This window comes from Janthinobacterium pasteuri (assembly GCF_051380775.1).
Taxonomy (GTDB): Bacteria; Pseudomonadota; Gammaproteobacteria; order Burkholderiales; family Burkholderiaceae_D; genus Janthinobacterium.
In genome coordinates this window covers 110768-166302 of sequence record NZ_JBNYXS010000005.1, presented here as the reverse complement: position 1 = coordinate 166302, position 55535 = coordinate 110768, and the positions used below count along the sequence as shown (strand labels likewise).

Sequence of the window (55535 nt, the reverse complement as noted above, 5' to 3'; positions counted from 1 at the left end):
CACGTTGGTGCTTTGCTTGTAACACGTGTTTTTCTCGTCCGACGGCTTGACGTCATAATCGACATAGCTGACGTGGCGCGGAATGGCGCAGGTGGCGTCGGCCGCATGGACGGCGCTGGCGGAAAGGCTGAGGAAAACGGCGGCCAGCGCCGGCAAGACAGTTCTCAATTGCATCAGGTTTCCCTTTCAGAATATAAAACGCCGGCAACTGGGCGCCGGCGAGGTATCAATCAATCAAGCAAGTGCATCAGCAAACTTGATGCATCCAGCCATGCGTATCCGGTGCCGTGCCATGTTGCAAGCCCAGCAGCGCTTCGCGCAGGGCCAGGGTGACGGCGCCGTTTTCATTATTGTTAATGGTCATTTCAAAGCCATTGGCCTTGGCCACGCCGACTGGCGTGATGACGGCGGCAGTGCCGCAGGCGAACACTTCAGTCATGCGGCCCGAGGCGATATCGTCGCGCCATTGCTGGACGGACAATTTACGCTCTTCCGTCGCATAGCCGAGGTCTTTCGCCATTTCCAGCAGGCTGCGGCGGGTGATGCCGGGCAACAAGGTACCCGTCAGTTCCGGCGTCACGACGGTGATTTTCTCGCCATCCTTGTAGACGAAGAACAAGTTCATGCCGCCCATTTCTTCGATGAATTCACGGTGCACGGCGTCCAGCCAGACGACCTGGTCGCAGCCCTTCTCTTGTGCTTGCGACTGGGCCATCAGGCTGGCCGCGTAATTGCCCGCGCACTTGGCTTCACCGGTGCCGCCCGGCGCGGCGCGCACGAAGTCTTCACTGATCCACACGGTGACGGGTTTCACACCTTTCGGGAAATAGGCACCGGCCGGCGAGGCGAACAGCACGAACAGGTACTCTTCCGATGGACGCACGCCCAGGTAAGGATCGGTGGCGATCATCAGCGGACGCATGTACAGGCTCTCGCCCGTGTTCTTCGGCACCCAGTTGCGGTCTTGCGAAATGAGCGCGTCGCCCGCTTCCAGGAACAGTTCGACCGGGATGGCCGGCATGGCCAGGCGCGCGGCGCTGCGGTTGAAACGCTGGGCATTTTGTTCTGGACGGAAAGTCTTGATGCTGCCGTCAGGCTGGGCAAACGCCTTGTAACCTTCGAAGATGGCCTGGCCGTAGTGCAGCGACGATGCGGACGGGTCCAGCATCAAAGGACCGTACGCCTTCAGTTCGCCCTGCTGCCACTTGCCATCGCGGTAAGGAATCACCACCATGTGGTCCGTGAAGATGCGGCCGAAGGCGGGATTGACCATGCGCGCGGCGCGCTCGGCGTCGGACAAAGGGTGGGCGGACGGGGTGACGACGAGATTCGGTGTGGAAGTGGTCATGGCAGCAATGGTGACTAGTGAACAGTATCCCTATTGTAGCGCCTATAGCGACCAATCAGGCAAACGAGGATGGCCCCCGCCCCGTGAAACCAGCGCACCATCATTTGCGAATGATTCTCGTTTGCGTTATTATGTCAGCCTTCCTTCTTCCCTGCCATGCCTGACGCCCGGCCTGGCCGCGCCATCGAAAGCCGTCATGACGACCTCTTCCCTTCCACAACCCCAATTGCGCGCCAGCGCCGATGATGCGCCGGAAACCAGCCAACAAGCCCGCCAACAACGCCAGCTTGCCGCCGCCCAGCAACAAAGGCGCTGGCAGTGGAGCTGGAAGCAGGTGTGGTTTCAATTGCATTGGTTCATCGGCATCACGGCCGGCACGGTGCTGGTGATCATCGGCCTGAGCGGCGCCACCCTGGCCTTCAAGGAGGAATTGCTCGATGTCATGAATCCCGGCGTACGCCATGTCCCCGTGGAAACCCGCGCCCCGCTGACGCCGGCCCAGCTGGCCAGCATCGCTGCAACGGAATACGGCCAGCGCGTGGCCTCGATCACCATGTATGCGCAGGCGGGCGCATCGCCACGCCTGTTCTTCGCGCCAAAGAACGGCCAGCGGCGCGGTGTATCCATTTATGTGCACCCGTACACGGGCGCCACCCAGCCGGCGCTGGCGGGGGCGGAATTTTTCGAGTGGACGGAGTCATTGCACCGCTGGCTGCTGCTGCCCCGCGATCCGGGCCGCCAAGTGGCGGGTGCGCTGGCCCTGTGCCTGCTGGGCCTGGCACTCTCCGGCCTGTACCTGCGCTGGCCCCGCCGCCCGCTGGACTGGCGCACCTGGCTGACTTTCGACCCCGCCCTGAAAGGCCGCTCCTTCCTGTGGAACTTGCATGCCGTGGCCGGCACCTGGTGCCTGGTGGTCTACGTGGCGCTGACCCTGACGGGCATTTACTGGAGCTATGACGTGGTGCGCGACAACATCGACGCCTGGGCCGGCAAGCCGCCAAGGGTGGCGCAAGCACCAGGCAAGAAAGGCGCGCCCAAGGCGCAATCGCCCGCTGTCGACATCGGCCTGGCCTGGAGCAGCTTCCAGCAGCACGCCCCCGGCTGGACCCTGGCCAGCGTGCGCCTGCCAACGCGCATCGGCGAAGCCGTGCAATTCACCTGGCTGGCCAGCGATGCGCCGCACGAGCGGGCGCGCAGCCGCATGAACATTTTGGCGGCCGACGGCGTGGTCACGGAAAACGCGCCGTACAGCCAGCAAGGCCTGGGTTCGCGCCTCGTCAACATCATTTATCCGCTACACATGGGCACGTATTTCGGCTTGCCGGGCCGCATCATCGTTACCCTGGCCAGCCTGGGCCTGCCCCTGTTCGCCATCACGGGCTGGATGCTGTACCTGGGCCGCCGTAAGGCAAAACGGGCTGTGCAGGCGCAGCGCGCCATGCTGGCCGGCACTCCCGACAATATGGTTACTGGCCTGCCCACGCTGGTGGCCTACGCCAGCCAGTCGGGCCAGGCCGAGCGCCTGGCCCTGGAAAGCGCGCGCGCCCTGCAGCAGGCGGGCGTGGCCGTCGATGTGCAGTCGCTGGACCGGTTTGATCCCGCGCAATTGCGCCAGTATGTACGGGCGCTGATCGTTGCCAGCACCTTTGGCGAAGGCGAAGCGCCGGACGGCACGCGCCGCTTCGCGCGCCTGTTGCAGCAAACGGCGGGCACGCCGCTGGCAGGCCTGGAATTCGGCGTGCTGGCCCTGGGCGACCGCCACTACAGCGACTTCTGCGGCTTCGGTCATGCGCTGGAGCGCCAATTGCGCGCGCTGGGCGCCACGCCCCTGTTCCCCCTGATCGAAGTGGACAAGCACGACCCCGCCGCGCTGGCCGACTGGTCGCAGGCATTGGCGCGCTGCAGCGGCAGCGCCATCGACGCCATCGGCGTGCAGGAAGAAGCGTCCTATGCCGAGTGGCGTCTGGTGCGCCGCGTGCTGCTCAACCCGGGCAGCCTAGGCGGCGAACTGCATGAAATCACGTTGACGGGCCCGGCCGGCGTCACCTGGGAAGCGGGCGCGCTGGCGGAAATCATCGGGTGCAACGCGGACGGCAGCGATGGCGACGCGCAGGGTACACAACATGCACCGCGCAGCTACTCGCTCGCGTCGCTGCCGTCCGATGGCGAACTGCAGTTGCTGGTGCGCCAGGAACGCCATGCGGGCGGCGACAACCTGGGCTATGGCATCTGTTCCGGCTGGCTCACGCGCTTCGCCCCGCTGGATGGCAGCATCCGCCTGCGCCTGCAAGCCAATCCCGCCTTCGCGCCAACCCTGGTCGACGTGCCCTGCATTTATATCGGCAACGGTTCCGGCCTGGCCGGCTTGCGCGCGCACCTGCGTGCGCGCCGGCGGGCAGGGCTGGCACGCAACTGGCTGCTGTTTGGCGAGCGCCAGCAAGCGTTTGACAGCGTCTGCGGCGAAGAGTTGCAAGGCTGGCTGGACGCTGGTCACCTGGCGCGCCTGGACCGTGTCTTTTCGCGCGACGGTGAAACACGACAATACGTGCAAGACCGCCTGCGCGCCAACGCCCAGGAACTGCGCGACTGGCTGGCCCAAGGCGCCATCGTCTACGTATGCGGCAGCCTGCAAGGCATGGCGGCAGGAATAGATGCTGTACTGCAAGAAGTGCTGGGGCAGGATGGCCTCGACGCCCTGCTGGCGGCCGGACGCTACCGCCGCGACGTATATTGATCTGCATCAGTCCGGCCCCGGCGCCGCCCGGCTATGCGGGCAAGCGCACAGTCAGGACCAGCCATCGGACTAAAATGGGGACATCGCGGCACAAGCGCCGCCCCACTCACTGTCTGCGAGGCACCCCATGAAAAACCCCTGGATGAGCATGTACCTGAGCGCGGCTAACCGCATCGCCAGCACGGCACGCGGCCATGCCACGGCCGCCGTCAAGCGCGAAGCGGCGAAAAATACGCAGCAGTTGACGCAGGTGTGGTTCGACTCTTTCCTGCCCGCCGCAGGCAAGCCACGGCGCAGCCGCAAGGCAAAATAGGCCCCTGGCAACGGGCGAACTGGTGCAGTGCATCACAGCAATAAGTTGAATTTTCAACCAGATGACCTAAACTACAAGCATGGTAGTACATAAGGAAGTGACCGGCAGGCGCCGCATCCCCGCGCCGCCGCCGGGACACCAGGAGACGACCATGTTGACGCTCAAAGTGCTGGCCTGCCTTGCCCTGTCGGCCTTGCTGCTCGCCCCCCTCGTGCTGAGGGATACGATGCAGTTATCAGCAGGACAGCAGCTGCAAGTACCGAATGTCGATGCGCATGCCATGTGGAGCCATTGGCCCAAGCAATAAGACGCGCGGCTGAGAAAACACCGCTGACTGCGTTGCCGTGCCTCGTCGTACATTCGTACTGCCTTCGGAACGGCGCCTTGCCAGCGGCGTTTTTCAGCGGCGCTCGCTAGTGGCATTCATCGTCAAAAACCCCTTTATTGCGGAGTGGAAATTTATTCCCTCATCCCCTTTGTTTTTCCGTATTTCCTTCATCCGCTCTTCACCAAATTTTTGATCCAGATCATGGATTTCCACCTTCGCTGCGCCCACACTGGAACGGTACGCTTCGCATTGCGACGGACTTAACCGGGAGCATCGGCATGGGTAAATCGGACTGGAAAGATGAGATGGCGCTGGGCGTTCCCGCCATCGACGAAGCGCATGAGGCACTGTTTCAGGAGCTGGCGCGGCTGGGACAGTTGAGCGACCAGGATTTCAGCACGGCGTTTCGCGAGCTGATTGCGGCCGTCGAACGCGATTTCCGCGAGGAAGAGGATTTGATGGAACAAATCGACTTTCCCTCGCTGTCCAAGCACCGCGAACAGCATGCGCGCGTGCTCAGCGGCTTGCACCATGCCTGGGCCGCCGTCGATGAAGGCGACCTGGAGCAGGGACGCCATGCGCTCTCGCTCTTGCCGCAATGGCTGATCTTTCACCAGGCCACCATGGACCTGGCCCTGGCGGCGGCCCTGGAACTGGTGCAGCGCCAGCCGAACTAGCTTCTAGAGCAGCAGCACCGTCGCTTGCTCCGGCAAGACCACGCGGTAGTGTCCCGGGTATCTGTCTTCGCCGTCGAAAATCTTGCAAAACACGGGCTGGCTGATGTCGTTGACGGCCGGCTCGTTCATGGGCAAGGTGGCGATCAGTTGCTCGCCATCCATCAACTGCAAGGCGCTGCCCCGCTCGGCCGCGCAAAAGGCCAGCGATTGCACATCGTTGGCGAACGGTCGCTTGTACCATGGCGTGATGGCCCGCACGGCGCGCCGCGCATCGTGCAAGACTTGCCCCACGCGCGTGACATTCCACGCATCGCGCGCAACGGATGGCTGGAGCACGATATTTGCCGTCAGCTCGCCCCTGCCCTTGTTCACCAGGAACGTGCCATCCTGCGCGGCGATGTCATCGTTGAGCGGCACGACAAACACGCCGCCGTCCGACACCTTGATCGGCACGGGGGCGCCATTGCCTTGCAAGGCCACGCGCACATCGTCGATGGTGGCGCTCAGCTTGGCCGGAATCAGGCGCAGGGCCATGACCACGCTGCCGCTCGACACTTGCCACACCTTCCTGGCCGTCAGATAACTCTCGCGGTAAGCCGTGAAACGTATGCGCGGCGCCTTGGCGTCGCTGTTGGCCGTGATCGTCACCGTTTGCGATGGCAAGGCGTCCTCCGCTGGCGCAGCAGGTGTGGCAGGCGCAACGTTCTGCGGCACAAGGGGTGGCGACACGACGGCGGCGGCAGGCGGCACGCCGGCGCTTTGCAGCAGCGTGGGAACAGCCGGCGCCGGCGCGTGTTCCTGGGCCTGGCCCAGCGACACGACACACAACCATCCGGCACAAGCGATCCATGTACGCATGCATTTCTTTCAATGAGGAAAATATTTTGTCAGCGCCTGCATTATCGCAGAAGGCCAGCCTGCGCGCCGCTCCAGGCCAGCTGCACTCATCTGGTGTGCTCGCTTGATTATTTGGCAAATATTACCCACATTAGTAATGATTCCCATTCTTAAATCGACAGGAGTCGCGCGCCCTTCTTTTCCACTGCCAGAGCACGCCGGGCCTTGCGGTGGAACTGCTATCCCAGCCAGACCACGGGCCAGCGTCATGCCATCCCCACAGCTACTGCGCACCTCGCCAGACGAGTTAGGGAAACACACGACTAAAAATATTCGAGGAAAATGATGCAATCGACTACCGTATGCTGCTCTTCGCGCCAGCCCGGCTTGCGTCCCCTGCCCCGTTTATTACACATCAGTCTGCTCAGCCTTGGCGCTGGCGTGGCCCTGATGGCGGCGACCACGGAAGGCACGCAGTCATACACGGCAGGCGAAACGCGGTCAGCGTGCTTTGAACGTCAACAACCTGCTCGACAAGAAATACTACCGCAACGTGGGCTTCTTCGACGGCGAATTCCGGGGTGAGCCGCGCAACATCAGCCTCGCCGTGCGCGCGGCGTTTTAAGCGCGCCAGTGTGCGGGCGCCGGCAGGCAGAAGCCATGCAGCAAGGGCCCGCCCACGGGCGCCAGCACGGCGGCGGTGACGTGTTCGAACGCGCGCTGGCCTTGCGCCATGTCGCTGGCGACCAGGCGCAAGGCCCCGTCGAGCTCTTTGGCGATGGCCGCGTCAAATGCCTGCAGGCGGCGGAACAGATGCTTGCCGCCGCCGCTCCATTCGCCGGCCGCACGCAAGTGCAGGTCGGCCAGCGCTTCGTACAGCTGGCAAGCGACCGCCAGTGCCTCACCCGGGTGCCGGCTGTCGACCAGGTCTTCCAGCACGGTGGTGATGGCGTAGCGGCGCCGCTGCAGATTGTCCGCGTCGAGCACGGGCGGCCCCGCGGCGGCGATAGCTTGCGCCAGCGCCAGCAATTGCGCGTAATGTTCGCCGGAGGTGGCGATGTTTTCGCCTTCCAGCACCATGCGCGCCAGCGGCACCGTACCGCCCGGTGCATCCATTTCCTTGCAAAAATACGTGAACGTGGCCAGGTCGTGCGCGAACAGTTCCACCGTGCGCCCTTCGGCCACGATGGTCGAGCGCCAGGCGCAATCGACGTGGTCGAACAGCAGCAGCAAATCGATATCGGAACTGGGCGTCTGCCGGCCCGTGGCAAACGAGCCGCCGATGATGGCAGCCACGGCCATGGGATAGTGTTCCTGCACCAGCCGCACGGCAATCGCGCGGATGGCGTCATAGGTGGCAATGTTTGTCACAGCAAGTGCTCCGTGCCGAAAAACGCCATCCTACACGCAATACGCGGCATGCCGCCATCCTGCTACACTGGCGCCACCTGATCAAGGAAGAAACATGGAATAGATTGCATCGTGGTGCCCTCGCCCGTGGGTGAGCTGACCCTGGTGGCGCGCGGGACGGCGCTGGTCGCCATCCTGTGGGAAAACGACAAGCCGAACCGCGTGCGCCTGGGCCAGATGCGCGTCAATGCTGGTTGCGCCGTACTGCAGGAAACGGCACGCCAGCTGGGCGAGTATTTCACCGGCACGCGCCAGCAATTCGACGTGCCGCTCGACTTTCATGGCACGCCATTCCAGCAGGAAGTGTGGCGCGCGCTGCTGACGATACCGTACGGCCAGACGCGCAGCTATGGCGAGATCGCTCGCCAGATCGGCCGCCCCGCCGCCGTGCGCGCCGCCAACGGCAAGAATCCCATCTCGATCATCGCGCCCTGCCACCGCGTCATCGGCGCCACGGGCGAGTTGACGGGCTTTGCGGGCGGCCTGCATGCCAAGGTAAGCCTGTTGGCATTGGAAGGCATCACCCTGTCCAGCGACCGCGAAGCACTGAAAACGGGCCACGCCCGCCGCCGCGCCGTGCACATCGATACGGCGCAAGGCTGTTTGTTTTAGGCTGCGGCATCGCTCCCCTTGTGGGATACTCACGCCCTCCGCTCAAGCCAACACTTTATATGCCCTACCTTGTCATCCTGTTCTTTGTCGTTCTCTATTTACTGGCCACATTCTTTTTCCACATTCCAGCCCTGGTCGCCCTCGTGTATGGCGTGCTGAGCATCAGCTGTTTCGTCGCCTACGCGATCGACAAGTCGGCCGCAAAACAGGGCCGCTGGCGCACCTCGGAACGCACCTTGCTGCTGCTGGGACTGCTGTGCGGCTGGCCGGGTGCCGTGCTGGCCCAGCAATGGCTGCGCCACAAGTCCAGCAAGCGTTCGTTCCGCATCCTGTTCTGGATCACGGTCGCCCTCAATATTGGCGCTTTCGTGTATTTCAGCATGCATTACGCGGCGCCCGATATCGGCACCGAAGTCGCGCCCATCGAATTGTAGGACTGTCCCTGCCCTTTACTCGCCCAGCAGACGCAGCGATTCCAGCCAGTCCGCCTTCCATTCGCGCAGCAAGGGCTGCGTGGCGAACGCCTTCTTCAGGTGCGCCATCGGCACGCGGTGCACATCGTGCAAGCCGAACGCCAGTGTAACGGGATGCCACAGGTGGCTGTTCTTGCCGCCCCGCGAATTCTTGCGCACGCGCGCTCCATCATCGCCAAAGATGCCCACGCCACTGGCCATGCCTTTGTCCAGGTCGACCTTGCCCACGCCGGCAAAGGCCATCAAAATCTGTTCGCGCCCCAGGCCCTTCAAGGCGCTGGGCAAGACAAACGGCGCTGCGTTGTCAGTTCCGGCTTCCGGCTCGGCCGGCTGCGGATGCTGCAACTCCTTGAGCAAACGCAACAGATCGCGCTCCTGGAAGTGCAAGCCATCGACCGGCACCCGCAAGCCCGGTGCCTTCAGTTCGATGGCGAGATTGCCGGAGTCACGCGTAAAACGCAGCCACACGTCGCCGGCACCCGAGGCCAGGTGCTGCTTGTCGCCGATGAACACGACGGGCGCCGCGTAGCGCGTCACGCCGTCATGGAAGAGCTCGGCCCACTCTGCGCTGTAATCGATCCAGACGTATGGCAAGCCGCCCTGCTCCAGCAGGCGCGCCAGGGTCCACGGCGTGCCTGTCTGTTGCGCCAGCCAGGCACAGGCGTCAAAGGCGGTGGCGCGGTACGGCAAAGGAAGGGAAGTCATGGCGGTTCCATCGATAAAAGTGGAGCGCAGTGTAGCAGACGCCGCCCCCATTCCCTTGGGCAGGCGCAGCGGGCGCGCTTTTTTTGCGCGATGTGCTAGGCTGGAAGCTTCTGCACGCGCCATGGCCATTCCGGCCGCCTGGCGCACCACAGCAAGGGGATGACCATGCATTCCAGCACCAACGCCGCCACCACGCCCGCCCCGCCACCGGAGCGCGATTCGCCCACGCCTGCCAGCGAAAGCCATGCCGAGCAAGCGCTCGATGAAGCACTGAAGGAAAGCTTTCCGGCCAGCGACCCGATTGCCATTGCCACCCCAAAACCTGCCTCCAAGCCCACCGCCTGAGGGCATGCCCTACCAGCCACCCTTGCGGTGGTTTGCCTGAACTGAATCCAGACGCCCCGCCTCCGCGTACATGGCTATGCCATGAGCAAACGAAGTTACCACGCGGAAAGGAATCGCCATGCAGCATTACAGCAAAAAGACGGACTCCCTGGGCCAGCGCCTGTACCTGGCGCAGCGCATCGACAGGGCCGATGCGCGCTTGCAATGCTTGCACGATGCGGCCGAGCGCGAACGCTGCGCGCAATGGATCACGGCCTGGGCCGTGGCGGCGGGCGCCGATGCGCCGCGCGGCATGAAGCTGCGCATCCGCGGCGAATTCATTTTGCTTTAATACAAAGTAACAGCCCCGCCGGGCACGCAAGCGCCGGGCGGGGCCAGTCAAGCCGACACGCGCCTGCTTGGGCGTGTCGCGGTATTACTCGGGCGTCGTGTCGCCATCGGCGACTTCATACCACATCGCATTGAGCACGGCGAACGTCGCCGCCAGCGGAAGACCCAGTATCCAGGCGAAATACCACATAATTAATTCCTTTAGTAAGTTCTTAGTAAGCGTGACCGCTATCGTCTGCAATGGCTTTACCATCAACCTTGCCCCACAGCACTTTATATACCCAGGTGGTGTAAGCCACGATGAGGGGAATGAAGATGGCCGTGACGACCAGCATGATGAACAGGGTCATGTGGCTGGACGAGGAATCCCACACAGTCAGGCTGGCGCGCGGGTCGATCGACGATGGCAGGATGAACGGAAACATGGCCGCGCCCACGCTGAGGATGATGCCGGCGATGCTGGCCGCGCTGGCCATCAAGGCGGGCACTTCGCGGCGCGCGCGCAGGAAGGCGAAGGCCAGCAAGGGGCCCAGCAAGCCTACCGCAGGGGCGATCCAGGTCCACGGATGGGCGGCAAAGTTGAGGAACCAGGCACCCACGTGCACTTCCGCCGTTTTCAGCATCGGATTCGACGGACCATCGACGACGACGGCGCTGGTGATGCGGTAGCCATCGACCCACAGCCACAGGGCGACGCCGGCCAGTGCATACAGCACGACGGTGGCGATCGCTGCCACGCTGCCGTAGCGGCGCGAACGGTCAGCTACGGCACCGTCCGTTTTCAGCTGCAACCAGGTGGCGCCGTGCATCACCAGCATGGCCACCGAAACAAGGCCGCACCACAAGGCGAACGGGTTGAGCAGCGCAAAGAAACTGCCGTCATAGAAGATGTGCATGTCCGGCGAGAAACGGAACGGCACGCCCTGCAGCACGTTGCCTATCGCCACGCCGCAGATCAGGGCCGGCACGAAGCCACCCACGAACAGGGCCGCGTCCCAGCGGGCGCGCCAGCGGGGGTCTTCGCGCTTGCTACGGAACTTGAACGCGACGGGACGCACGATCAGCGCCACGAGGATGACGAACATGGCCAGGTAAAAGCCCGAGAACGAGACGGCGTACAGTTGCGGCCAGGCAGCAAAGATGGCGCCGCCACCGAGGATCAGCCACACCTGGTTGCCTTCCCACACGGGACCGATACTGTTGATGACGATGCGGCGTTCCAGGTCGGTCTTGCCGACGAAAGGCAGCAGGATGCCCGTGCCCAGGTCGAAGCCGTCGGTGATGGCAAAGCCCACCAGCAAGATGCCGATCAGCAGCCACCAGATCAGGCGCAGTGTTTCGTAAGAAATCATTTCATGCAAAATCATGGTCTGGCCCTCCTTAGGCGCGTTGAGTATGAATGGCGGCAACTGCTGGCACGGGGGCCGGCGCTGTCTCTTCCGGCCCCTTGCGGATGGCCTTGAGCATGAGCTTCATTTCGATAATCAACAGCACGGTGTAGATAGCGGCAAAGCCGGCAATCGTGATGAGCAGAGTCGTCGCGCCCAGATTAGAGACGGCCACGGCCGTCGGCAGCACGCCTTCGATGACCCACGGCTGGCGGCCCACTTCGGCCACGATCCAGCCCGCTTCAATCGCCACCCACGGCAGCGGGATGGCGAACACGGCCAGCTTCAACAGCCAGCGGTGCTTGTCCAGCGTGCGGCGCGTCGACAGGATGAAGAACGTGCCAGTCAGCAAGATAAAGAACATGCCCAGGCCCACCATCACGCGGAAGGACCAGAACAGGGGCGCCACGGGCGGCACGGTGTCGAGCGCAGCCTTGCGGATCTGCTCGGGCGTGGCCTGGCGCGGATCATCGACATAGCGTTTCAGCAGCAAGGCATAACCCATGGAATGGCCTTTCGACTCGAACATATCCTTCGCCTCTTGCGGCACGGGCGCGCCCGGTGCCACGCTGCGGATGGTTTGCAGCGCGTCATAGGCCTTGATGCCATCCTGGATCAGCAGCTCGCCGCGGTCGACCAGCTGCTCGATGCCGGGGATTTCCGTCGTCAGTGAACGCGTGCCGATCAAGCCCATCACCATCGGGATATGCACGGCGTAATGCGTCTCGCGCGCTTTCGCGTCAGGGAAGCCGAAGGCCGTGAAGGCGGCAGGCGCCGGTTCCGTGGTCCACATGGCTTCGATGGCAGCCAGCTTCATCTTCTGATGTTCGGAAGACAGGTAGCCGCTTTCATCACCGAGCACCACCACCGACAGCGTGGCGGCCAGGCCGAACGAGGCGGCCACCGTCATCGAGCGCTTGGCCAGCTGCACATGGCGGCCCTTCAGCAGATACCAGGCGGAAATACCCAGCACGAAGATGGCAGCCGCCGTATAGCCAGCCGACACCGTGTGCACGAATTTCGCCTGTGCAACAGGATTCGTCAGCACGGCGCCGAAGTCCGTCACTTCCATGCGCATGGTCTGCGGATTGAAGGCCGCGCCGACGGGATTTTGCATCCAGCCGTTGGCGATCAGGATCCACAGGGCCGAGAAGTTCGAGCCGATGGCCACCAGCCAGGTCGTGACCAGGTGCCCCCGCTTCGACAGCTTGTCCCAGCCGAAGAAGAACAGGCCGACGAAGGTCGCTTCCAGGAAGAAGGCCATCAATCCCTCGATGGCCAGCGGCGCGCCGAAAATGTCACCCACATAATGGCTGTAATAGCTCCAGTTCATGCCGAACTGGAATTCCATGACGATGCCCGTCGCTACGCCCATGGCGAAGTTGATGCCGAACAAGACACCCCAGAACTTGGTCATGTCGCGCCAGATGGTGCGGTTCGTCATCACATACACCGTCTCCATGATGGCGAGGATCACTGACAGGCCTATCGTCAGAGGAACGAATATAAAGTGGTACAGAGCTGTCAGCGCAAACTGCAGTCTGGATAAAGCGACAATATCGAAGTCCATATGATTTCCTTGGTGTTTCCCTACTGTGTGTAAAATTGATATCTATCTGCTGCAGTTCGCCTGGCGCCAGTGCTGCAAAATTATCAGGCAGCGCCGCCTGCGTCTCCCCTATCCTTCCCCTATTCTTCTTCAATCGCCGCGCAAGCCGGCCAGCGCCGCCTCGAACGCTGGTGTGCCACGGCGCGCATCACCCACGATGCGGCCATCGCGCAGACTCACCAGCCGGTCTGCCAGCGCCGCTTCGCGCCGCAAGTGGGTTGCGATCAGCAAGGAACGTCCTTCGCTGCGCGCGCGCAGGCGCTGCAGGACATCGAGTGCCACCTGCGCATTGAGCGCCTCGGTGGCTTCGTCCAGCAGCCACAAGGTCGACTCGTGCAGGAACAGCCGCGCCAGCGCCAAGCGCCGCGCCTGCCCGCCCGACAAGCCCAGGCCGCCCTCGCCCAGCAGCGTATCGAGGCCGCCCGCAAAAGCCCGCACTTCCTCGTCCAGGCCGGCCGATTGCAGCGCAGCCCACAGCTGCGCATCGCTGGCGGACGGGTTGGCCAGGCGCAGGTTGTCGCGCAAGCTGTCCTGGAACAGTTCCGTTTTCTGAGTAAAAAGGCAGGCGCGCGGCGCGCTCACCTTGCCCGACAGCGGCGCCAGCTCGCGCGCGGCAAGGGCCAGCAAGGTGGACTTGCCCGCACCGCTGGGACCGATCAAGGCCACTCTTTCGCCATCGGCGATGTGCAGCGATACGTCATGCAAAATGGCCACCTTGCTGCCCGCATGCGCGGCGCTGACGTGTTCCAGCCGCAAGCCCGGTGCGGCGTCAGCGGATGGCAGCGCCACCTCTTGAGCATCGAGGCGCGGCGCCAGGCGGCGCATGGCCAGCAGCATGCGCCCCGCTTCCAGGGCGCCGCGGCGCAATCCCGCAAATGGCTCCACGGCCGTCAGGGCGATCAGCAGGGCCAGCGCTGCCAGCGGCACGTTCAGCGTTTGCTGCTGCACCAGCACGGCCACGGCCAGCAGCACGCCGGACAACGTCACGCTGCCAGCCACGCCATACGCGGCACCGGCCGCCGTGTCCAGGCGCAGCAAGGCGAAATCGGCTTGCGCCAGCGACCGGTCGATCTGCGCCAGCGCGGCGCACTGGGCGTCGATGCGGCCCGCCATCACCAGGTCCGTCTGGCCCGCCACCAGGTCGATGGTGCCGGAGCGCAATTTTTCGATGGCGCGCGAACGCACGATGGCGGGACGGCGGGCACGGTGCGCCACGACCCAGCTGATGCCGCCGCCGGCGGCCAGCAGCCACGCGGCCAGGCCCAGGCCCAGCTGCCACTGCATCACGCCCAGTGCCACGCCGGCCAGCAAGGCCGCGCACAGCGCCGTAAAGGCAGGCACCAGCAGGCGCAGGTACAGCGCTTCGAGCGCATCGATATCGGCCGTCAGGCGGAACAGCAGTTTGGCGGGCTGGCGCAGCAAGCGGCTGGCCGCTTCCGGGCGCGACCAGCCGCGAAACAGTTGCACGCGGATGCCGGCCAGCGCGGCGAACGTGGCGTCATGCGTGACGAGGCGCTCCGCATAGCGCGAACCCGTGCGGCCGATGGCCAGCAGGCGGATGCCGGCCGACGGGCCGAATACGTCGAACAGGATGGCCGTCGAAGCATGCAGGCCGGCAATCGAGGTGGCGGTAATAAACCAGCCGGACAGGCCCAGCAAGGCCATGCCGGCCACCGCCGTCAGGGCCGCCAGCATGGCGCCAGCGATCAGTTTGCCCGGCTGGGCCAGCAGCAATTGCCGCAGGACGGGGTTCGCCACAAGTGCATTTTTCATGCGCGCGCCTCTTCCTTCTGCTTCTGCACTTGCACCTGCGCATCGACCTGCACCGTACGCTGCAGTCGGCCAGCCAGCACGGGGTCATGCGTGGCGACAATCATCGTCTTGCCTTTCGCCAGTTCCAGCAAGGCATCGGTCACGCGTGCCGCCGTTGCGCTGTCGAGGTGGGCCGTCGGTTCATCGACCAGCAGCAGGTCGGCATGCGGGTGCAGTGCCACGCGGGCCAGGGCCAGGCGCACGGCTTCGCCGCCGGACAAGCCCTGGCCGCCATCGCTGAGCATGACAGCTGGCTGCGCCTGCGCCACGGCGGCCAGCTCGGCCAGGTGCAGCGCCTGCGTCACGTGCGCGGCGTTCGCGCCCACGCGGCCCAGAGTCACATTCTGGCTGACGGAAGCGGCAAACACGTGGGGGCGCTGGCCCATCCAGGCCATGCGCTGGCGCAAGGTATTGACCGTGCTGTCGGTCAGGCGCACGCCGCCGATGCGGATATCGCCGCCGCTGGCGGGCAGCAAGCCGGCCACCAAGGATAGCAAGGTGGTCTTGCCGGCACCGCTGGCACCCAGCAGAGCCACGTGCTCGCCGGCCCGCACGCGCAAGTCGAAGCGGTCAAATACGGGCGCTTCGCCAGGATGGGCAAAGCGCAGTTGATGGAGCTCGACGGCTGGCGGCGGCGCCACCGCCATGGCGGCGGCGGAGACGACGGCAGGCAGTAGCTCCGCGCCAGGCAGGGGCACGCCATCGGCAGCCAGGTCGTGCAAGCCAGCCAGGCCCGCTTCGCCGGCCGCCTTGTCGTGCCAGACGGCGGCCAGTTCGCGCAGTGGCTCGAAGAATGCGGGCGCCAGCAGCAGGATGAACAAGCCCTGCCCCAGGCTCAATTCCCGGCCCCAGGTACCAAAATTGATACTGCCAAGCAAGGAGAAACCAATAAACGCCGCCACCATGGCCACGCCCAGCGCGGAAAACAATTCCAGCACGGCGGACGACAGGAAGGCGATGCGCAGCACCACCATCGTGCGCCGGCGCACGGATTGCGACGATTCATCCAGCCGTTCGGCCGTGGCGTCGACGGCATCGAGCGCGCGCAGGGTGGCCAGGCCACGCAGGCGGTCCAATAGAAATGCGTTCATGCTGCCCATTTCCACCATCTGCGCGCGGCTGGCCGCTTGCGCGCCCATGCCCACCAGGGCCATGAAGAGGGGAATCAGGGGCGCGGCAATGAGCAGGATCAAGGCGGCGATCCACGACAGGGGCGCCACCACGGCGAGGATCACGAGCGGCACGAGCATCACCTTCCAGCGTGCGGGCTTGTAGCGCACCAGATACGGCACGATGGCTTCCGCCTGCTCGGCGATGACGCTGGCCGCCTGGCCCGACTGTGCGCGCTGGCGGTCCAGCGGCGAACGGCGCGCCAGCGCCAGCGCCACCTGTGCGCGCAAGGTGGACAGGTGCTCGCGCGCCGCCCCATACATGCGCCGCGCGCCCCACGCTTCACAGCCGGCGCGCAGCACGCCCAGCAGCAGCACGCCAGCGGCCGGCAGCAGGGACGCGCGCCAGACTGCACCGTCGAGCATGGCTTGCACGGCCCAGGCCAGCAAAGCCGCTTGCGGCAGCCACAGCAAGGCGGCTCCACCTTGCGCCAGGCTGGCGGCACGGGGAAGAATAAAGCGGGGCAAGGACAAGGGCGTGGTCGGCATCTTCTATACTTCTTGAGTTTTCAGAATTTTCTGTAAATTCGATTTTTTGTATAATACTGCGAAACATGACATATATCAATTGACCCTGCGGGTGTGGCGTGAAAAAATTCAGATAATTATGAAAACTCAACATATCCAAATGACGCCGCTGATCCTGACCTTTGTCAGCCATTTCGGCGAGATGGGCAGCCGCTGGGGCTTTAACCGTACGGTGGGACAAGTGTACGCCTTGTTGTTTGTCGCCGAGCACCCATTGCACGCAGACGAAATCGCGGAACACCTGAGTTTTTCACGCTCGAACGTGAGCATTGGCCTGAAAGAATTGCAGGGATGGGGCTTGATCCGCCAGTCGCGCATCCCGGGCGACCGGCGCGAGTATTTTTCCTCGCTGGGCGATGTGTGGCAAATCTTTCGTGTGGTGGCCGCCGAACGCCGCCGCCGTGAAGTGGCACCCACCCTGACAGTGCTGCGCGAATCGCTGCTGGCGCCGGCCACGGAACCCGTGGACCAGTATGCGCAAGAGCGCATGCGCGAAATGTATGAACTGGTCGACCTGGCCAACACCTGGTTCGACGACTTGCAGCGCCTGTCGCCCGAATCGATGGCGCAACTGATGAAAATGGGCGCCAAGGTGCAAAAGCTGCTCAATGCCAAGGACCGCCTTTTTGGCAAGAGTCCCGAGGACAGCGAAAAATAAGCGCAGCGTTTACAGCGCACATACACGCCGCGCCTGACTCTTTACACCGTCTTTATGCCCCTCTCGCTATGCTGGCTGGCACCACAGCCACCCTTGCGAAGGAGCCTCTATGCATGAAACCCCATTCCAGCCACGCGCACGCAGCCTGCTGCGCCAGCATTTTCCTGTACGCGAACGGCTGCGCCTGGCGCGCATGGCAAGCAAGAAAGTGCTATCGCTGTGTTCTGCGCTGCTGTGCGCGGTGCCGCTGCTGTATTTGCTGAGCGTGGTGCTGTTTGCGCAGCCTTAGGGCCGCTTGCGGATAGACAGGAAGAGAGAAGTATGCGGCCGCATGGCGCAAGCCGTGGCCAGTATGAAACTGGTCCGCCCAGAGGGAATCGAACCCCCATTCACGGTTTAGAAGACCGTTGTCCTATCCGTTGAACGATGGGCGGAAAGGTGCAGTATTTTAATCCATGCGCACCGGCAATGAAATGCCTGCGCGGAATAGAAAACGGGCTGTCATTTCTGACAGCCCGCTTATGACTTTGGTCGGAGTACAAGGATTCGAACCTTGGACCCCCTGGTCCCAAACCAGGTGCGCTACCGGGCTGCGCCACACTCCGAAGACAAGATAATAACGCCCCCACCCAATTTCGTCAATTGCCCCAGGCGAATTAGATGGAAATAACTATCGGTTCTTGCCTCTTACGCCGTAACTGTATCGGCGATGCGGCGCGCCATCGATTCAGCCATCTCCTTGTCTTTCGCCTCGACCATCACGCGGATCAGCGGTTCCGTGCCCGAAGCGCGGATCAGCACGCGGCCCGTGTCGCCCAGTTCAGCCTCGACCCGTTCTTTCTCGGCCACCATGGCGGCATTTTTTTGCCAGTCAAAACCGGGCGCCACGCGCAGGTTGATCAGGGTTTGCGGGAACAGCACCAGTTCGGCCAGGCATTGCTGCAAGCTCTGGCCGCTGCGCTTGAGCGCGGACAATACCTGCAGCGCGGAGACGATGCCGTCGCCCGTCGTATGGCGGTCCAGGCACAGCAAATGGCCGGAACCCTCGCCGCCCAGTAACCAGCCCTTTTCCTTCATGACTTCCAGCACGTAGCGGTCACCCACCTTGGCGCGCGCAAAGCCGATGCCCTGCTGCTTGAACAGCACTTCCAGCGCCATGTTGGTCATCAGGGTGCCCACGGCGCCAGCCACGGGGCCCGTCGCCAGGCGGTCCTTGACCATGACATACAACAACTCGTCGCCGTTATACAAACGCCCCGTGGCATCGCACATGATCAGGCGATCGGCATCGCCGTCGAGGGCGATGCCGAGGTCCGCGCCGTGTTCGATGACGGCAGCAGCCATGGCTTTTGTTGCCGTCGCGCCAAAGCCCGCATTGATGTTGAAGCCATCGGGCTTGTTGCCGATGGCGATGACTTCCGCGCCCAGCTCATGAAACACGTGCGGGGCGATATGGTAGGCGGCGCCGTGCGCACAATCGACGACGATCTTCAGGCCGCGCAAGTCCAGCTCGTTCGGGAAGGTGCTCTTGCAAAACTCGATGTAACGGCCCTGGGCATCGTCCAGGCGCTTGGCGCGGCCCAACTTGTCCGACGGCACGCAAGCCATGGGCTCGTCGAGCGCCGCTTCGATTTCCAGTTCCACGCTATCGGGCAGCTTGGTGCCCTGGCCGGAAAAGAACTTGATGCCATTGTCATGGTAAGGATTGTGCGAGGCGGAAATGACCACCCCGGCCGACAGGCGCAGCGCCCGCGTCAGGTAGGCAATCGCCGGCGTCGGCATGGGGCCGGCCAGCATCACATCCACGCCGGCCGCCGACAGGCCCGCTTCCAGCGCCGCTTCCAGCATGTAGCCGGAAATGCGCGTGTCCTTGCCGATCAGTACGGTCGGATGTGCCTTGCCGCCTTGCGACTTGGCCAGCACCTTGCCGGCCGCATAACCGAGACGCATGACGAAATCGGGAGTAATCGGAGCGGCGCCCACCAGGCCACGGATACCATCGGTACCAAAATATTTACGTGTCATATATTTCTCTTTTTGTTGTTTATAATGAATCTTACAGGCTCAGTGCGCCATGCGCCAGACCTTCAGCGCATCGACCGTCTCTGCCACATCATGCACACGGACAATTTCTGCGCCTTGCGCTACCGCAGCAAGTGCGCCGGCGATGCTGCCGGCCAGGCGCTGCTCGACGGGACGTCCCGTCACGGCGCCGATCATCGATTTGCGCGACAGGCCGGCCAGCACGGGCAGGCCCAGTTCGCTACGCAATTGAGAAGTGGCGCGCAGCAAGGCATAGTTCTGCTCCACCGTCTTGCCAAAGCCAAAGCCGGGATCGACGCACAGGCGCTCGCGGGCGATACCGGCCGCCGTGAGGGTATCGATACGCCGGCGCAGGAAGTCGATGACTTCGCGCACCACATCCTCATATTGGGGCTGGTCCTGCATGGTTTGCGGCACGCTTTGCATGTGCATGATGCACAGCGCGCAATCGCTGTCCCGCACGGCATCGATGGCGCCTGGCGCGCGGAAACCGTTGATGTCGTTGATCATGTCGGCACCCGCCAGGATGGCTTCGCGCATCACTTCGGGTTTATACGTGTCGACGGACAGGGGCTTGCCGCAGTCGCGCAAGGCATACAGCACCGGCATGACGCGCTGCAACTCGTCCTGCAGCGGCAGCGGCGGCGCGCCGGGGCGACTCGATTCGCCGCCGATGTCGATGATGTCGACGCCATCAAGCATCATCTGCTCGGCGCGCGAGAGGGCAAATTCCAGGTGTTGATACTGGCCCGCATCGGAAAACGAGTCGGGCGTGATGTTCAGGATACCCATCACCAGCGCCTGCGTGCCCGACAGGTTGAAGCCGAAGCGGCCGAATTGCAAATAGTGTCGCATGTGAATCTTTGTAGTCGTCAGGAAAAAACTGGCGCGCCAACGAAAAAGGGCAAGGATCGCTCCTTACCCTCGTTCTTGCCATACCCTTGCGTGCCGCCCGTCAGGGCGGCCGCTATCAGGCTGGCGCCGTCACGTTTGGCGAGATGCCGCCCGTGCCGCTGTCACCGCCCGCATTGCGGCGTGGCGGGATGACCTTCGGCGGACGCGGCTCCAGGCCTGCCATGATGTCATTGATTTGCTCTGCATCAATGGTTTCCCATTCCAGCAAAGCCTTGGTCATCATTTCGACCTTGTCTCGGTTGCTTTCCAGTAAGGTGCGCGCCAGAGCATATTGCTTGTCAAGAATGTTGCGAATTTCAGCATCGACCTTTTGCTGGGTCGCTTCCGAGATCGTCTTGCTGGCGCCACCGAAGAAGCCTTCGTTTTCGCTGTCTTCGTAGACCATCACGCCCATGCTGTCGGACATGCCGAAGCGAGTCACCATGGAACGGGCCAGCTTGGTGGCGCGCGAGAAGTCGTTCGACGCACCGGTGGACATTTGTCCCACGAAAATCTCTTCGGCGATACGGCCACCGAACAGGATGGAAATTTCTTCCAGCATCTTGTCCTTGTAGGCGGACAAGTTGTCGTGTTCCGGCAACTGCCAGGTCAGGCCCAGGGCCCAGCCGCGCGGCATGATCGTTACTTTATGCACGGGATCGGCTTTCGGCAGCAGCTTGGCGACGACTGCGTGACCGGACTCATGGTAAGCCGTATTGCGACGCTCTTCCTCGCGGATGATCATCGATTTACGCTCAGGACCCATGTAGATCTTGTCTTTCGCATCTTCGAAGTCGGCCATTTCCACCAGGCGCTTGCTGCGACGGGCGGCAAACAGGGCTGCTTCGTTGACCAGGTTGGCCAGGTCAGCACCCGAGAAACCAGGGGTGCCGCGGGCCAGGATATCGGCTTTCACGTCGGTACTGATAGGTACTTTACGCATGTGCACGTTCAAGATCTGCTCGCGGCCGCGGATATCGGGCAAGCCGACGGAAACCTGGCGGTCGAAACGGCCCGGACGCAGCAAGGCTTTGTCGAGCACGTCGGCGCGGTTGGTGGCGGCCACGACGATTACGCCGGAGTTCGCTTCAAAACCGTCCATCTCGACCAGCAACTGGTTCAAGGTCTGTTCGCGCTCGTCATTGCCGCCGCCCATGCCGGCACCGCGGTGACGGCCGACAGCGTCGATCTCATCGATGAAGATGATGCACGGCGAATGCTTTTTCGCGTTTTCGAACATATCACGCACGCGGGAGGCACCCACGCCAACGAACATTTCCACGAAGTCGGAACCGGAAATCGAGAAGAACGGGACCTTGGCTTCGCCGGCGATGGCGCGCGCCAGCAGGGTTTTACCCGTGCCCGGAGGGCCGACCATCAGCACGCCGCGTGGAATGCGGCCGCCCAGTTTCTGGAATTTGCTCGGGTCCTTGAGGAAGTCGACCACTTCGTTGACTTCTTCTTTCGCTTCATCGCAACCGGCGACATCGGCGAAGGTGACGGTGTTGCTGGCTTCATCCATCATGCGCGCCTTCGACTTGCCGAACGAGAATGCCCCGCCCTTGCCGCCGCCTTGCATCTGACGCATGAAGAAGACCCAGACGCCGATCAACAGCAGCATGGGGAACCAGGATACAAAAATAGTTTGCAGGAACGACGCTTCCTCAGGCGGGCGCACATCGAAATGCACGCCATTGTCGCGCAGATCGCCGATCAGGCCCTTGTCGAGACTGGTAGCGGTGGTACGCACCTTGCTGTCGTCCATCAGCTTGGCGGTGATCGACGAACCTTCGATCACGACATCCTTGACGCGCTTGGCTTTGACTTCATCCAGCAAATCGGAATAAGCGATGGCCTTGCTGCCGCCTGTGGCGCCATGACTGTCGAATTGCTTGAACAGCATGAACAACAGCAGCAATACGACTACCCAGATGGCAGATTTGGAAAACATGTTATTCACGAAGACTCCTTGGATGCAGTGCGCATCTCTTTACCAATAGCTAGAAACACGATTTTACTCGCAATAAGCGGGCCGTGCCAAAGCCCGCCGATCCGTGCGCGCGAAAAAACGCGTTCACGCAAAAAAAATGCAGTATAAACAATTTAGGCTTTTATGCCATCAGACGCTACTGCACTTCTCGTTCCCATGTGCGGATTCCCGCTTAAATATCAAGGGTGGAATCATCTTCTTGCGCGGCATTTTTCAGCGGATTCTTGAGGCCACGCCCCATCAGGAAGATTTCTGACGATTTATCGCGGCTGGCCTTGGGCTTTTTCTGCACCACGACCTTGAATTCAGCGCGGAATTTTTCCACGATCTGGCTGAAACCCATGTCTTTGAAGCATTTCACCAGCAAAACGCCCGATGGTTTCAAATGCAATTGCGAAAATTCGATAGCCAGGTCGATCAGGTGTTCCATGCGCGCAGCGTCCGCCGTGGCGATGCCCGACAGGTTGGGTGCCATGTCCGACAAGACCACGTCAACCTTGCGTCCTTGCAACACCACCTCCAGCTGACGCAGCACGCGCGCCTCGCGGAAGTCGCCCTGAATGAAGTGGAAGTCGGCGATCGGCTCCATTTCCAGCATGTCCAGGCCAATCAGGGTACCATTGACCCCGCCGCCGTCCTTGCCAGCCAGCTTGCGCCGCGTGTACTGGGCCCAGCTGCCCGGAGTGCAACCAAGGTCGACAATCACCTGGCCAGGTTTGATCAGTTTTTCGTCTTCATCGATTTCTTTGAGCTTGTATGCTGCCCGGGCGCGGTAGCCCTCTTTTTGCGCCAACTTCACATAAGGATCATTTATGTGGTCGTGCAACCAGTTTTTGTTTAATTTCTTCTTTGCCATTCGCGTAGAATACTGCTTTTAAGGGAATTACTAAATATTATTATGCTAAAACTTACACCCGTAGAGCGCAGCGCACTGCGCGCCGAAGCACACGCGCTGAAGCCTATCGTCATCATTGGCGAAGCGGGCTTGACACCTGCTGTCCTCAAAGAGATCGACCTTGGCCTGGATTCGCACGGTCTGATTAAAGTCCGCGTGTTCGGCGACGACCGCGAAGCCCGCGTCGGAATGTACGATACGATTTGCGGCAATCTCGGCGCCGCCCCGGTACAACATATTGGCAAACTGCTGGTAATCTACCGTCCGAAAAAAGAAGTGGTTAAGGAGAAGGTCAGCGCCGGCAAAGGCATGCGCGAAGTGACCATCGTCAAGGCCAGCGCCAGCGGCACCAAGCGCCCCAGCGTGACGAAAGTCATGATCAAGGGCAATGAGCGCGTTACCGAAGGCGGTTCCATCAAGCGTGCCAAGCCACGTCAGAAAAGCGCCAAGAAAAGCGCACTGGGCAGCAAGTAAGCCTGTTCACCCGGCAACCGCAAGGCTGCCGGGCTTGAAACAAGAAGCGGAGCACGGGATATCCCCTGCTCCGCTTTTTTCATGTGATTACTTTACTGGCATCAAACTACTGTTGTTTCCAGATCAGCACGCCCGCCAGCAAGCTTTGCACGGCAAAGATCACGGTCGACACGCCATGCAGCATGCCGAAGCGGCTGCGCATGGCTTCGTCCATGAAGCCAGATGAACCCTGGGCTTGCGCCTTGAGTTCAGCCATCAGGGGCGAGATGCCAAAATGGCTGAGCAGCGCACACACCAGCATGGACAGCACCAGCGCGGCCAGCAGGCGACGGCGCTTCAGCGCCAGCGCGCCCGCACCCCATTGCAGCAAGGCCAGCAGCACCAACGCACAGGCGATGGACAGCCAGGCTTCGGCGCGAAACATGCTGCCGGCGATATTACCGGCCAGCACACGGTCGCTCAAGGTGCCAAACAGCGTGGGCGCCACGATGAAGCCGATGGTCCACAGGCTGCCCGCCCACAGGGAGGCAACGAGGAAGCGCACGCGGGCGAGCATCAGATGTACAGTACTTCCAGGATTTCGTATTCGCGCGGGCCGGACGGCGCCTGCACCTCCACCACGTCGCCGGCGTACTTGCCGATCAGCGCGCGGGCGATCGGGGACGTCACGGAAACCTTGTTCATCTTCAGGTCGGCTTCATCGAGGCCGACGATCTGGTAGGTGACTTTCTGGCCCGATTCCAGGTCTTCCAGGTTCACGGTCGAGGCAAACACCACGCGGCCTTCCGCGTCAAGCGCGGTCGGGTCGATGATTTGCGCTGCGCCCAGCTTGCCTTCGAGCTCGGCGATGCGGCCTTCCACGAACGCCTGGCGCTCCTTGGCGGCGTCGTACTCGGCGTTTTCCGACAGGTCGCCGTGCGAACGCGCTTCGGCGATCGCATCGATGACGATGCGGCGTTCCTTGGTCTTCAAATGATGCAGCTCTTCTTTCAGAAGTTCTGCACCGTATGTGGTCAATGGGACTGAGGTCATGTTATCTCTACTATCTGCTAGTTATCGGTGCCGTTGCAGCGTTTTGTCACGCTTAACGGACTTACCAAGTGAAAACCACAGAGGCCGCGCGCTGCTCTGCACGGAACTCTGTGGTTGATAAGCATGCAGTGTACCGCCTAACGGCGGCCACTGCAAATGACACGCGGACTATTCAGCTTGCTGCAGGGTCTTGTGCAAGCCTTGCAAATCGTACACACGCAACTCATCGAGGTGACGGATGCCTTCGACGGCCGCTTCCGCGCCGGCGATGGTCGTGTAGGTCGTCACGCGCGAGGCCAGGGCCGACGTGCGGATCGCCCGCGAATCGACGATGGCGCTGCGCTTTTCTTCCACGGTGTTGATCACCAGCACGATTTCATGGTTCTTGATCATGTCGACGATGTGCGGACGGCCTTCGATCACCTTGTTCACTGGCGTGACGGCGATGCCGGCAGCAGCGATCACGGCGGCGGTGCCCTTGGTGGCGACCACGGTGAAACCGGACTCGACCAGGTCGCGCGCCACTTGCACGGCGCGCGGCTTGTCCGACGCTTTCACGCTGATGAAGACCTTGCCCGATTTTGGCAGGTTCACGCCGGCGCCCAGTTGCGATTTCACGAACGCTTCGCCGAACGTCAGGCCAACGCCCATGACTTCGCCCGTCGATTTCATTTCAGGGCCCAGGATGGTGTCCACGCCCGGGAACTTGACGAACGGGAACACAGCTTCCTTGACGCTGAAGTATGGCGGCACGACTTCCTGCGTGATGCCTTGCGAGGCCAGCGATTGGCCGACCATGCAGCGCGCGGCAATCTTCGCCAGTTGCAAACCGGTGGCTTTCGAGACGAAAGGCACGGTGCGCGAAGCGCGCGGGTTGACTTCCAGCACGAAGACGACATCTTTCATTTCGCCATCGATTTCCTGCTTCTGAATGGCGAACTGCACGTTCATCAGGCCGACCACATTCAAGCCCTTGGCCATCAGCGCCGTCTGGCGTTTCAGTTCATCAATGGTTTCTTGCGACAGCGAGTACGGCGGCAAGGAGCAAGCCGAGTCGCCCGAGTGCACGCCAGCCTGTTCGATGTGTTCCATCACGCCGCCGATAAACGTCGTTTCGCCGTCGGAGATGCAATCGACGTCGCATTCGATGGCGTCGTTCAGGAAGCGGTCCAGCAACACAGGCGAATCGTGCGAGACCTTGACGGCTTCGCGCATGTAGCGCTCGAGGTCGCGTTGCTCATGGACGATTTCCATGGCGCGCCCGCCCAGCACGTACGATGGACGCACGACCAGCGGGTAGCCGATTTCCTGCGCCAGCGCCAAAGCGTCGGCTTCCGTGCGCGCGGTGCGGTTAGGCGGCTGGCGCAGCTCCAGCTTGTGCAGCATTTGCTGGAAACGCTCGCGGTCTTCGGCCGCATCGATCATGTCGGGCGAAGTGCCGATGATGGGCACGCCATTCGCTTCCAGGTCCAGCGCCAGTTTCAGCGGGGTCTGGCCGCCGTACTGCACGATCACGCCCACCGGTTTTTCGATGGCGACGATTTCCAGCACGTCTTCCAGCGTCAAGGACTCGAAGTACAGGCGGTCCGAAGTATCGTAGTCGGTCGAAACCGTTTCTGGATTGCAATTGACCATGATGGTTTCGTAGCCGTCTTCGCGCATGGCGAGGGCCGCGTGAACGCAGCAATAGTCAAATTCGATACCCTGGCCGATACGGTTCGGGCCACCGCCCAGCACCATGATCTTTTTCTTGTCGGTCGGATTCGATTCGCACTCTTCGTCGTACGTGGAATACATGTACGCCGTGTCGGTCGAAAATTCCGCCGCGCACGTGTCGACGCGCTTGTAGACGGGACGAATGTTCAGCGCATGGCGCTGCTGGCGCACGGCCGTGTCGGTCGTCTGCAGCAAAAAGCCCAGGCGGCGGTCCGAGAAGCCCTTCTGTTTCAACTTGTACAGGGTGTTCTTGTCCAGGCTGTCCAGCTTCTGCGTGTCCAGCCACAGTTCAAGGTCGACGATTTCCTTGATCTGGATCAGGAACCATGGGTCGATCTTGGTCAGGTTGTGCACTTCTTCCAGGGTGAAGCCCTGGGCAAACGCATCGCCCACATACCAGATGCGCTCAGGACCAGGCTCACCCAGTTCTTCTTCGATCTTTTCGCGGTCCTTGGTCTTTTCATTCATGCCGTCCACGCCCACTTCCAGGCCGCGCAAGGCTTTCTGGAACGATTCCTGGAAGGTACGGCCAATGGCCATCACTTCGCCGACGGATTTCATCTGCGTCGTCAGGTGGTGGTCGGCGGTCGGGAATTTCTCGAACGTGAAACGGGGGATCTTCGTGACGACGTAATCGATCGACGGTTCGAACGAGGCCGGCGTGGCGCCGCCCGTGATTTCATTGCGCAGCTCGTCCAGAGTGAAACCGACGGCCAGCTTGGCGGCGATTTTCGCGATCGGGAAACCCGTCGCTTTCGATGCCAGCGCGGACGAACGCGATACGCGCGGGTTCATCTCGATGACGATCATGCGGCCATCGACGGGGTTGATCGAGAATTGCACGTTCGAGCCGCCCGTGTCGACGCCGATCTCGCGCAGCACTGCCAGCGAGGCATTGCGCATGATCTGGTATTCCTTGTCCGTCAGGGTTTGCGCTGGCGCCACCGTGATGGAGTCGCCCGTGTGCACGCCCATCGGGTCCAGGTTTTCGATCGAGCAAATGATGATGCAGTTGTCCGCCTTGTCGCGTACCACTTCCATCTCGTACTCTTTCCAGCCCAGCAACGATTCTTCGATCAGCAACTCTTTCGTCGGCGAGGCTTCCAGGCCGCGCTTGCAGATGGTTTCGAATTCTTCTTCGTTGTAGGCGATGCCGCCGCCGGAACCGCCCATGGTGAACGATGGACGGATGATGGTCGGGAAGCCCAGCGTGCGCTGCACGGCCCACGATTCTTCCATCGAGTGCGCCACGCCGGAACGGGCCGAACCGAGGCCGATCTTGGTCATCGCGTCCTTGAACTTGGAACGGTCTTCGGCCTTGTCGATGGCTTCCGGCGATGCGCCGATCAGCTCGACGTTGTATTTCGCCAGCACGCCATTGTTGAACAGGTCCAGCGCGCAGTTCAGTGCCGTCTGGCCGCCCATCGTCGGCAGGATGGCGTCAGGACGCTCCTTGGCGATGATGCGTTCAACGACCGACCAGGTGATCGGTTCGATGTAGGTGACGTCGGCCATTTCCGGGTCCGTCATGATGGTCGCAGGATTGCTGTTGACCAGGATGACTTTATAGCCCTCTTCGCGCAGGGCCTTGCACGCTTGCGCGCCGGAATAATCGAATTCGCAGGCCTGGCCGATCACGATCGGGCCAGCGCCAATAATCAGAATACTTTTAATATCTAAACGTTTAGGCATTTTTCTTTTTCTCCTCCGCAGCCATCAAGTTGATGAAGCGGTCAAACAGGTAAGCAACATCCATCGGGCCCGGCGACGCTTCAGGGTGGCCCTGGAAGCAGAAGGCCGGCTTGTCCGTGCGGGCAAAGCCCTGCAGGGAGCCGTCGAACAACGATTCATGGGTCACGCGGCAATTTGCGGGCAAGGTTGCCGCGTCGACTGCGAAACCGTGGTTTTGCGAGGTAATCAGGACTTGCTTGGTTTCCAGGTCTTGTACCGGGTGGTTGGCACCGTGGTGGCCGAACTTCATCTTCAGGGTCTTCGCGCCGGAAGCCAAAGCCATGATCTGGTGGCCGAGGCAGATACCGAAGGTCGGGATACCCTTCTCGATCAGCTCCTTGGTCGCCGCGATGGCGTAGTCACACGGTTCCGGGTCACCGGGGCCGTTCGACAGGAAGATGCCGTCCGGATTCAGTGCCAGGGCGTCGGCAGCGCTCGCTTGCGCCGGCAGCACGGTGACTTTGCAGCCGCGCGCCGTCAGCATGCGCAAGATGTTGCGCTTGACGCCGTAGTCGAAGGCGACCACGTGGTATTTCGCGTCCGCGTCGGCCAGCTGGCCATAGCCTTCGCCCAAAGTCCATTCCGTTTCGCGGTACTCGTAGGCGGCCTTGCTCGATACCACCTTGGCCAGGTCCATGCCGGCCAGGCCGGGGAAGGAACGGGCCAGTTCCAGCGCTTGTGCGGCGGATGGCTCATTGCCTTGCGTGCCGACGAGGATGGCGCCGCCCTGCGCACCTTTTTCACGCAGGATGCGCGTGAGCTTGCGTGTATCGATGCCGGCGATGGCCACGATATTTTCAGCTTTCAGGTAATCGGACAGGGAGAGCGTGGAACGGAAATTGGATGCCAGCAATGGCAGATCGCGGATGATGAGGCCAGCGGCGTGTACCTTGGAAGACTCGACATCTTCCGGATTGACGCCCGTATTGCCGATATGCGGATAGGTCAGGGTGACCATCTGGCGGCAATAGCTTGGGTCGGTAAGGATTTCCTGATACCCGGTCATGGAGGTGTTAAAAACAACCTCGCCCGTGGTATGACCGGCGGCACCGATCGAAAAACCTTTAAAGATCGTTCCATCAGCAAGCGCTAATATGGCTGGAACGGCAGGGCCAGAAAAAAATGGCGGCAAGGGCAACTCCTGATAAAGTTACCGTAGCTGCGCCACGTCAGACCGACCGCCTAGTTACCCGAGCCAGATGCACTCAGGGTGTTTCAACGGTCATTTTGAATGAGGGGATGGGTAGTCGCTACGGTATATGTGTGATTGGCTAAACCTTTGAATTATAACCAAAAGGAAGCTTTTCCACAAGGAAGAAAATGTAGAGTAGGCGGCATTTTTTTGCATGGCAGCATAAAAACCGCACCCCATAAAAAAAGCCGCCCGGCTTGCGCGGGGCGGCTTGCAAAGCAATATCGGTTACTACTTAGGCTGTCAAAGCCGCGATACCTGCTTTGGCAATTTGCGCATCTTCCGCCGACTTGACGCCCGAGACGCCAACGGCGCCCACGTAGTGACCGTCGAACACGATAGGCACGCCGCCTTCGAGCAAGCCGTCGATTTCCGGCGCGCTCAGGAACGACACGCGGCCGCCATTGATCATCTCTTCATAGATGCGCGACTCGCGGCGGCCCAGCGCGGCCGTCTTGGCTTTCGATGGAGCAATGTGCGACGAGATCGGCGCCACGCCATCCATGCGCTGCAGCCACAGCAGGTGGCCGCCGTCATCGACGATGGCGATCGTGACCGCCCAGTTATTCTTGACCGCTTCCGCTTCGGCGGCGGCAGCGATTTTCTTTACGTCGTCCAGGGTCAAAATCGGTTTCGATTGCATGGTGCATCCTTGTTATGTTGAATCAAAATTGTATACGAAATGCGCAGCAGCGCTATCGCTTACTGTTCGCGTTTGGCTTTCAGCTTTTGCTTGAGCTGCGCCATGACGGCAAAGGTCGCCTGCTCGCCCGCCAGAATGGCCTGGTTGCGACTATTGAAATCGTTGCCCTTCATGGTGCCCAGGCTGGGCTGGATCACCACGTCCGCATCCTTGAGCTCGAACTGGTTGATGCGCTGGCCCATGATGGCAAACGTCTGCATGATCACTTCCATCGAACTGATGGCCTTTTGCGTATCCGTTTGCGACGAGATATTCACGGCGATAATGAAATCGGCGCCCATGTCGCGCGCAAAGCGCACGGGCACGGGAGCGACCAGGCCGCCATCGACGTAGGTGTGGCCGGCGATCGTCACGGGCTGGAACACGCCGGGTACGGCCGACGAGGCGCGCACGGCCATGCCGGTATTGCCGCGCTGGAACAGGATGGGCTGGCCATTTTTCAGGTCGGTCGCCACCACGCCAAACGGAATCTTGAGTTTTTCCAGCGGCACGCCGCCGACAGCCTTGTTGACATAGCTTTGCAGCGCTTCGCCTTTCAATACGCCGGACGACTTGCCAAACAGGGGCAAGGCCCAGTCGGAAATGGCCGCCTCATCCATGTCAAAGGCCATCTTTTGCAAGGCAAAGCCCGAGTTGCCTGCCGCATACAAGGCGCCCACGACGCTGCCGGCGCTGGTGCCGGTGACGATGTCGGCGTGGATGCCCTGCGATTCGAGCGCCTTGATCACGCCGATATGCGCGAAGCCGCGCGCCGCGCCACCGCCCAGCGCCAGGCCGATCTTGATCTTGCGCGGCGGCACGACGATGGGCTCGGGTGGCGTCAATACTTGTACGGGTTTCGGGGCGGTGGTATCGCAACCGGCCAGCACAAAGGCGGCCAGGGCAAGCAGGGTCAGGCGTTTAGGAAACATAATGGCAGAAGAGAACCGCACGCGGCAGTGGCAACAAAGGAGAGCCGATTGTAGCGCAAGCGGGGCTGCCCGCACTGAAGGCTGTCTTAAATGTTTGCGGTGAGAATGTTCGTGCGGGCCGACTCTGCCACCAAACGGCTGCTAGACTGGCGCCTGGTTTGTTTCTTTACTTGCTCCCGCTATGTCAGAACATCAATTTGCCGACAGCCGCGCCCTGAGCGCTCCGTTTGTGCAACAGTTATCGATGCAGCCGCCCGACGGCGCCCTCGCCTGGCTGACTTGCGTGCTGGCCACGCAGGCGCCCGCGTTGCGCTCGTCGAACGCCATCCTGCTGGCCTACACGGGCAACCCGGCCGCCATCGACTGGATCGACGCCAATATCGGCTCGCCTGTGGCAGGAGCATGGGGCGTGGCGGCAGCGCTGCTGGGCACGCCGTGGCCACACATCGTTGGCTGGCTGCAGCGCGGCGGCCCGCACCGGCTGATGGCGCTCGATACCCTGCGCGCGTATCGCAAGCCGGCCGTCAACATGTCGCCGCTGGAACAGATCGCCGCGCCCGTGCTGCCGCAGGCGCCGACCAAGACTGAACTCGAGCAGGCGCTGGCCGCCTGCCTGGCCGCGTCCGCCACGCCGCGCATCCAGGCGGCCGTGAACGCCATTGCGGAACACGCCGACGAGATCCTGCGCGGCGGCCCACGCGGCGTGGCCGTGGCCGACTTGCCGCGCCTGTATCTCGATCCTGAACCGTTCAAGGACGCGCCCGCCATCCTGGCGCAGCACGAGACCGTGGTGGGCGGCATGCGAGAAAACCTGCTCAAGGGCATATGGTGAACAGACTAGCCCTTGTGACCATCGACTTGAGCGATATCAATACCGCGCGCCAGCTGCATGCCAGCCTGGCGGCCGCGCTGGCCTTTCCTCCCATGTATGGCATGAACTGGGATGCCTTCTGGGATGCCATCACGGGCCTGGTGGCAATGCCGCAACAGCTGGAACTGCGCGGCTGGCAAACCTTCGCCACACGGCTGCCCGCCGATGCGGCCCTCCTGCAGCGCATCCTGGCGCGCATGGCGCAGGAAATGCCGGCCCAGGCGGCGCAAGTACGTTACTTGTAAATAAGCGGTAAAACGGAAACGCTTGACAGTCCAGCCCCACTTCCCGTACATTAAGTGCATGTCCTCCTTCAAACATTCCTCCCCTTCCCTGCTGTCGCTATCGCGACTACCCCTAGCACGCGCATAAGTTTGCCGCATTGCTTCGCCTGGCCACACGCCGGCGTGTTTCAAAAACCCTGGAAGGTTTGATGATGTTTGCACCATCCCCATTCGTACACGTAATCCCCACTGCGACCGCCCCTGCTGGCATCGCTGCCGCACTGCTACCGCTACCGACCGCTTGCCTGGCCTAGTGTTGCGTGGCCGCCCGGCAAGCTTGCGCCACAACCATTGATTCCCCCCATCTTCAGGAGTACCCGATCATGATGTTGCAAAACCCAGCTTCCAAATACCGCGCCTTTCCTCCCGTCAAATTGACCGACCGTCAATGGCCGAACCAGATCATCAGCAAACCGCCTATCTGGATGAGCACCGACTTGCGCGACGGCAACCAGTCGCTGATCGAGCCGATGAGCGCGGAAAAGAAGCTGCGGTTCTTCGAGATGCTGATCGCCATCGGCCTGAAGGAAATCGAAGTGGGCTTTCCATCGGCATCGCAGACGGATTTCGACTTCGTGCGCAAACTCGTCGATGAAGGCCGCATCCCGGACGACGTCACCATCATCGTGCTGACACAGTCGCGCGAAGAATTGATACGCCGCACGGTGGAATCGGTCGTCGGCGCCAAGCGCGCCATCGTCCACCTGTACAACTCCGTGGCGCCCGTGTTCCGCAAGGTGGTATTCGGCATGTCGCGCGAAGAAATCACGCAGATTGCCACCACCGGCACCACCTTGGTCAAACAGCTGGTGGCGCAGCATCCGGAAACGGAATGGGGCTTTGAATACACGCCGGAATCGTTTTCCACCACGGAACTCGATTTCTCCAAGCATATCTGCGACGCCGTCAGCGCCATCTGGAAACCGACGCCCGCCAACAAGATGATCATCAACTTGCCATCGACCGTGGAATGCAGCACGCCCAACGTGTATGCGGACCAGATCGAATGGATGTCGCGCAAACTGGCGCGCCGCGATTCCATCATCATCAGCGTGCATCCGCATAACGACCGCGGTACGGCCGTCGCCTCGGCCGAGCTGGCCGTGATGGCGGGCGCCGACCGCGTGGAAGGCTGCCTGTTCGGCAATGGCGAGCGCACCGGCAACGTCGACCTCGTCACTTTGGCGATGAACTTGTACACGCAGGGCGTGCACCCGGGCCTGGATTTCTCCGACATCGACACCGTGCGCAAGTGCGTGGAAGAGTGCAATCAGTTGCCCGTCCATCCGCGCCACCCGTATGCGGGTGACCTGGTCTTTACGGCGTTTTCCGGCTCGCACCAGGATGCCATCAAGAAGGGTTTTGCCAAGCAACAACCGGACAGCATCTGGGAAGTGCCGTATTTGCCCATCGATCCAGCCGATCTGGGCCGCAGCTACGATGCCGTGATCCGCGTCAACAGCCAGTCCGGCAAGGGCGGCATGGCGTATTTGCTGGAACAGGAATACGGTCTGGTCTTGCCGCGCCGCCTGCAGATCGAATTCTCGCGCGCCGTGCAAGCCGTGGCCGACGCCACGGGCCGCGAAATCGCCGCACACGATATCCATGAAATCTTCCAGAAGGAATACCTGCAGCAGACGGCGCCATACGCCTACGCCTCGCACCGCATGGTGGAAGACACCAGCAGCGATGAATCCGTGCAGATCGACATCAGCCTGTCGCACCGCCAGACGCCATTGGCCCTGCAAGGCGGCGGTAACGGACCCATCGATGCCTTCGTGAATGCGCTCGGTCTCGACATCAAGCTGATGGATTACCATGAGCACTCGATCGGCTCCGGCGCCAACGCGCAAGCGGCTTGCTACGTGGAACTGCGCCTCGATAATGGCCCGACCCTGTTCGGCGCCGCCATCGACAGCAATATCGTCACCGCCTCGTTCAAGGCTGTCTTGTCTGCCGTGAACCGTCGCATCGGACAGACGGAAGCCGAAAAGACATCGGCGGCGGAGGTCGCTGCCAGCGCCGTCTAAACACTTTACAGCGCACTCCCCAGGGAGAAAAAGCGGTACGGCTTGATCTCCGTGCCGCTTTTTCATTTCTGTGTGGCAATTAGTGGTGCAAATAAGGTATCGCCAACCGTATAATCGTTTCATAACAAGACCACCGGAGACAGATCTAAAAGTAACCCCCAATAAATTCTTGTCATTTCCAGCTTCCATAAACAGCGTGCTGCTTTGTTGCCCTCCGCTAGCAGTGCTTGCACTGCGTCGCAGAGCGCGCCTAGCATCACATCTGTTTCTGTTCGCTATAAATTGCCAATAATTTCCTGAGGATTACTTTCGCTACCGAGGGAATAAAAATGAAATTGACGGATATGAAGATAGGCGTGCGCCTGGGTGCCGGTTTTGGCGTGGTACTGCTGCTGATGGCAGTGCTGGTGGGTACGGGACTGCTGCGCCTGGACAAGATCGGTGGGCTCAGCGAGTCCATCATCGAGAAGGACTGGGCCAAGGCCGATGCCATCGCCACCATCCGCAGCACAACGCGCTCGAACGCGGCGCTGGTACTGGAACTGTTCATTCATGAAGATCCAGCCCGCGCCAACGCCATCCACGGCGAAATCGATGCCAACAAGGCTACCATCAGCGATGCGCTGGCCATCCTCGACCGCCTGATCGTGCTGCCTGAAGGTAAGGAAATGCTGGCCACCCTGAAGCAGCAGCGCAAGGCCTATGTCGCCTCGTTCAGCCAGGCCGACAAGCTGCTAGTGGCGGGGCGGCGCGCGGAAGCGGCCATGCATGTGCGCGACGATACCCTGCCCGCCCTGAATCAGTTGCAAAAAACGGTGAACCACCTGAACGAAATCCAGCGCGCAGCGGTCGTGCATGGCGGCCAGCAGATACAGCAGAATATTTCAGCGGCGAATGTGCTGATGGCCAGCCTGGGCACAGCCGCCCTGCTGCTGGGCGTGCTCTTTGCCTGGCGGGTCACGCGCTCGATCACCACGCCCATCGCGTACGCCCTGCGCGTGGCGCAAACCGTGGCCGCAGGCGACCTGAGCAGTAAAATCGTGGCAGAAGGCAAGGATGAAACGGGCCAGTTGCTGCAGGCGCTGCGTGACATGAATACCAACCTGGCCACCCTGGTGGGGCAGGTGCGCGGCGGCACGGGCACGATTGCCGTGGCGTCGAGCCAGATCGCCAGCGGCAATGCCGACCTGTCGGCCCGCACGGAAGCGCAGGCCAGCGCACTGGAAGAAACGGCCTCGTCGATGATCGAACTGACGGGTACCGTGCGCAGCAACAGCGACAATGCGCGCCAGGCGGACAGCCTGGCCCGTTCGGCGTCGGCCATCGCGCAGCGCGGCGGCACGGCCATGACGGAAGTGATCGGCACCATGGATGCCATCAATGCTTCCTCGCGCAAAATCGTCGACATCATCGCCGTCATCGACGGCATCGCCTTCCAGACGAATATCCTGGCCCTGAACGCGGCCGTGGAAGCGGCCCGTGCGGGCGAACAGGGACGCGGCTTTGCCGTTGTGGCGTCCGAAGTGCGCAACCTGGCGCAGAGGTCAAGCCAGGCCGCCAAGGAAATCAAGGAACTGATTGCCGACTCCGTCAACCGGGTGGGGCAAGGCGCGCAGCTGGTCAACCAGGCGGGCGCCACGATGGAAGAAGTGGTGGCCAGCGTGGGCCGGGTCAGCGCCATCGTCGGTGAAATCAGCGTCGCTAACCACGAGCAGAGCGAAGGCATCGAGCAGATCAACGCTGCCATCATGCAGATGGATCAGACGACGCAGCAGAACGCAGCACTGGTCGAAGAGGCGGCCGCGGCAGCCGCAGCCATGCATGAACAGGCGGGCGAACTGGAAACCCTCGTCAGCCAGTTCAAGCTGGAACCGAACACCATCGCCAAGGCGCCGCCCCGCCCTGATGCGCCCGCCGTCCCGCGCTTGCACTAAGTTGCTTACTCCACCTGGCGCGCCAGGCGGATGCCGGAAAATTGCCAGCGCGCACCGGCCGGGAAGAAATTGCGGTAGCTGGCGCGCGCATGGCCGGCCGGCGTGGCGCACGACGAGCCGCGCAGCACATATTGGTTCAGCATGAACTTGCCGTTGTATTCGCCCAGCGCCCCGGGCGCCGTGCGATAGCCGGGATACGGCGCGTAGCTGCTGCTGGTCCACTGCCAGCAGTGGCCAAACATTTGCCGCAATCCCGCTCCCGGCACACCGGCAGCCGGATGCAGCTGGCCCACTTCCACCACGGCACCTTGCGCCGCCACTTCCCACTCCGCTTCCGTCGGCAGGCGTGCGCCGGCCCAGTGCGCGTAAGCATCCGCCTCGAACAGCGACAAGTGGGTGGCCGGCGCCTGCACGTCGAGCGGGCGCAAGCCGAACAAGGTGAATTCCTGCCACTGCCCCGCCTCGTCGCGCTGCCAGTACAACGGGCATTCCAGCTGCGCGCTGCGCACCCAGTCCCAGCCTTCGGCCAGCCACAAATGCGCCGTGCGGTAGCCGCCCGCCTCGATGAAGGCCAGATAGTCGCCATTCGTCACCAGCGCGCTGGCCAGTTCGAACGGCGCCACGTATTGCGGATGGCGCGGCAATTCATTGTCGAAGCAAAAACCGTCACCCGCATGGCCGATCTGCGCCAGGCCGCCGTCAAACGCGAGCCAGGCGGTAGGCTGTGCGTGTTGTTGCGCTGGCACAACCGCGCTATCCAGTGCATTGTTCAGATAAGCGGGGTCCAGGTAAGCGGGAGAGAGGGCGCTCTGCGCCAGCAAGTGTTTCACGTCCGTCAACAGCAATTCCTGGTGCTGCTGCTCGTGTTCGAGCCCCAGCGCCAGCAGCATGGTCAGCCGTTCGCGCTCGGGACGCGCCAGCTCGCTCGCCAGCAGGCGGGCAATGCGCGCATCGACATCGATCCGGTAGGCGCGCACCTGCGCCATGCCGGGGCGCGTCAGCAAGCCACGCTGGGCGCGCGGATGCTTCTCGCCCACGCCGTTGTAATAGGAATTGAACAGCACGCGAAAGGCCGGGTGAAATGGCGTGAACGCCGCTTCCATGCTTTCCAAAATAAACGTTTCGAAAAACCAGGTGGTATGCGCGAGATGCCATTTCACGGGACTGGCGTCCGGCATCGATTGGGCGCCGCAATCCTCGTCGGACAAGGGTTCGGCCAGTCGCAGCGAGTGCTTGCGCACCTTGTTGTAATGATCGATCAGCATCTTTTCCTTCTCAATCACGGATCACGCGCGCGTAAATGACGGCAAACCACTGCTGCGGGTCCGTCCAGACTTGCACGGTGGAAAACCCCGCCTGCTCCAGCAAGCCGACGAAGCTTGCGCGCGTGTATTTATAGCTGTCTTCTGTATGGATGCGTTCGCCTTTTGCGAATCGCCGCTGACCACCTTTCCAATGGACAACTTGCTCGCTGCGCGCTTCCAGGTGCATTTCAACGCGGCGCTCGTCGGCATTGAAAAAGCCATGGTGCTGCCAGGCGCGCACGTCGAAGTCCGCGCCGATCAGCCCGTTCACGTGGCGCAGCATGTTCAGGTTGAAGGCGGCCGTGACGCCCAGCGCATCGTCATAAGCGGCGTCGAGGATGGCGTCGTCCTTGATCAGGTCAACGCCGATCAGCAGGCCGCCATCGCCGTCCGCATTCGCGCGCAGGCGGCGCAGGAAGGCGGTCGCTTGCTCAGGAGCAAAATTGCCGATCGACGAACCAGGATAGAAGAACAATCGCCGCGCCTCGCGCACGCTATCGGGCAAGTCCAGGCGGCTGGAGAAATCCAGGCCCAGGCCCGTCATTTCGATGTGCGGAAAGCGCTGCTGCAGCCGGCTCAACGATTCACTCAGGAAGTCATAGGAAATATCCACGGCCACATACTGGGCCGGGTGCAGCAGGGGGAACAGGCTGGCGGCCTTGGCGCAATTACCCGCCCCCAGGTCGATCAGTGTGCTGCCCGGCCCCACGGCGTGCGCGATCTCTGCGCCGTGGCGGGCGAAGATGGCGGCCTCGGTGCGCGTCGGATAATACTCGGGCAAGGCGCAAATGGCTTCGAACAGTGTCGAGCCCAGCGCGTCGTACAGGTACTTGGGCGAAGTCCAGGCCTCGCGCGCCAGCAGGCCGCCGCTGATCTCGACTATCGTTGCAGGAGTGGCGCTGGCCACTGGGACGTTGCTGACGGGAGACAAATCTGGCTGCTGTTGCGCGTATGGCATGGTCATGGGCTGGCGTCGTCTATCAAGGTTCACGAAGGGCTTGCTGGGCTGGCACCTGGCATGTGCGCGTGCTGCCGCGCAGGGCACGGGGGACGCCATTGCCGATGATTTTTTCCCATCATAGCGGAATCCGCACAAGCCAGCCGTGCGACAGGTAACTTAAGGTCAAACGAGCAGTGCGCACACAAAATTGGTATTGCCAAGCAAAAAGGATAAGCCTGTCGTATACTACACATTGCCGGCCAAACAATCCGCGCCCCTTTGCAGTTCCCAGGCCCCCCTCTCCCCCGCGTGCCTCCCTTTACGATAGCCGTTAACACCATGCTCGAATTGCGCCATCTGTCGAAGTCCTATGCCCATGCCCGTCCCGTGCTGGCCAACATTTCCTGCCGCTTCAAGGCCGGGGAATTCATCGCCATCATGGGTGACTCGGGCGTCGGCAAGTCGACCTTGCTGAACCTGATCGCCGGCCTCGATACGCCCGATGCGGGTGCCGAAGCGCACCCTATCCTGGTGGACGGCATTGCCATGTCCAGCCTCGATGACGCCGCCGCCACCCGGCTGCGTCGCGCCCGCATGGGCTTTATATTCCAGGCCTTCCACGTCTTGCCGCACCTGACCCTGCTGCAAAACGTGGCCCTGCCGCTGCTGCTCAACGGACTGCCCCAGGAGCGTGCCACCAGCATGCTCGATGCGGTCGGCCTGGGCGGACGCGGCGGCGACTTTCCGCAGCAACTGTCGGGCGGCGAAATGCAGCGCGTGGCCATTGCCCGCGCGCTCGTGCACAAGCCGGCGCTGGTGTTGGCCGATGAGCCTACCGGCAACCTCGATCCCGATACGGCGCACAGCATCCTGCAATTGCTGCGCGCTGAAATCAAGGCCAACGGCAGTTGCGCGATCATGGTCACGCATTCGCTGGCCGCCGCCGAAATGGCGGACAGAACCATGATCCTGACGAAAAACGGCTTACAAAATACAACAACCGTCAAGCAAATTAATCAAACAATCAGTTAATTTAACTGACCATCTGTCACAAGTTTTGTTATCGTAGTATTATTGAAAACACTTGCCTGGTTATCAATGTTTTAACGCGAATGTTGTCACGTCACCCAGACAGCTGTACTGCGATGACGAACTATAGCCGGGACTGCATCAGTGTGGTCTCGTCCCTTGCATAACCTGAAGGAGGAGTAAATGAACGTTCGGCAAAAGAAGCTGGAAATGATTGAAGCGATGAACCGGGCGCGTGCGCTCGAACCATCGAGTTTTGTGCCCAACAAGCTGCTCGATACCCTGATCGAGAAGATGAACCTGAAAAATGATGCGGAACTGTGCCGTGTTCTGGAAGTGCAGCCCCCCATCATCAGCAAGATTCGTCACGGCAAACTGTCGGTCGGTGCAACGATTTTATTGCGCATGCATGAAAAATCGGACATCACCATCCGCGAACTGAAGGAACTGTCCGCCACGCCAGTCCATTGAGTCACACGCTGTTGTAATGCCATGCCAGGCACCCAGGTCCCCGGCGCCTTGAAATTTTGCCATGTAATTCGCGTAGTTCGCTCACCGCACAACATCCGTGCACGATAGCGAAGAGACCCAGCCCAAACCATGCTGACCGTTTCTCTGCCCACCCGCTCCAGCACCATCCCCTTCCCGCTTTCACTCCGCATTGCCCCCTGCCAGCCAGCATTTCCACTCAAACGTAATCTGACACAACACGCATCGTCTCCGCAGGCATCAAGGTCAGCTTTTAACCACTGATTTCAAGCGCACCCCAGCGATGCACCTGGGCGACATGTGCCCGAACGCCATCGCGCCGTGGTCAACGCTGGCCGCCATCCTCGCAACCGCCTTCATTCAAATGGGCGCGCAGGCAGCCATCGCGGCCCGCTGGCGCATTGGGCGGAACCGGCGATGCGCTGGGCGGCATCGAGGCGGGCGCCGACACCGACGTGCCGGCCGTGGCCGACCCGGCGCAGGGACGGCAACTGCTGCGCGACGGACGGCAGCATTTCGACCTGCTGGTGCAATTGGCGCCCACGGCGCAGCGCCTGGCGCTGCTGGGACACTACAGGGCCTTGCCGGCACGCCTGGCCCGCGCCGGTGGGGGCAGTTCCAGCGCGCCATGACCGATGCCTGCCTGGCCACGCTGGGAGTAGCGAGGCTGGCCCCACTGCCCGGCATTCGCCTTTGCAGCCTTAAGCAGGCACCACGCCGTAATGGCGCGCATAGCGCTCATCCAGATTCGCCAGCGGCATCATCATGAACATGTCGGCGCTTTCGAAATCAGGGTCCCAGGCCGGTTCGCCGCAAATCCAGGCACCCGAACGCAGATAGCCCTTGATCAGCGGCGGCACCTGCGGCTTGTGCGCCGCTTCCACCTGGTGGATGGGGAAAGGCAGGTGCGGCGTGACGCGGTACTCGCTTGGGGCCATGTGCTTTTCCGCCAGCGCCTGGTACACGGCGACGGCGTTATGCCCGCCATCGGCCAGGCTGATGCTGGCGCAGCCGACCAGGTAGTCGCAGCGCTCGCGGCGCATGTACTCGGCCAGTCCCGACCACAGCAGCATGATCACGCTGCCGCCCCGGTATTTCGGGTGGATGCACGCGCGGCCCGCTTCGACCATGCGTCCGCGCAGGTTCTTCAGGCGGCTCAGGTCGAACTCATTTTCCGAATACAACCGGCCGATCTTGGCCGCCTTGGCTGCGCTCAGCACGCGGTAGGTGCCCACCACTTTCAAGGTATCGGCATCGCGCACGATCAGATGATCGCAATGCGCGTCAAATTCATCGCTGTCGAGGCCATCGGCGTTGGCCAGCGACGTCAGGCCCATGGTCTCGATAAACACCTTGTAACGCAAACGCTGGACTTCGCGCAATTCCGCCGCTGTCGTGGCCTGGCTCAGCACCAGTTGAACCGGCCGGGCCTTGGCTTCGTTTGATGCGATTATGTTTTGCATGGTTTCATCCCTGTGATCAAGACGACTCCAGCGTACTTGCCTAATATGTCAGGAAAATGACAGCCGAATGTCATTTCCATGACGCAAGTCAATGTCATGCGGGGATCGTGCATAATTACCACACTCACCCAGCAGGAAGACAGGATGAAAGACCAGGACGCCCCCCACATCACGCCCTATACCAAGCCGGCCGCCGGCTGGGATGCCTTGAAACACGTGGCCATCAGCCTGCGCCAGGAACGGGTGGCGCCCGGCAATCTGAAAGCGCTGCTGGCGCAAAACCAGCCGGACGGCTTCGATTGCCCCGGCTGCGCCTGGCCCGACCGCAACCACGCTTCCACGTTTGCCTTTTGCGAAAACGGCGCCAAGGCCGTCGCCGCGGAAGCGACCAGCCGCCGCGCCGGCCCGGAGCTGTTTGCCAGCCATACCGTCACGCAGCTGCTGGAACAATCGGACTACGCACTGGAGCAGCACGGCCGCCTGACCGAACCGATGGTGTACGACGCTGCCAGCGACCGCTACGTGCCGATCGCCTGGGACGACGCCTGCGCCCTCGTGGGCCGCCACCTGCGCGCCCTGCCCGACCCGAACCAGGCCGCGTTTTATACCTCGGGCCGCGCCAGCAACGAAGCGGCCTTTTTGTACCAGCTGATGGCGCGCCTGTACGGCACCAACAACTTCCCCGACTGCTCCAATATGTGCCACGAGGCAACCAGCCGCGGCTTGCCGGCCACGGTGGGCATCGGCAAGGGCACGGTGACATTGGACGACTTCGAACTGGCCGACACCATCCTCATCTTCGGCCAGAATCCCGCCACCAACCACCCGCGCATGCTGGGCGAACTGCGCGAGTGCGCGCGCCGCGGCGGCAGCATCGTCTCCATTAATCCCCTGCGCGAACGGGGCTTGCAGCGCTTCATGGACCCGCAAAGCGCACTGGAAATGGCGACTCTGGGCAGCACGCGCCTGGCCGGCCTGTTCGTGCAGCCCACCCTGGGCGGCGACTTCGCCCTGATCAAGGCCGTCGCCAAGCGCGTCGTCGAGCATGACGATGCGGCGCAGGCGGCCGGCGGCCCGGCCGTCATCGACCATGCTTTCATCGTTGAACACTGCAGCGGCTTTGACGCCTTCCGCGACGACCTGCGCGAAGAAAGCTGGGAGCTGCTGGTACGGGAGTCGGGCGTGGCGCGCGCGCAGATCGAGGCTTTGACGGACATCTTTATCAAGGGTCAGCGCATCATCGCCACCTGGGGCATGGGCTTGACGCAGCACAAGCACAGCGTGGCGGCCATCCGCATGCTGTCGAACCTGATGCTGCTGCGCGGGCAGATCGGCAAGCCCGGTGCCGGCCTGTGCCCCGTGCGCGGCCACTCCAACGTGCAGGGCGACCGCACGGTGGGCATCGAGGAAAAGCCGACGGCTGCCTTCCTCGACCGCCTGGGCCAGGTGTATGGCTTTCATCCGCCGCGCGCGCACGGATACGACGTGGTGGCCACCATCGCCGCCATGCAGCGCGGCGATGTCAAGGTGTTCATCGCCTTGGGCGGCAATTTCGCCGCCGCCACGCCCGACACGCCCGTCACCTGCGCCGCGCTGCGCAACTGCGCGCTGACGGTGCAGGTGGCCACCAAACTCAATCGCAGCCACCTGGTCATCGGCAAGGAGGCTTTGCTGCTGCCCACCCTGGGGCGCACGGAGATCGACCTGCAGGGCGGCGTGGCGCAAGGCGTGACGGTGGAAGACTCGATGAGCATGGTGCATATCTCATACGGCCGCAATGCGCCCGCTTCGCCGCAGCTGCGCTCGGAAGTGGCCATCGTGGCCGGCATGGCCGAAGCGACGCTGGGCAGCGGCCTGGTGGACTGGCGCGCGTATGCAGCCGACTATGCGCGCATCCGCGACGACATTGAAAAGGTGTTTGACGATTTTTACGATTACAACGCCAGGGTGGCCATTCCAGGCGGCTTTCATCTGACGGTGGCCTCGCGCGAGCGCGTTTGGAAAACGGCCAGCGGCAAGGCCAGCTTCCTCGTCGCTCCGCTGCCGCTGGACACGCCGCTGCACCGCGCCCGGGCGCGCCATGGCGAACGCCTGATGGTCTTGATGAGTACGCGCTCGCACGACCAGTACAACACCACCATCTACGGCATGGATGACCGCTACCGCGGCGTGTACGGCACGCGCAAGGTCGTCTTCGCCAACAAGGAAGATATCGCCATGCTGGGCTTTGCCGATGGCGAGCTGGTGGATATGATCAGCGCCTGGGACGATGGCGTGGCGCGCCGCGCCAATGGCTTCCGGCTGGTGGCCTATGACATCCCGCGCGGCTGCCTGGGCGCGTATTACCCGGAAACGAACGCGCTGGTGCCGCTGGCCAGCACGGCCGACGGCGCCGGCACGCCGACGTCGAAGTCCGTGCCGGTGCTGCTACAAGCGGCGAACGCTCAGATGCCGATATCCGGCGTGTAGTCCACCCAGGCATCCTGGCGGCAGAAGCCCACCAGCTTCATGCCCGCCTGCGTGGCGATGGAAATGGCCAGCGAACTGGGGGCGGAGATCGTCGCCAGCAACGGGATCCGCATGCGCGCCGCCTTGCGCGCCAGCTCGTAGCTGCCACGGCTGGACAGGAACACGAAGCCGCGCCGCATGTCGGTGCCGTTCAGGGCGAGGTGACCAATCAGTTTATCGAGGCCGTTATGCCGGCCGATATCCTCGAACACGTGCACGATATCGCCGTCGGGCGTGCACCACGCGGCCGCATGCACGCCGCCCGTTGCCTGCATCAGCGCCTGGTGTTCGCGCAAGCCGCTCGACGCGCGCGCCAGCGCGGCAGGCAAGTCGACCTGAATCAGGGACGGCGGCAGCGCTTCGGGCTGCAAGTCGAGCATGTCGATGCTGTCGATGCCGCACACGCCGCAGCCGCTGCGGCCCGTCAGCGCGCGGCGCCGGTCCTTCAAGCGCACGAAATCCTCCTGCGCGATGCTCAAAGCCACTTCGGCGGAATCGGCGCGCAGGAAGACTTCACAGTCGAAGATGGCGCCGGCGGAAGCGACCACGCCTTCCGTCAGCGCGAAGCCATAGGCAAACGCTTCCAGGTCACGCGGGGTGGCCATCATGACGACGTGGGAAATGCCATTGAAAACCAGCGCGACGGGGATTTCCTCGGCGACGTGGTCGATGGCGGCAGTGGAGTCGCCCGCGCGGTGACGGACGATGGTGCGCTCGACGAAGCAGGCGCGTTCAATACTGGTTTCTTCTGACATGGCAACCATGGGGGAACTATCACAGGCCCCATGGTAAACCAGAATGGGCAAGCGGGGGGGGGCGGCCCCTCCGCTCACGCCATCAATCCTTCTTCGGACGGCCCGTTTTCAGCTGCGGCAAGCCTGCCAGCACGTTTTGCAGGGTCGCCAGGTCGATCTGGCTGATCAGCGCCACGCCAATGCGCAGCAATTCGCTTTTCTTGATCTCGAAACCGGCCTTCAGGCACGCTTTCTTGACCTGGCCCAGAACTTCATACTCCGCTTCCGGCATGGTGAAGCTGTCGCGCACCAGTTTCGGCTTGCGGGCTTTTTCCTTGACGGCAGCGACCTTGGCGACCGGCGCTTTTTTCGCGGCGACTGGCTTGACGGCGGCTTTTGCTACCGGCTTGGCGACGGCCTTGGCGGCTGGTTTCGCAGCAACCTTGGCCGCCGGCTTGGCAGCGGCTTTGGCGACTGGTTTGGCCACGACGGCCTTGGCCGCCGGCTTGGCGGCGGGCGCCTTGGCTACCGCAGGCTTGGCGGCAACGGGCTTGACTGCCGCTGGCTTCGCAGCGGCGACTTTGGCGGCCACTGGCTTGGCGGCGGCCTTGGCCACTGGCTTGGCCACTGGCTTGGCTGTCGGTTTGGCTGTCGGTTTGGCTGCAGGTGCGGCCTTGGCTGATGCCGCATTGATCGAGGCGCTGGTAGGGAACATCGATACGGGCGCGCTGTCGGTTTTTTTCGCTGGGACGGTTTTGGTCATGGATTATCCAATCTAATAAATAATATAAACAATATATACTCTTTTTTGAAATCTTGCTTGCTGCGCATCAAGCCATGCCCGTAGCATGACCCCTAGGCGTTGGCACGGATGGTGAAATCGACCCCGACCTCATCCCAGAATTCCTGCTCCTTTTCAATCCAGAACGACACGGTGGGATGGTGCGCCACCCAGCCGCGCTTGATGTCGAGCTCGATTCGGCTCTTCATGCGCAGGCGCAGTTCGCTGAAATCGGCTTCGATGCGCGCATGCATGAGCAGGATCGACAGGCGCAGCGCCAGCACGGCCTTGGCGAAATCCGGGTCGGACAGCACTTCGCCGATCTTGCGCAAATTGCCTTTCTGCGCCAGGATCAAACGGCTCATGGTCTTCTGTTCGCGCGTGGTAAAACCGGGCAAATCCGCATTTTCCACGATGTAGGAGGCATGTTTGTGGTAGCCCGTCTGCGACACGGCCAGCCCCACTTCGTGCAGCAGGCTGCTCCAGCGCAGGCATTTCACCAGGGCGTCGGATGTCGGCTTGAGCTGCGCATACATGGCCAGTGCCTGCTCGGCCACCCGGCCGGCGCGCTGCTGGTCGATATGAAACTTCTCCATGCAGCCCTGCACCGATTGTTCGCGGCGGTCGCGCTTGGTCGAGCGCAGGTACAAATCCCACATCACGCCCATGCGCAAGCCTGCCTCGATCGGCGTCATGACGGGAATGGCCAGTTCGCGGAACAGGCCGATCAAGATGGCCAGGCCGCCGACGATGGTGCTGGCGCGGTCGGGGCGCAAGCCGGGCATGTCGATGCGGCTGGTGTGGCCCAACTCGATGAAACGGCGCGCCAGCGCATCGAGGCTGGCGCCGGACAGCAAGCCATCACCGAGCTTGTTGCGGGAGATGATGTCGGCGATCGTGCGGATGGTGCCGGAAGAGCCGTAGGCGGTCTTCCAGTGCTGTGGGCGGTACGGCGGCGCGGCATCCTCGAAATGGCTGCGCGCCGACAGGATGGCCGCCTCGAACGACGGCGCGTCGATGCGCCCGCCGATGAAGAACGACAGGCTTTGCTTGACGGTGCCCAGGCTGAAGGATTCGACCCGCTCGATATCGTTGCCGCGCCCCAGTATCAGTTCGGTCGAGCCGCCGCCGATATCCATCACCAGCCGGCCTTCGCCAGGGATGGCCAGCGCATTGGCCACACCCATGTAAATCAAGCGCCCCTCTTCCTCGCCCGAGATGATCTCGATCGGATGGCCGATGGCTTGCTCGGCCAGCGGCAGGAAGACGGCGCCGTTACGCGCCACGCGCATGGCCGACGTGGCCACCACGCGCACGGCATCGAGTTCGAAGCCGGCGAGGATGGCGCGAAAGCGCTGCAGGCAGGCCAGCGCGCCCTGCATGGCCGCCTCGGTCAGGTCGCCATTGGCGTCCAGACCAGCGGCCAGGCGGATCGGGTCGCGCACGCTCTTGACCACGCGGATCGTGTCGCCATCATGCTTGCCGACGTGTAAACGAAAACTGTTGGACCCCAGGTCCACCGCTGCATACATACTGGCCTCTTGTCTTGTTATTGCTGTACCAACTGGAAACGTTGGCAAAATCAGTTGCTAAACTATATAAATCATTTAAACGATTTAAAAATCCTACCACACTACCCCCATCGTATGACAGCGGCATGACAGGATTGTGACAAAACGGCGCGTAGCGGTGACGTTCTATGGCACGATGGTGGTAAACAAATAAACAGCAAAAATCACCAGGTGCACCGTACCTTGCATGACCGTGGTGCGTCCCGTACCCAGCGACAGCGTGGCGACCATCAGCGACAGCAGCAACAGCACAGTCGATTTGATATCGAGTCCCAGCGTAATCGTCAGGCCAGTGGCCAGCGACACCACCACCACGGCGGGAATCGTCAGGCCGATGCTGGCCAGTGCGGAGCCGAGCGCCAGGTTCAAACTCGTTTGCAAACGGTTAGCGCGCGCGGCGCGCACGGCGGCCAGTCCTTCGGGCAGCAGCACGATGGCGGCGATGACGATGCCGACCAGGGTCTTCGGCGCGCCCATGGCGGCGATGGCTGTCTCCAGCGCGGGCGCCAGCGACTTGGCCAGCAGCACCACGGCGCCCAGGCACACCAGCAGCGCGCCTGCGCTGACCCAGGCGACAGTGGGCGTCGGCGGTGCCGCATGCACCTCTTCGTCACCAACGGCTTCCTTGGGCAGGAAGTAGTCGCGGTGGCGCACCGTCTGCACCAGCACGAAGGTGCCGTACAGGACCAGCGAGATGACGGCGATGAAAATGAGCTGACTGGAGTTGTAGTACGGGCCGGCGGCGCTGGAAGTGTAATTCGGCAGCACCAGTGTCAGGATGGCGATGGCCGCCAGGGTAGCCAGCGACGCGCTCACGCCCAGCAGACCAAAGGTCTGTTCCCGGTGGCGCCCGGCGCCCAGCAGCAGGCAGATGCCGACGATGCCGTTCAAAATGATCATGATGGCGGCAAACACGGTGTCGCGCGCCAGTCCCGTCGTTTCCGGTCCGCCCGCCAGCATCAGCGAGACGATCAGCGCCACCTCGATCATGGTCACGGCCAGCGCCAGCACCAGGGTGCCATACGGTTCGCCAATGCGGTGCGCCACCACTTCCGCGTGGTACACGGCGGCCAGCACGCTGCCGATCAGGCCAGCCACCAGCAGGATCTGATAAGCGCCGCCGACATTGAACGTGGAACCGAACAGGAACAGCCAGCCCGCAAGCGGGGCGGCAAGCGGCCATACAGGCAGGGATTTAAGCATTTTCATTATGGGCCTGACAAGAGTAAAAAAGGGGAACTGCGGTGCGGACGACAAGAGGGGCCTAGCCTGCACCCCACAGCATAACTTGCTTAGCTTAAATGAAAGTTAGGGAATACACACGTCCGGGTACCGGCGCCCCGCGCCTGGTTCACCGTTCAATCACCTAGCCACCGTGCACTTGCTCGCCACAAGAAACTATAATTACTTTAGCAATATGTCATTGCAATTTTCTTGTCTTTTTGCTTCCTGATGCCGTCATACTACAGGGACGCCCTCCCGGCACCGACCAAGGACAGACCATGACTCCAGCAAGCAGCGCAGCCTTGCGCACCGTATTATTCGTCTTCGCCACCGTCCTGTGCGCCGCCGCACAGGCAGGCACGCTGGCGCCGCGCGAGGACGCGAGCAAACCACAGGCCCGCGATGTGCAGCTTGATGCAAACTGGGCTACCCCGCCTGCGCCTGCCGCCGCGACAAGGTGGCAAGATAGCCTTCCGCCCGCGCCGCCGGTGGCACCACGCGAAGAAAAGATCCTGCCCAGGAGTGAATGGTTGAGCGTGGAGCCGATGAAGGCCCCTGACAGGCGCTGCGATCCCGGCCTCGATGCGCTGTTCTTGAGCAAGGAATGCGGCAAGGAGCCCAGCTGGCTGGGCTCGCGCAAAAAGTAAGCCGATTTAAATATCCAGGGTGCTGGCGCCTTGCGCTTCCACCACCCTGTTGCGGCCCGCCTGCTTGGCCGCCTGCAGCGCCTCGTCGGCCCGCTTGAACAGGCTGACGGTGCAGTCTTCGGCACGGATGGTGGTCACGCCCAGGCTGGCCGTCAGCTGCAGCACGGCGCGTTCCGTCTTGACGGGCAGCACTTCGACGGCGGCGCGGATGCGCTCAGCCACCATCAGCGCATCGGCCAGGCTCGTGCGCGGCAGCTGGATGGCGAATTCGGCGCCGCCCAGGCGCCCCATCAGATCGCTGTCGCGCAGCTGCTGGCGGCAAGTGTCGACGATGGTTTTCAGTACCGCGTCGCCTACCGGATGGCCATAGCTGTCGTTGACGCGCTTGAAATGGTCGATATTGAGTACCACCAGCGCCGTCGGCAAGCCGGGCCGGCGCGCCAGCGCCATCCACGGCGCCAGCGCCTGGTAAAAACCGCGCCTGTTCGGCACGCCCGTGGCCGCGTCGAGCACTTCCAGGCGCGCCAGTTCGCCGCCCAGTTTTTCACGCGACAGCAGCAGGTAGCCGAAGGCGTTCGTCAGCATCATCAGGTACAGGGCGCCAAAACCGGCCAGCTGCAGCAGCTCGGCGTCAACATCCGGCACGGCGGCAGCGAGCACGCCGCGCGCCGCGATCAGCAGCGACAGGACGCCCATGCTGACGACGAGAAAACGGCGCAGCATGCTCGCCTCATGCCATTTGAGGCACAGCGCGGCCACGCCGGCGAGGAAAAAGCCGGCCACGATCAGCGAGCCGCCGGCACTGCGCAGCAGCGGCGCCGCATCAAACAGGTAACAGGCGGCAAACAGCGCCACCGACAGGCCCAGCGCCGGCAGCATGGTGCGACGCCAGCCGCTGCGTCCGGCCGCCTGCCATAACGCGCCCGCGTCGAGCGCCATGCCGGCAAACAGCAGGCTATTGCCAAGCAAGATGGACAGCACATCGGGCAGCACACCACGGAAATACAGCAAACACCAGGCCACGGCCTGGCATTGCTTGGCTACCGCCCAGGTAGACATGCTGAGCGACTTCTTGCGCTCGTACTCGAAGAAGAACAGGGCCGCGCACAGGCTCAGGTTGCCGAGTGCCAGGGCCAGTACCAGGGTCTTGATATCCATGGGCTACGCTATCGATGCGCAGGCGCGGCGCGCCAGGTCAGATTTCGTGTTCGACATTGGTGCTGCCGTCGCCGACCTTGCTGGCCCACGCCTGCACGAAATACTGCTTTTCCACTTCGTTAGGCGCCTCGTGCCAGAACACGATGAGCGTGCCCTTGTGATCGTGAATCTGCGCCACTTTTTCAATGAATCCGACATTGTCGGCCACGTCGGCCAGCGCCGCCGCGTAACCGTACACGCGCGTCAGCCGCTCGATGCGGTCAGGTTCGGTAAAACTGTTCGTCGCCGTAATGATAGGGTGATCCAAAAACATGCTTGTCTCCATGGTGCCCGACTGCGCGGCCGTGCCGCCGCGTGCTATTACACATGCTCGGCGCGGATTAATCGGGTATGCTCACGGGAGCTTATCAGATTTCTCTGAATGCAACAAAGCATCTCCCCCAGTCCACTCAGCGAAGTCGTCCTATGTCGGATAGCAAATTACCTGCCGTGCGCGCGCCCCAGGTGCATACCTGCGGCGACCGGCGCCGCCTGGAATTCCAGCCAGGCATGATCCAGAGCGAAATGCTGTTGTCGCGCCCCGACCATCTGCTGCTGCGCTATGCGCGCGCCATGATGTGCTTCACCCTGTTCGTGCCACGTCCCCGGCACATCCTGATGGTGGGACTGGGCGGCGGCTCGCTGCTGAAGTTCTGCCACCGCCACCTGCCCGAGGCGCGCATCACGGTGCTGGAATTGCGCGCCGACGTGATCGCCCTGCGCGAGCAGTTCATGCTGCCGCCCGACGACGTGCGCCTGCGCATCATCGAAACGGACGCCGTCAGCTATATCCGCCAGCATCCGGGCTGCGCCGACGTGCTGCTGCTCGATGGCTACGACGAAACGGGCCTGCCGCCTGCACTGGGCAGCGCGCGCTTCTATGCGGACTGCCTGCGCACCCTGCTGCCCGGCGGCGTGCTGGTAGCTAACCTGTTCAGTTATGACGAGCACTACCCCGCCATGCTCGCGCGCCTGCTGCTCACCTTCCGCGGCGCCGTGTGCCACTTCGATGGCATCGCCGGCAACAACCGAATCATCTTCGCCGCCAGGCCAGACAAGCTCGGGGCGGGACGGGCTCTGCGCATCGTGCGCCTGGTGCGCTGGCGGCGGATGGCCGGTCTGGCTTTCCTGAACCGCTTGCTACCCGCATGGCAGTTGTGGCGTGTGCGCCGGCAGTCAGGCGCGGGCAGCGACTGAAAGTCGTCTTCCCCGGCCATGGATGTTGTTGCTTATTAGCAGTAATTTGGTGCAAAATCAGCATGATGGATGTGGTTTATGACAAACTACGGCCTGCGCGGGGCCGGCAGGCGCCGCCGAACCCATGTATCCATGAAGTGAGATAGGAAAAACCATGCTGCGTGGCCGCCTGCCATTGTCGATTTCTGCCGCGGCCGCGCTGACCTTTGCCTGCGGCGTCAGCATCACCGCCGTACTATTCGCCGCCATCAGCCAGCTCGAATACGACAAGATGAGCCTGAGCTTGCAACAGCGCGCCGGCGCGCGCGTGGCCGCCATCGCGCAGGGACTCGATGACGCGGTCGAGGTGCTGACCACGACCAACCAGCTGTTTGCTGCCGTCGCGCCCGTCACGCGCGAGCAGTTCCACGACTTCACCACGCCGCTGCTGCAGCGCCACCCTTTCATCCAGGCATTCAATTTTCACCGCATCGTGCCGCACGCGCAGCGCGCTGCGTTCGAGGCGGATCTGCGGCGCGTCGTGCCCGACTATGCCATGACGGAAATGCGCGACGGCATCGTCGTGCCCGCGACGACGCGCGCCAGCTACCTGGTGGTGGACTACCTCGTACCCTTGCAGGGCAACCGCCCCGCCTTCGGCTTGAACGTGCGCCCTGACGGCTTGCTGGCCAGCGCGCTGGAACAGGCCATCATCAGTGGCCAGACCACCGCTACCGGCCTGCAGGCCCTGGCGCAGGGGCCGCAGCAGGGCTTCGTCATCGTGCGCCCCGTGTACCGGCACGGCGTGCCCCTGCAAACGGTGCAGCAGCGGCGCGCGGCGCTGATCGGCGATACGGCGGCCATCGTCCACGCCGGGGAACTGGTGCAGAAAATCCTTGCCGGCGCCGACCTGCTGGGCGACCCGCAGATCGAACTCAGCGTCTACGCCGGCGCTGGTGCCGACCCGCGCCAATTGATCTTCCGGCATGGCCAGCCCCCTGCCGACGAAGCGGGCGGCGCCTGGGAGTCGCTGCCCCGCTGGCTGCATTTTGCCTATCACAGCCATTATGACCGGGCCTTTGCCTCCGCCGGGCGGCCCTGGCATGTGCGCGTGGTGGCCCATCCGCGCCCCTTCCTGACCGACCACCTGGGTTCCCTGTTTACCATGATCACGGGCTTGCTGTTCAGCGTGCTGACGGCCGCCTTCGTGCAAACACTGACGCAGCGCTCGCGCCGCGTGCAGTTGCTGGTGGAACAGCGCACGGCCGACCTCAAACGCAGCAATGAACTGCTCAGCGCCGACGTGCGGGCGCGCCAGCGCACGGAACGCGCCTTGCAGGAAAGCGAGAAACGCTTCCGCCGCCTGCTGGCCCTGTCCTCGGACTGGTACTGGGAACAGGACGCCAACTTCTGTTTCACCCACATCACCAGCGGTTTTTCGGACAAGTCGAACATGCCGCTGGAACGCTTCATCGGCATGACGCGCTGGGAAAACAACCCGGAGATGCGCAATTCGCGCTGGGGCAAGCAGCATATCGCCAACCTGGAAGCGCACCTGCCTTTTTCCAACCTCGAATATGCGATGAAAGACCGCAATGGCCAGCTGCGCTGGTTCAGCGTCAACGGCGAACCGCTGTTCAACGAGCTGGGCGAATTTCGCGGCTACCGGGGCACGGGGTCTGAAATCACGGAACGCAAGCTGGCAGAGCAGCAAATCCAGCACATCGCCCACCACGACGTGCTGACGGGCTTGCCCAACCGCGCCCTGCTGCGCGACCGCCTGGCGCAAGCGATGGCCCTGTCACGCCGCAAGAACCGCGCGCTGTGGGTGCTGTTGATCGACCTCGACCGTTTCAAGTTCGTCAACGACAGCCTGGGCCACAAGGCCGGCGACCTGCTGTTGAAAACCATTGCCACGCGCCTGCAGGCCAGCCTGCGCGAAAGCGACACGGTAGCGCGCTTGTCCGGCGATGAATTCGTCGCCATCCTGTGCGAACAGGCCGACGAAGTACTCAGCGGCGCCATCGTGCAGCGCCTGATGGATGCGGTGGCCCAGCCGGTATTGCTCGACGGCAAGGAATTCTTCGTCACCTGCAGCATCGGCGTGGCCGTCTACGACATGACGCGCTACGACGCTCCCGGCGACGTAACCTTGAATGGCGAGACGCAGAACCTGATCGAACAGGCCGACATCGCCATGTACTGCGCCAAGAAACAGGGCCGCAACAACATCAAGTTCTACACGACGGCCATGAATCAGGCCACGCTGGAACGCCTGCGCATCGAGACGGCGCTGCGCAATGCGCTGGAGCGCGAACAGTTCGTGCTGCATTACCAGCCGCAGCTGGACCTGGCCAGCGGACGCATCGTCGGCGTGGAAGCACTGCTGCGCTGGCAGCACCCGGACCTGGGCATGGTGGCGCCGCAGCGCTTCATTGCCCTGGCCGAGGATACGGGCCTGATCGTGCCGATCGGCGCGTGGGTCATGCGCCAGGCATGCGCGCAGATGCAGGCCTGGCATGCGGCTGGGCTGGGCCAGCTTCGCCTGGCCGTGAACCTGTCGGCGCGCCAGTTCAACGAGCCGAACCTGGTCGCCTCGATAGCCGAAGTGCTGGCCGAGACTGGCCTGCCGCCCGCCTGCCTGGAACTGGAGCTGACGGAAAGCCTGTTCATGCACGACGTGGCGCTGGCCGTCAGCCAGCTGCACGACATGAAGGCGCTGGGGGTGCAGCTGTCGATCGACGACTTCGGCACCGGCTATTCCAGCTTCGCCTACTTGCGCACCTTCCCCATCGACGTGCTGAAGATCGACCGCAGTTTCGTGGGCGACGTGGCGCGCGACGCGGACGATGCGGCCATCGTCGTCTCCATCATCGCCCTGGCGCACAATTTGAAGTTGCGGGTGGTAGCCGAAGGCGTGGAAACGGCAGCGCAGCTCGATTACCTGCGCCAGCACGGATGCGACGAAGCGCAAGGCTATTATTTCAGCCACCCGCTGCCCGCACACGAGGTGGAACTGCTGCTGCGCAGCGACATCAACGTGGCCGCCTGAGTCGGGCATCTCGCTCATGCAAACTCACAGGCATGGCGGCAGTTGCGGCCGGCCTGCAACGCTACTGCTTGAATCCAAGCGAGAAACTGAAAGGTACCACCATCGCGCAGGGATGGCCCGCGCATCGGCCCGGCGAATATTTGGCGAGCATGAAGGCAGACGCCGCCAGCTTGCCAGCCTCGCTGTCGGGACTTTCCAGCACGACGACACTCTGTGGCACGCCATTTTCGTTGACACTGACATTGGCGCGCAATACACCGGTGATGCCCGCATACGAAATCATATGGCGCATGGCGCGCGACACGAAAAACAAGCCCTTTTCCGGATAGGCCGGCACATCATCATCCTGCAACAAGGGGTAGCGGCGTTTGACGAGCATTTGCTGCTCCCGTGTCAATTCGGCATACGATTTTTCCGGCGGTACGGCATGGCCGCTACTGACAACCGGCGGAATATTCGAGCCGATATATCCGTCTTTCTGCTTGATGTCATACAGCCTCGGTGTCGCAGAAGCCTCCGGCTGCTGCGTCAGCTGAAAGCTGCCATTGAAGCGTGCCTTCAGCACTTGTCCGTTCGGGTAGAGTATTTCGCCGTCCCCCAGAGGATTCCCTTCGTGCCATGCGCCCCGATAGACGCCGCCCAACGCAAATGTCATGCTGCCGCTGCCTTCCGGACCATTCTGCCAGCCGCCCTCATAGCGGTCGCCATTTCGCGCTATCACCGTCACTGGACCGGCTGGCGCATCGCGCTCGAACGTGGCGGTCATCTTTGCCTTGTCCGCAAAGACGATCAGGACAGGACCTTCCAGCATGCCACTCCGATAGTTGCCTTTATGCAGGCTGCCATCCGCCCATTGCGCGATGCCTTCGCCCTCCGGCCGCCCCTCGCTCAACACACCTTCATAGCGTTCCGTCGCCTTGCCGTCCTTGCTCCACTGCAAGGCACCGGGTCCGCTGGCATAGCCGTCCTTGCAGGTGCCACTCCAGTACACCGCTTGCCCGGCAACCCGCGCATGCTCGGCAACGCGGCAATCCGCCTTGCCAGCGTAATTGATCTCAGCGGCGCCGGCACTGGACGCACACAGCAAGACAATCAGGAAAAATAGCCTTTTCATTTCATCCTTGGAATGTTTTTGATTGCCATAGGCTAACATGCCAGATTTGATGGAAAATACGCGCTTTCTCACGCAGCGCACTGCAGCTGCTGCCGCACGCTATAGCGCAGGCAGCCTCACCAGGACCTCAAGTTCCTCCCAGCTTCCGTGCAGACCCAAGCCGGCCAGGAACGAGTCGACATCGAGCATGCTGTCGGCCGTGATCCGCATCTCCGGATGCTCCCATAGTGCATCGCACTCCGAGCAGACGATCACCTGCTGCCCCGTTTTGCGGATGGTTGCGTGCAGCAGGTCGCCATATTCCCCGCAAGTCGGACACTGCATGCCAGT

General features: G+C 62.4%; 53 protein-coding genes and 2 tRNA genes (2 of these 55 running past the window's edge). 22 read left to right on the top strand and 33 right to left on the bottom strand.

Annotated features, from left to right (window positions below):
* Positions 1-174 carry the 5' portion of a ribonuclease T2 family protein gene (locus ACQ4WN_RS07875; RefSeq protein ID WP_436551025.1) on the bottom strand. It extends 543 nt beyond the left edge of the window, so only the first 174 of its 717 coding nucleotides appear in the window; its start codon is at positions 172-174; the stop codon falls past the left edge of the window.
* Between the two features lie 73 nt (positions 175-247).
* Positions 248-1348, bottom strand: a complete 1101-nt coding sequence (locus ACQ4WN_RS07870) for a branched-chain amino acid aminotransferase (RefSeq protein WP_436551024.1) — start codon at positions 1346-1348, stop codon at positions 248-250.
* 121 nt (positions 1349-1469) lie between these two features.
* On the opposite strand from ACQ4WN_RS07870, the gene ACQ4WN_RS07865 reads away from it, so the two are divergent.
* From ACQ4WN_RS07865 to ACQ4WN_RS07850, 4 genes are all read left to right on the top strand, one after another.
* Positions 1470-4082 carry a PepSY domain-containing protein gene (locus ACQ4WN_RS07865; RefSeq protein WP_436551023.1) on the top strand — a complete coding sequence of 871 codons (2613 nt, stop codon included), beginning with the start codon at positions 1470-1472 and terminating at the stop codon, positions 4080-4082.
* Positions 4083-4209: 127 nt separating this feature from the next.
* Entirely contained in the window at positions 4210-4395 is a 186-nt protein-coding gene (locus tag ACQ4WN_RS07860; RefSeq protein ID WP_436551022.1) for a hypothetical protein, read from the top strand.
* 151 nt (positions 4396-4546) lie between these two features.
* The gene (locus ACQ4WN_RS07855) at positions 4547-4702 is read left to right on the top strand and encodes a hypothetical protein (RefSeq protein ID WP_436479367.1); all 156 of its coding nucleotides are present in this window, start codon (positions 4547-4549) and stop codon (positions 4700-4702) included.
* Between the two features lie 299 nt (positions 4703-5001).
* Positions 5002-5400, top strand: coding sequence for a bacteriohemerythrin (locus tag ACQ4WN_RS07850; protein ID WP_436551021.1), 399 nt, complete (start codon positions 5002-5004; stop codon positions 5398-5400).
* 3 nt (positions 5401-5403) lie between these two features.
* Here the strand turns inward: ACQ4WN_RS07850 and ACQ4WN_RS07845 are convergent, their stop codons facing one another.
* Both ACQ4WN_RS07845 and ACQ4WN_RS07840 read right to left on the bottom strand, forming a co-directional pair.
* Positions 5404-6258: a hypothetical protein gene (locus ACQ4WN_RS07845; RefSeq protein ID WP_436551020.1), complete on the bottom strand. Its 855-nt coding sequence runs from the start codon at positions 6256-6258 to the stop codon at positions 5404-5406.
* A gap of 600 nt (positions 6259-6858) precedes the next feature.
* Positions 6859-7608, bottom strand: a complete 750-nt coding sequence (locus tag ACQ4WN_RS07840) for a nucleotidyltransferase domain-containing protein (RefSeq protein WP_436551019.1) — start codon at positions 7606-7608, stop codon at positions 6859-6861.
* Positions 7609-7719: 111 nt separating this feature from the next.
* Here ACQ4WN_RS07840 and ACQ4WN_RS07835 point away from each other — a divergent pair, with 111 nt between their 5' ends.
* Together ACQ4WN_RS07835 and ACQ4WN_RS07830 are read left to right on the top strand one after the other, a co-directional pair.
* Positions 7720-8259 (top strand): methylated-DNA--[protein]-cysteine S-methyltransferase, encoded by a 540-nt coding sequence (locus ACQ4WN_RS07835; protein WP_436551018.1) that lies wholly within the window; start codon positions 7720-7722, stop codon positions 8257-8259.
* Positions 8260-8318: 59 nt separating this feature from the next.
* The gene (locus ACQ4WN_RS07830) at positions 8319-8693 is read left to right on the top strand and encodes a DUF1294 domain-containing protein (protein WP_436551017.1); all 375 of its coding nucleotides are present in this window, start codon (positions 8319-8321) and stop codon (positions 8691-8693) included.
* A 15-nt stretch (positions 8694-8708) separates the two neighbouring features.
* Here ACQ4WN_RS07830 and ACQ4WN_RS07825 read toward each other — a convergent pair whose 3' ends face one another.
* Positions 8709-9437: a hypothetical protein gene (locus ACQ4WN_RS07825; protein ID WP_436551016.1), complete on the bottom strand. Its 729-nt coding sequence runs from the start codon at positions 9435-9437 to the stop codon at positions 8709-8711.
* A gap of 165 nt (positions 9438-9602) precedes the next feature.
* Between ACQ4WN_RS07825 and ACQ4WN_RS07820 the strand changes: the two genes are divergently transcribed.
* Together ACQ4WN_RS07820 and ACQ4WN_RS07815 are read left to right on the top strand one after the other, a co-directional pair.
* On the top strand, positions 9603-9782 hold the full coding sequence (locus tag ACQ4WN_RS07820; protein WP_436551015.1) for a hypothetical protein: 180 nt from the start codon (positions 9603-9605) through the stop codon (positions 9780-9782).
* Between the two features lie 118 nt (positions 9783-9900).
* Positions 9901-10113, top strand: a complete 213-nt coding sequence (locus tag ACQ4WN_RS07815; protein ID WP_436551014.1) for a hypothetical protein — start codon at positions 9901-9903, stop codon at positions 10111-10113.
* Between the two features lie 84 nt (positions 10114-10197).
* Here ACQ4WN_RS07815 and cydX read toward each other — a convergent pair whose 3' ends face one another.
* The 5 genes from cydX to cydD all read right to left on the bottom strand — a co-directional run bounded on the left by cydX (position 10198) and on the right by cydD (position 16579).
* Positions 10198-10302 carry a cytochrome bd-I oxidase subunit CydX gene (gene cydX, locus ACQ4WN_RS07810; protein WP_436551013.1) on the bottom strand — a complete coding sequence of 35 codons (105 nt, stop codon included), beginning with the start codon at positions 10300-10302 and terminating at the stop codon, positions 10198-10200.
* A gap of 22 nt (positions 10303-10324) precedes the next feature.
* Positions 10325-11479, bottom strand: a complete 1155-nt coding sequence (gene cydB, locus ACQ4WN_RS07805) for a cytochrome d ubiquinol oxidase subunit II (RefSeq protein ID WP_436551012.1) — start codon at positions 11477-11479, stop codon at positions 10325-10327.
* Positions 11480-11492: 13 nt separating this feature from the next.
* On the bottom strand, positions 11493-13070 hold the full coding sequence (locus ACQ4WN_RS07800; RefSeq protein WP_436551011.1) for a cytochrome ubiquinol oxidase subunit I: 1578 nt from the start codon (positions 13068-13070) through the stop codon (positions 11493-11495).
* 129 nt (positions 13071-13199) lie between these two features.
* On the bottom strand, positions 13200-14882 hold the full coding sequence (locus ACQ4WN_RS07795) for an amino acid ABC transporter ATP-binding/permease protein (RefSeq protein ID WP_436551010.1): 1683 nt from the start codon (positions 14880-14882) through the stop codon (positions 13200-13202).
* Positions 14879-16579, bottom strand: a complete 1701-nt coding sequence (gene cydD, locus ACQ4WN_RS07790; protein ID WP_436551009.1) for a thiol reductant ABC exporter subunit CydD — start codon at positions 16577-16579, stop codon at positions 14879-14881. Before cydD ends, ACQ4WN_RS07795 begins: the two co-directional genes overlap by 4 nt.
* Before the next feature lie 139 nt (positions 16580-16718).
* On the opposite strand from cydD, the gene ACQ4WN_RS07785 reads away from it, so the two are divergent.
* Together ACQ4WN_RS07785 and ACQ4WN_RS07780 are read left to right on the top strand one after the other, a co-directional pair.
* The gene (locus tag ACQ4WN_RS07785; protein WP_436551008.1) at positions 16719-17276 is read left to right on the top strand and encodes a GbsR/MarR family transcriptional regulator; all 558 of its coding nucleotides are present in this window, start codon (positions 16719-16721) and stop codon (positions 17274-17276) included.
* Between the two features lie 109 nt (positions 17277-17385).
* Entirely contained in the window at positions 17386-17565 is a 180-nt protein-coding gene (locus ACQ4WN_RS07780; protein ID WP_436551007.1) for a hypothetical protein, read from the top strand.
* Between the two features lie 70 nt (positions 17566-17635).
* On the opposite strand, the gene ACQ4WN_RS07775 is transcribed toward ACQ4WN_RS07780, so the two are convergent.
* From ACQ4WN_RS07775 to ACQ4WN_RS07750, 6 genes are all read right to left on the bottom strand, one after another.
* Positions 17636-17710, bottom strand: a tRNA-Arg gene (locus ACQ4WN_RS07775).
* A gap of 94 nt (positions 17711-17804) precedes the next feature.
* Positions 17805-17881: transfer RNA gene (locus ACQ4WN_RS07770), tRNA-Pro, on the bottom strand.
* 82 nt (positions 17882-17963) lie between these two features.
* Positions 17964-19301: a phosphoglucosamine mutase gene (gene glmM, locus ACQ4WN_RS07765; RefSeq protein ID WP_436551006.1), complete on the bottom strand. Its 1338-nt coding sequence runs from the start codon at positions 19299-19301 to the stop codon at positions 17964-17966.
* 39 nt (positions 19302-19340) lie between these two features.
* A complete protein-coding gene (folP, locus tag ACQ4WN_RS07760; RefSeq protein ID WP_436551005.1) occupies positions 19341-20174 on the bottom strand; it encodes a dihydropteroate synthase in 834 nt (277 codons plus the stop codon).
* Between the two features lie 115 nt (positions 20175-20289).
* On the bottom strand, positions 20290-22173 hold the full coding sequence (gene ftsH / locus ACQ4WN_RS07755) for an ATP-dependent zinc metalloprotease FtsH (RefSeq protein WP_436551004.1): 1884 nt from the start codon (positions 22171-22173) through the stop codon (positions 20290-20292).
* 202 nt (positions 22174-22375) lie between these two features.
* The gene (locus tag ACQ4WN_RS07750; protein ID WP_436551003.1) at positions 22376-23059 is read right to left on the bottom strand and encodes an RlmE family RNA methyltransferase; all 684 of its coding nucleotides are present in this window, start codon (positions 23057-23059) and stop codon (positions 22376-22378) included.
* 42 nt (positions 23060-23101) lie between these two features.
* On the opposite strand from ACQ4WN_RS07750, the gene ACQ4WN_RS07745 reads away from it, so the two are divergent.
* Positions 23102-23572 (top strand): YhbY family RNA-binding protein, encoded by a 471-nt coding sequence (locus ACQ4WN_RS07745; RefSeq protein ID WP_010397237.1) that lies wholly within the window; start codon positions 23102-23104, stop codon positions 23570-23572.
* A 106-nt stretch (positions 23573-23678) separates the two neighbouring features.
* On the opposite strand, the gene ACQ4WN_RS07740 is transcribed toward ACQ4WN_RS07745, so the two are convergent.
* The 6 genes from ACQ4WN_RS07740 to ACQ4WN_RS07715 form a co-directional block, all read right to left on the bottom strand.
* Entirely contained in the window at positions 23679-24128 is a 450-nt protein-coding gene (locus ACQ4WN_RS07740; RefSeq protein ID WP_436551002.1) for a DUF4149 domain-containing protein, read from the bottom strand.
* The gene (gene greA, locus ACQ4WN_RS07735) at positions 24128-24604 is read right to left on the bottom strand and encodes a transcription elongation factor GreA (protein ID WP_436551001.1); all 477 of its coding nucleotides are present in this window, start codon (positions 24602-24604) and stop codon (positions 24128-24130) included. Before greA ends, ACQ4WN_RS07740 begins: the two co-directional genes overlap by 1 nt.
* A 168-nt stretch (positions 24605-24772) precedes the next feature.
* Entirely contained in the window at positions 24773-28012 is a 3240-nt protein-coding gene (gene carB / locus ACQ4WN_RS07730) for a carbamoyl-phosphate synthase large subunit (RefSeq protein WP_436551000.1), read from the bottom strand.
* Positions 28005-29183: a glutamine-hydrolyzing carbamoyl-phosphate synthase small subunit gene (gene carA, locus ACQ4WN_RS07725; RefSeq protein ID WP_071324217.1), complete on the bottom strand. Its 1179-nt coding sequence runs from the start codon at positions 29181-29183 to the stop codon at positions 28005-28007. Before carA ends, carB begins: the two co-directional genes overlap by 8 nt.
* Positions 29184-29478: 295 nt before the next feature.
* Positions 29479-29886 (bottom strand): GlcG/HbpS family heme-binding protein, encoded by a 408-nt coding sequence (locus ACQ4WN_RS07720; protein ID WP_034786036.1) that lies wholly within the window; start codon positions 29884-29886, stop codon positions 29479-29481.
* Positions 29887-29945: 59 nt separating this feature from the next.
* Positions 29946-30857 carry a patatin-like phospholipase family protein gene (locus tag ACQ4WN_RS07715; RefSeq protein WP_436550999.1) on the bottom strand — a complete coding sequence of 304 codons (912 nt, stop codon included), beginning with the start codon at positions 30855-30857 and terminating at the stop codon, positions 29946-29948.
* A gap of 181 nt (positions 30858-31038) precedes the next feature.
* Here ACQ4WN_RS07715 and ACQ4WN_RS07710 point away from each other — a divergent pair, with 181 nt between their 5' ends.
* The 4 genes from ACQ4WN_RS07710 (at position 31039) to ACQ4WN_RS07695 (ending at position 35976) form a co-directional block, all read left to right on the top strand.
* Positions 31039-31689, top strand: coding sequence for a hypothetical protein (locus ACQ4WN_RS07710; RefSeq protein ID WP_436550998.1), 651 nt, complete (start codon positions 31039-31041; stop codon positions 31687-31689).
* A 14-nt stretch (positions 31690-31703) separates the two neighbouring features.
* Positions 31704-31973 carry a barstar family protein gene (locus tag ACQ4WN_RS07705; RefSeq protein WP_436550997.1) on the top strand — a complete coding sequence of 90 codons (270 nt, stop codon included), beginning with the start codon at positions 31704-31706 and terminating at the stop codon, positions 31971-31973.
* 362 nt (positions 31974-32335) lie between these two features.
* Positions 32336-34042 carry a 2-isopropylmalate synthase gene (gene leuA, locus ACQ4WN_RS07700; protein ID WP_436550996.1) on the top strand — a complete coding sequence of 569 codons (1707 nt, stop codon included), beginning with the start codon at positions 32336-32338 and terminating at the stop codon, positions 34040-34042.
* Between the two features lie 329 nt (positions 34043-34371).
* On the top strand, positions 34372-35976 hold the full coding sequence (locus ACQ4WN_RS07695) for a methyl-accepting chemotaxis protein (protein WP_436550995.1): 1605 nt from the start codon (positions 34372-34374) through the stop codon (positions 35974-35976).
* Positions 35977-35981: 5 nt separating this feature from the next.
* On the opposite strand, the gene egtB is transcribed toward ACQ4WN_RS07695, so the two are convergent.
* Positions 35982-37241, bottom strand: coding sequence for an ergothioneine biosynthesis protein EgtB (gene egtB / locus ACQ4WN_RS07690; protein ID WP_436550994.1), 1260 nt, complete (start codon positions 37239-37241; stop codon positions 35982-35984).
* Positions 37242-37251: 10 nt separating this feature from the next.
* The gene (egtD, locus tag ACQ4WN_RS07685; protein WP_436550993.1) at positions 37252-38244 is read right to left on the bottom strand and encodes an L-histidine N(alpha)-methyltransferase; all 993 of its coding nucleotides are present in this window, start codon (positions 38242-38244) and stop codon (positions 37252-37254) included.
* A gap of 315 nt (positions 38245-38559) precedes the next feature.
* On the opposite strand from egtD, the gene ACQ4WN_RS07680 reads away from it, so the two are divergent.
* The 3 genes from ACQ4WN_RS07680 to ACQ4WN_RS07670 all read left to right on the top strand — a co-directional run bounded on the left by ACQ4WN_RS07680 (position 38560) and on the right by ACQ4WN_RS07670 (position 40370).
* A complete protein-coding gene (locus ACQ4WN_RS07680) occupies positions 38560-39252 on the top strand; it encodes an ABC transporter ATP-binding protein (RefSeq protein ID WP_436550992.1) in 693 nt (230 codons plus the stop codon).
* A gap of 180 nt (positions 39253-39432) precedes the next feature.
* On the top strand, positions 39433-39720 hold the full coding sequence (locus tag ACQ4WN_RS07675) for a hypothetical protein (protein WP_034786045.1): 288 nt from the start codon (positions 39433-39435) through the stop codon (positions 39718-39720).
* Between the two features lie 419 nt (positions 39721-40139).
* Positions 40140-40370, top strand: a complete 231-nt coding sequence (locus tag ACQ4WN_RS07670) for a hypothetical protein (protein ID WP_436550991.1) — start codon at positions 40140-40142, stop codon at positions 40368-40370.
* Positions 40371-40439: 69 nt separating this feature from the next.
* Here the strand turns inward: ACQ4WN_RS07670 and ACQ4WN_RS07665 are convergent, their stop codons facing one another.
* On the bottom strand, positions 40440-41201 hold the full coding sequence (locus ACQ4WN_RS07665; RefSeq protein ID WP_436550990.1) for a GNAT family N-acetyltransferase: 762 nt from the start codon (positions 41199-41201) through the stop codon (positions 40440-40442).
* A 144-nt stretch (positions 41202-41345) separates the two neighbouring features.
* Between ACQ4WN_RS07665 and ACQ4WN_RS07660 the strand changes: the two genes are divergently transcribed.
* The gene (locus ACQ4WN_RS07660) at positions 41346-43670 is read left to right on the top strand and encodes an FdhF/YdeP family oxidoreductase (RefSeq protein ID WP_436550989.1); all 2325 of its coding nucleotides are present in this window, start codon (positions 41346-41348) and stop codon (positions 43668-43670) included.
* Here ACQ4WN_RS07660 and fdhD read toward each other — a convergent pair.
* The 4 genes from fdhD to ACQ4WN_RS07640 form a co-directional block, all read right to left on the bottom strand.
* Positions 43646-44464, bottom strand: a complete 819-nt coding sequence (fdhD, locus tag ACQ4WN_RS07655) for a formate dehydrogenase accessory sulfurtransferase FdhD (protein ID WP_436550988.1) — start codon at positions 44462-44464, stop codon at positions 43646-43648. The two genes, ACQ4WN_RS07660 and fdhD, sit on opposite strands and share 25 nt — an antisense overlap.
* A gap of 82 nt (positions 44465-44546) precedes the next feature.
* Positions 44547-45206, bottom strand: coding sequence for a hypothetical protein (locus tag ACQ4WN_RS07650; RefSeq protein ID WP_436550987.1), 660 nt, complete (start codon positions 45204-45206; stop codon positions 44547-44549).
* A gap of 92 nt (positions 45207-45298) precedes the next feature.
* Entirely contained in the window at positions 45299-46756 is a 1458-nt protein-coding gene (locus ACQ4WN_RS07645) for a Ppx/GppA phosphatase family protein (RefSeq protein WP_436550986.1), read from the bottom strand.
* A 165-nt stretch (positions 46757-46921) separates the two neighbouring features.
* Positions 46922-48004, bottom strand: a complete 1083-nt coding sequence (locus ACQ4WN_RS07640; RefSeq protein WP_436550985.1) for a calcium:cation antiporter — start codon at positions 48002-48004, stop codon at positions 46922-46924.
* Positions 48005-48297: 293 nt separating this feature from the next.
* Between ACQ4WN_RS07640 and ACQ4WN_RS07635 the strand changes: the two genes are divergently transcribed.
* On the top strand, positions 48298-48666 hold the full coding sequence (locus tag ACQ4WN_RS07635; RefSeq protein ID WP_436550984.1) for a hypothetical protein: 369 nt from the start codon (positions 48298-48300) through the stop codon (positions 48664-48666).
* 6 nt (positions 48667-48672) lie between these two features.
* On the opposite strand, the gene ACQ4WN_RS07630 is transcribed toward ACQ4WN_RS07635, so the two are convergent.
* Together ACQ4WN_RS07630 and ACQ4WN_RS07625 are read right to left on the bottom strand one after the other, a co-directional pair.
* Positions 48673-49824 carry a GGDEF domain-containing protein gene (locus tag ACQ4WN_RS07630; protein ID WP_436550983.1) on the bottom strand — a complete coding sequence of 384 codons (1152 nt, stop codon included), beginning with the start codon at positions 49822-49824 and terminating at the stop codon, positions 48673-48675.
* 37 nt (positions 49825-49861) lie between these two features.
* Positions 49862-50137, bottom strand: a complete 276-nt coding sequence (locus ACQ4WN_RS07625; RefSeq protein ID WP_436521587.1) for a hypothetical protein — start codon at positions 50135-50137, stop codon at positions 49862-49864.
* Positions 50138-50289: 152 nt separating this feature from the next.
* On the opposite strand from ACQ4WN_RS07625, the gene ACQ4WN_RS07620 reads away from it, so the two are divergent.
* Together ACQ4WN_RS07620 and ACQ4WN_RS07615 are read left to right on the top strand one after the other, a co-directional pair.
* Entirely contained in the window at positions 50290-51060 is a 771-nt protein-coding gene (locus tag ACQ4WN_RS07620) for a spermine/spermidine synthase domain-containing protein (protein WP_436550982.1), read from the top strand.
* A 154-nt stretch (positions 51061-51214) separates the two neighbouring features.
* The gene (locus ACQ4WN_RS07615; protein ID WP_436550981.1) at positions 51215-54091 is read left to right on the top strand and encodes a bifunctional diguanylate cyclase/phosphodiesterase; all 2877 of its coding nucleotides are present in this window, start codon (positions 51215-51217) and stop codon (positions 54089-54091) included.
* A 61-nt stretch (positions 54092-54152) separates the two neighbouring features.
* Here ACQ4WN_RS07615 and ACQ4WN_RS07610 read toward each other — a convergent pair whose 3' ends face one another.
* A complete protein-coding gene (locus ACQ4WN_RS07610) occupies positions 54153-55277 on the bottom strand; it encodes a hypothetical protein (RefSeq protein WP_436550980.1) in 1125 nt (374 codons plus the stop codon).
* A 27-nt stretch (positions 55278-55304) separates the two neighbouring features.
* On the bottom strand, positions 55305-55535 hold the 3' portion of the coding sequence (locus ACQ4WN_RS07605) for a hypothetical protein (protein WP_436550979.1). Its footprint extends 6 nt past the window's final position; the window shows 231 of its 237 coding nt (coding positions 7-237); its start codon lies off the right edge, out of view — the gene reads right to left on this strand; the stop codon is at positions 55305-55307.

Excerpts from the sequence above, each read along its gene's own strand:
- ACQ4WN_RS07870 (WP_436551024.1), bottom strand. The coding sequence starts at position 1,348 with ATGACCACTTCCACACCGAATCTCGTCGTCACCCCGTCCGCCCACCCT.
- ACQ4WN_RS07860 (WP_436551022.1), top strand. The coding sequence starts at position 4,210 with ATGAAAAACCCCTGGATGAGCATGTACCTGAGCGCGGCTAACCGCATC.
- ACQ4WN_RS07855 (WP_436479367.1), top strand. The coding sequence starts at position 4,547 with ATGTTGACGCTCAAAGTGCTGGCCTGCCTTGCCCTGTCGGCCTTGCTG.
- ACQ4WN_RS07850 (WP_436551021.1), top strand. The coding sequence starts at position 5,002 with ATGGGTAAATCGGACTGGAAAGATGAGATGGCGCTGGGCGTTCCCGCC.
- ACQ4WN_RS07845 (WP_436551020.1), bottom strand. The coding sequence starts at position 6,258 with ATGCGTACATGGATCGCTTGTGCCGGATGGTTGTGTGTCGTGTCGCTG.
- ACQ4WN_RS07830 (WP_436551017.1), top strand. The coding sequence starts at position 8,319 with ATGCCCTACCTTGTCATCCTGTTCTTTGTCGTTCTCTATTTACTGGCC.
- ACQ4WN_RS07825 (WP_436551016.1), bottom strand. The coding sequence starts at position 9,437 with ATGACTTCCCTTCCTTTGCCGTACCGCGCCACCGCCTTTGACGCCTGT.
- ACQ4WN_RS07820 (WP_436551015.1), top strand. The coding sequence starts at position 9,603 with ATGCATTCCAGCACCAACGCCGCCACCACGCCCGCCCCGCCACCGGAG.
- ACQ4WN_RS07815 (WP_436551014.1), top strand. The coding sequence starts at position 9,901 with ATGCAGCATTACAGCAAAAAGACGGACTCCCTGGGCCAGCGCCTGTAC.
- cydX (WP_436551013.1), bottom strand. The coding sequence starts at position 10,302 with ATGTGGTATTTCGCCTGGATACTGGGTCTTCCGCTGGCGGCGACGTTC.
- cydB (WP_436551012.1), bottom strand. The coding sequence starts at position 11,479 with ATGATTTTGCATGAAATGATTTCTTACGAAACACTGCGCCTGATCTGG.
- ACQ4WN_RS07800 (WP_436551011.1), bottom strand. The coding sequence starts at position 13,070 with ATGGACTTCGATATTGTCGCTTTATCCAGACTGCAGTTTGCGCTGACA.
- ACQ4WN_RS07795 (WP_436551010.1), bottom strand. The coding sequence starts at position 14,882 with ATGAAAAATGCACTTGTGGCGAACCCCGTCCTGCGGCAATTGCTGCTG.
- cydD (WP_436551009.1), bottom strand. The coding sequence starts at position 16,579 with ATGCCGACCACGCCCTTGTCCTTGCCCCGCTTTATTCTTCCCCGTGCC.
- ACQ4WN_RS07785 (WP_436551008.1), top strand. The coding sequence starts at position 16,719 with ATGACGCCGCTGATCCTGACCTTTGTCAGCCATTTCGGCGAGATGGGC.
- ACQ4WN_RS07780 (WP_436551007.1), top strand. The coding sequence starts at position 17,386 with ATGCATGAAACCCCATTCCAGCCACGCGCACGCAGCCTGCTGCGCCAG.
- glmM (WP_436551006.1), bottom strand. The coding sequence starts at position 19,301 with ATGACACGTAAATATTTTGGTACCGATGGTATCCGTGGCCTGGTGGGC.
- folP (WP_436551005.1), bottom strand. The coding sequence starts at position 20,174 with ATGCGACACTATTTGCAATTCGGCCGCTTCGGCTTCAACCTGTCGGGC.
- ACQ4WN_RS07750 (WP_436551003.1), bottom strand. The coding sequence starts at position 23,059 with ATGGCAAAGAAGAAATTAAACAAAAACTGGTTGCACGACCACATAAAT.
- ACQ4WN_RS07745 (WP_010397237.1), top strand. The coding sequence starts at position 23,102 with ATGCTAAAACTTACACCCGTAGAGCGCAGCGCACTGCGCGCCGAAGCA.
- ACQ4WN_RS07740 (WP_436551002.1), bottom strand. The coding sequence starts at position 24,128 with ATGCTCGCCCGCGTGCGCTTCCTCGTTGCCTCCCTGTGGGCGGGCAGC.
- greA (WP_436551001.1), bottom strand. The coding sequence starts at position 24,604 with ATGACCTCAGTCCCATTGACCACATACGGTGCAGAACTTCTGAAAGAA.
- carB (WP_436551000.1), bottom strand. The coding sequence starts at position 28,012 with ATGCCTAAACGTTTAGATATTAAAAGTATTCTGATTATTGGCGCTGGC.
- ACQ4WN_RS07720 (WP_034786036.1), bottom strand. The coding sequence starts at position 29,886 with ATGCAATCGAAACCGATTTTGACCCTGGACGACGTAAAGAAAATCGCT.
- ACQ4WN_RS07715 (WP_436550999.1), bottom strand. The coding sequence starts at position 30,857 with ATGTTTCCTAAACGCCTGACCCTGCTTGCCCTGGCCGCCTTTGTGCTG.
- ACQ4WN_RS07710 (WP_436550998.1), top strand. The coding sequence starts at position 31,039 with ATGTCAGAACATCAATTTGCCGACAGCCGCGCCCTGAGCGCTCCGTTT.
- leuA (WP_436550996.1), top strand. The coding sequence starts at position 32,336 with ATGATGTTGCAAAACCCAGCTTCCAAATACCGCGCCTTTCCTCCCGTC.
- ACQ4WN_RS07695 (WP_436550995.1), top strand. The coding sequence starts at position 34,372 with ATGAAATTGACGGATATGAAGATAGGCGTGCGCCTGGGTGCCGGTTTT.
- egtB (WP_436550994.1), bottom strand. The coding sequence starts at position 37,241 with ATGCTGATCGATCATTACAACAAGGTGCGCAAGCACTCGCTGCGACTG.
- egtD (WP_436550993.1), bottom strand. The coding sequence starts at position 38,244 with ATGACCATGCCATACGCGCAACAGCAGCCAGATTTGTCTCCCGTCAGC.
- ACQ4WN_RS07680 (WP_436550992.1), top strand. The coding sequence starts at position 38,560 with ATGCTCGAATTGCGCCATCTGTCGAAGTCCTATGCCCATGCCCGTCCC.
- ACQ4WN_RS07675 (WP_034786045.1), top strand. The coding sequence starts at position 39,433 with ATGAACGTTCGGCAAAAGAAGCTGGAAATGATTGAAGCGATGAACCGG.
- ACQ4WN_RS07665 (WP_436550990.1), bottom strand. The coding sequence starts at position 41,201 with ATGCAAAACATAATCGCATCAAACGAAGCCAAGGCCCGGCCGGTTCAA.
- ACQ4WN_RS07660 (WP_436550989.1), top strand. The coding sequence starts at position 41,346 with ATGAAAGACCAGGACGCCCCCCACATCACGCCCTATACCAAGCCGGCC.
- fdhD (WP_436550988.1), bottom strand. The coding sequence starts at position 44,464 with ATGTCAGAAGAAACCAGTATTGAACGCGCCTGCTTCGTCGAGCGCACC.
- ACQ4WN_RS07650 (WP_436550987.1), bottom strand. The coding sequence starts at position 45,206 with ATGACCAAAACCGTCCCAGCGAAAAAAACCGACAGCGCGCCCGTATCG.
- ACQ4WN_RS07645 (WP_436550986.1), bottom strand. The coding sequence starts at position 46,756 with ATGTATGCAGCGGTGGACCTGGGGTCCAACAGTTTTCGTTTACACGTC.
- ACQ4WN_RS07640 (WP_436550985.1), bottom strand. The coding sequence starts at position 48,004 with ATGAAAATGCTTAAATCCCTGCCTGTATGGCCGCTTGCCGCCCCGCTT.
- ACQ4WN_RS07635 (WP_436550984.1), top strand. The coding sequence starts at position 48,298 with ATGACTCCAGCAAGCAGCGCAGCCTTGCGCACCGTATTATTCGTCTTC.
- ACQ4WN_RS07630 (WP_436550983.1), bottom strand. The coding sequence starts at position 49,824 with ATGGATATCAAGACCCTGGTACTGGCCCTGGCACTCGGCAACCTGAGC.
- ACQ4WN_RS07625 (WP_436521587.1), bottom strand. The coding sequence starts at position 50,137 with ATGTTTTTGGATCACCCTATCATTACGGCGACGAACAGTTTTACCGAA.
- ACQ4WN_RS07620 (WP_436550982.1), top strand. The coding sequence starts at position 50,290 with ATGTCGGATAGCAAATTACCTGCCGTGCGCGCGCCCCAGGTGCATACC.
- ACQ4WN_RS07615 (WP_436550981.1), top strand. The coding sequence starts at position 51,215 with ATGCTGCGTGGCCGCCTGCCATTGTCGATTTCTGCCGCGGCCGCGCTG.